The following is a 57671-nucleotide window of genomic DNA, read 5'->3' on the forward strand; positions in this document are numbered from 1 at the left end:
CCCAGACCGAAGACGTTGGCGTAGCGCACGTGCTGCAAGGTGGCTTGATCGACGTCCACATAGCCCGCCTCATTGGCCAGGGGGCTCTGCGCGACGAACGTCGGCGCTTTCTGCGGCGGGGTGACATGAAACATGTCGAAGGACGTCGTCACTTCGCCGTTCTTTTCCCTGAACGTAGCGGTACGATTGGGTCCGTCGACCGCGACCAAGGTCGAGTCGAACCGCAGATCGATCCCGTATCGATCGACATATTTCATCAGCGGCGGGACGAACTCCTTGACCCCGAACAATACGGCGCCGGCGTTGTGAAACTGAACGGCGATGTCGTTCAGCACATCATGGCGCCGCCAATGGTCGCACGACAGATACATCGCCTTCTGGGGCGCTCCGGCGCATTTGATCGGCATCGGCGGCTGCGTGAACAGCGCGGTGCCGCCCTTCAGAGCCTGGACCAGTTCCCACGTATACGGTGCGGTGGCGTAGCTGTAGTTCGAGGTGACGCCGTTGCGTCCCAGCGTATCCGTCAGGCCGTCGATCGCGGCCCAGTCCAGCGCGATCCCCGGCGCGACGACGAGCGCGCGGTATCCGACGGTTGACCCATCCTCCAGCGTCACCGCATTGTCGTGCGGCGCGAAGCTGGCGACGGTGCTTTTGATCCAGCGCACGCCGGCGGGCATCGCGCTTGCTTCGGGCCGCCGCGTCTCCTTGGCATCGAACACGCCCGCGCCGACCATCGTCCAACCGGGCTGATAGTCATGCTCGGTGCGGGGTTCGATGACGATGACATCGAGCGTGCGATCGCGCTTGAGGAGCGATGCGGCCGTCGCCAGCCCCGCCGACCCGCCGCCGACGATGACGATCGCTGCGCGCGCCGGCGGGACGTGTTCTGGTATGGCCGCAGCCAATTCCAGCCGGGGGCGAAGCGCCGCCAGATCGTAGCCGGCATTGGCCGCGGTCTTGAGGATCGTCTCGACCGGCATGGACCCGGCCTGGGCTAACGCCCAGAGCGATGTCGAGCGCGCGCCGGTGCGACAATAAGCCAGGATCGGCGCGTTCAGGCGCGACAGCAGATCGGCCATGCGTGCGACATCCGCATCGCCGATCTTGCCCGGGACGACCGGCACATGGGCGAACGCCATGCCGTGGCGCGCCGCCAGCCGCTCCATCTCGGCCGCCGAAAGCTGTCCCGGCTCCTCCCCATCCGGCCTGTTGTCGATGATCGTGCGAAACCCGGCGCGCGCAGCGTCGGCCATATCCGCTTCGGTCAATTGGGGGGAGACCCACAGCGATGCCGTCAGCGCCCTGACGGCCAGGAGATCGCTCGGGCCGATCGCCACTGTGTCAGACATTGGACGTCCTCCGATGAGGCCGCGTCGCCGGGGCGGCGGGCAGCAGGCGATGCAGGACCATGCCGCCGAGCATCGCGACGACGAAGATGGCGGCGGGAAGCGGCGCGATGGCGAGATCGGCGATCGCGGGACCGGGGCAAAGCCCGGCAATGCCCCACCCAATACCGAACAGCACCGCGCCGCCGATCAGCGATGGGGTGATCCCGGTCGTGGCGGGCAAGGCGAAGGCCGTGTCGGCGATGGGGGCATCGAGCCGCTGGCGGATCCGCCAGGCGACCGCCATCGGTAGGATGGCCCCGGCCATGACGAAGGCGAGGGTCGGATCCCATGCCCCGCCGAACAGATCGAGAAACGCGCGGACGCGGGCGGGATCCGACATGCCCGAATGGGCGAGGCCGGCGCCGAACAATGTTCCGGCCAGCAAGGCGATCACCACGCGGCGCATCACCATGTCACGCCCAGCACGCGCATCGCCGCCACCGTGGCGAAACCCGCGGCCATGAAGCTGGCCGTCGCCGCGATCGAGCGCGGTGACAGGCGCGACAGTCCGCACACACCGTGCCCGCTGGTGCAGCCACTGCCCATGCGGGTGCCGAACCCCACGACCAGCCCGCCGAGCACGATCGCCGTGATCGATGGCGGGAACCGGGTCGCCGGCGTTCCGGCAACAAGCGCGATCAGCAAGGCGCCGAGCGGCAAGCCGATGATGAACGCACTGGCGACGGACCATGGCGGCCCGCTGGGCGCGATGCCCATCGCGCGCGCGGCCAGGCCGCTGACCCCGGCGATCCGCCCCAGCCCCAGCAGCATGATCGCGCCCGCAAGCCCGATCAGAACGCCGCCGGTCAGCCCGGCGAGCGGCATGGCACCGGCCCAGTTCATCAGAGCACGTTTAGCGGGATTTGGAGATAGCGCGTGCCGTTGGCGGCCGGCTCGGGAAGGTGGCCGCCGCGCATGTTGACCTGGATCGATGGCAGGATCAGCTTGGGCATCGACAAGGTGGCGTCGCGCGCCGTTCGCATCGCGACGAACGCATCCTCCTCGACCCCGTCATGAACATGCACGTTGCCGGTCCGCTGCGCCCCGACGGTGGTTTCCCAGACATAACGGTCGCGACCGGCCGCCTTATAGTCGTGGCAAAGGAACAGCCGCGTTTCGACCGGCAGGGTCAGCAAGCGCCGGATCGACCGATAGAGCTGCCGTGCGTCACCGCCGGGGAAGTCGGCGCGCGCCGAGCCATAATCCGGCATGAACAGCGTATCACCGGTGAACACCGCGTCCCCGATGACATAGGCCATGTCGGCCGGCGTGTGTCCGGGCACATGGAGCGCGATCGCCGGGATCGAGCCGATCGCAAACTGGTCTCCGTCATCGAACAACCGGTCGAAATCGGCGCCATCGCGGGCGAAATCGGTGCCTTCGTTGAAGATTTTGCCGAACACTTCCTGAACACGCAAGATTTCCCGACCGATGGCCAGCGTGCCGCCGAGTGCCGCCTGGAGATAGGGCGCCGCCGAGAGATGGTCGGCATGGGCATGCGTTTCGAGCAGCCAGTCGACCGTCAGCCCCGCCGCTCGGACATGGGCGATGATGGCGTCGGCCGAGGTCGTGTCGGTGCGCCCGGCCGCGGCATCGAAGTCGAGCACGCTGTCGATGATCGCTGCCCGGAGCGTCGCGGGATCGTGCACGACGTAGCTCGCCGTGTTCGTCGGCTCATCGAAAAAGCTCTGCACGACAAGCTGCGGACGACCCTGCGCCTGGGTCACTTGGGATGCGGCGGCGGTGAGAATCATGTCGGTCATGGCGATCATATATGTCATGACTTTCACACTTACAATATACGGGTAATTCCGTATGCCGGTTGCGCGCGCAGAAGTGGCAAGGCAAGCAAATGTCGATGATGGACCATGAAGAAGGCGTGCGCTCGGGCGCCGCGGGATCGCGCCCCTTGCGCATCGGGGATGTCGCCCCAAATTTTCGCGCGCGCACCACGCAGGGCGAGATCAGCCTCGATCAGTATCGCGGTCGTTGGGTGGTGTTCTTTTCCCACCCCGCCGATTTCACGCCGGTCTGTACGAGCGAATTTGTCGGGCTGGCCAAGGCCCTGCCGCGTTTCGAGGCGATGGATTGCGCGCTGCTCGGCCTCTCGGTCGACAGCCTGTATGCGCACCTGGCGTGGCTGCGCGCGATCCGCGAGCTTTTCGGCGTCGAGGTCCGCTTTCCGGTCATTGAAGACCCGTCGATGGCGATCGGGCGGGCTTATGGAATGATCGACGAGCAGGCGGTCGATTCGTCCAGCGTTCGCGCGACCTATTTCATCGATCCAATGGGCGTCATCCAGGGCGTTACCTGGTATCCGATGACCGTCGGGCGCTCGATCGAGGAAATGGTGCGCATGCTCTCAGCGTTGCAGCGCACGGCGGACGGCAGCGTGCTGACCCCGGCCGAATGGCAGCCGGGCGATGATGTGCTCGTCCCGCCCGGCGAGGCGGCCAGGGCCGCGCTCGATCCCGATGCGCCGGCCAACTGGTTCCATCAGACCCGAGCCGATCGATGACCGCGATCTTTCAGTCGCGCGACCTGGCCAATGCTGCCGCCGACCGGCTCAAGACCTATGCCCAGCCACAGCGTCTGATGATCCTGTCCCGCTTGCGCGACGGAGAACTCACCGTCGCAGACATCGAACGCGCGACGGGCGTCGTCCAGCCGGCACTCAGCCAGCAACTCGCCGAACTGCGCCGGGCAAACCTCGTCGTCATGCGGCGCGCGGCCAAGCAGGTGTTCTACCGGCTTGCTGATGATGACGTAATGCTTTGCATCCGCGCGATCGAGGCCATGTTCGGCAGCGGCGCCGATATGCCGACAGCGTTGGAACACGCAGTCCGGTCCGCGCCCCATTCCCCTGCCGCGCCGAGCCGGCCGATCGCCGCCGCGGCATTCGCGCGTATTGATTAGCCGTTCGCGATCCGGTCAGGCCGCAAGCGCCCGCCGGACGCTGCCGGAACGACAGATCAGCGACCGCGCCGGACGGACGTGAGACTCGTAACGCACGCCCGCGCCCTCGGCGCAGTTCGCGGGCGCCGCCTGGCGCCAGGTGATCCGCTGCCCCCGGGCAGCATAACGACGGCCCGGATTGACACATTTTCCCCCGAGGATTACTGACAATATTGTCAGCAACGGAGTGTTTTTCCGATGGCCACGCTTCCCCCTTTCCCCGGCACCACCGGCCGCCGGGACTGGCGCACCGCCTATGATGCGATCCGCAAGCTGCTCGCCAATGGCGACGATACGACCCAGGTGTTCCGCATCATGCGGGCGCTCAATGTCGGCAATTCGCCGGTCAATTATGCGCGGCTGATCGCCACCCCCGAAGGCGGACGGCTGGCCTATGAGGCAACCGAGCTGGCGCAGCTTTTCGCCCAGCCCGGCTATGCGCGGCAATTTGCCCCCGGCACGGTCGGCGCCGCCTATTGTCAGTTTCTCGACAGCACCGGTTACTCCGCCGATGGCCTGGCCGAAGTCAGCCGCATCAATCGGGAGGAGGACATGCCCCATCCTTACGCCTGGTTCGGCCGCCGCGTGCGCGACACGCACGATATCTGGCACGTGCTGACCGGCTATAAGGCGGACGAGAGCCTGGGCGAGGCGGCGCTGGTGGCGTTTTCCTATGCCCAGGTCGGCGGGCTGGGCTGGGCATTGATCGGCGCTGCCGCAGCATTCAAAAGCCTGCGCGTCACCGGCAACACGCTGTTCGCCAGAGCCGTATGGGAAGGTTACCGTCATGGCCGCCAGGCGAAGTGGATCTCGGGTGAGGATTACGTAAAGCTGCTCGGCGAACCGCTTGACGCGGCGCGCGCACGGCTCGGGATCGCCACGCCTGTCCTGTATCTGAAAGCGCAGCGCGAGCTGGGGGCCGAGCTGGCCTCCTATCTCAGCAGCCGCCGCGCCGCCGACGCCGGGCTGGCGGCTTAGCGAGGCGCTTCGGAAGGCCACGACGCCGCTTCTCTCCCCGGGCTCGCAAACGAACGGTTCAAGCCCGGCGCATCCTGCTCTAGGAAGCGCAGCACATGCTCGCGCGCCTCGTCCTGACCGATTTTCGCAACCACGCCGACACGGTGATCGCGCCGGGCGCGGGCTTCGTCGTGCTCACCGGCGAGAATGGCGCGGGCAAGACCAATGTGCTCGAAGCGGTATCGCTGTTCGCGCCGGGGCGCGGGCTGCGCCGCGCCGCGCTCGGCGACATGGCCCGCCAGAATGGCCCCGGCGGTTTCGGCGTCGCCGCGGCGCTGGTGCCGCTCGCGCCGGCAGCAGCGGACCAGGAGCGCGTCGATCTCGCTACCGGCACCCTCCCCGCCGCCCCGGAACGCCGCGTCGTGCGCATCCAGGGCGCCCCTGTCGCGGCCACGGCGCTCGCCGAATGGCTCACCATCCTGTGGCTCACCCCCGCCATGGACCGGTTGTTCGCCGAACCGGCGAGCGAACGCCGCCGCTTCCTCGATCGCCTGACGCTCGCGCTCAGCCCCGGCCACGCCGTGCACAGCAATCGCTACGAAGCAGCGATGCGCGCGCGCAACCGGCTGCTCGCCGAGGACATCCCGCCCGATCCCCACTGGCTCACCGCGCTCGAATTGCAGATGGCCGAGCATGGCGCGGCGATCGACGCCGCGCGCCGTGATACCGTCGCGGCGCTGGGCGCGGCGCTGGCCGATCAGCCCGAAGGCGCGTTCGCCCGCGCCGGGCTGGCGCTTGACGGCTGGACCGGTGGTGGCGACACGCTGGCCGCCGATCTCGCGGCCGGGCGCCGCCGCGATGCGGCCGCCGGGCGCACGCTGATCGGCCCGCACCGCAGCGATCTCGCCGTCACGCATCTGGGCAAGCAGCAGCCCGCCGCGTTGTGCAGCACCGGCGAACAAAAGGCGCTCTTGCTCGGTATCGTGCTCGGCCATGCCGATCTCGTCGCCGAGCGCACCGGCCGCGCGCCGATCCTGTTGCTCGACGAGGTCGCCGCGCATCTCGATCCGTCGCGCCGCGCCGCCTTGTTTGCGCGGCTCGCGGGCAAGGGCCAGGTGTGGATGACCGGCACCGAAGACGCCTTGTTCGACGCGCTCGGCCAAGACGCGGTCCGCCTGACGCTCGGCAAGCCCGCCGCCTGAACCTCGCCTGTCGCGCCGGCTCACCGGTCGTTCAAGCGCCGCGCCGCATTGCCGCGCCATCGGGCGGGGGCTCGAGGAGACATAGAATGAAACGCACTGCCATGCTCACCGCCGCGCTGATCACCGGCACGCTCGCTGCCGGCACCGCGTCCGCGCAGGATCGCTGGGATTTCGACGGTGGCCGCCAGGGCGACCGCGACTACCGGCTGGTCGGTGCCGGCGTGCCCACGCTGTACCGCGAACTGCGCATCACCAACCGCGGCCGCGCCTTCGTAATCCGTAATTTCGACAATAATCGCGATGGTCGCATTTCGCCACGCGAAGCGCAGGCCGCCAATCGCGCCTTTGCCGGCGTCGCCGGCCCGCGCCGCGATCGTTTTGATTGGGATCGCCGCGGCAGCGCTGTCGTGGTGGTCGAACAGGGCGGCCAGTGGGATCGTGGCGCGATGCGCCAATACGGTTTCCGCCAGACGTCGCGCGGTGCCACGCTCAATCTGCAGGAAGACGTGCTGTTCAAGACCGACAGCGCGGTGCTGCGCCCCGGCGCGATCGACAAGCTGCGCCCGCTGGCCAAGTATCTCCGCGCCGAGCGCGGGGTGCGCGTGGCGATCGACGGCTATACCGATTCTCGCGGCAGCGATGCGCATAACCAGGATCTGTCCGAACGCCGCGCCACTGCCGTGCGCACGGCGTTCGACACAATGGGGGTCACGCGCGCCCGTTTCGCGGTGGTCGGTCATGGCGAGAGCAACCCGGTGGCGACGAATGCCACGCCGGAGGGCATGCGCCAGAACCGTCGCGTCGAAGTGACGCTGCTCGGCCAGCGCGCCGACCGCTTCTAAGGAACCGTGACTGCTCGCCCTCGCCCTCGCCACCGGCGGCCCCGCCGACGTAAGGGCGAGGGCGGTGCTGCCGGCGAGGCACCGGCGCTAAATTTGCGCTGTCCTACACGCCCGTTTTTTGCCATCCCAATGGTCGAGCCCGAGCTCCCCAGACGTCACAGCAATTTAATATCACCACACTATTCTGAAATTTCACATTCACCGTGAAATGCGTGAAGCTAGGCCAATCGACTCGCCAGCCATTTCGCTTCCGTTTTCGTGTGTCCGACCCTATATGCTGGGCATGGCTGAAGACCCCAATACCAACGATTATGGCGCAGATTCGATCAAGGTCCTCAAGGGACTGGACGCCGTGCGCAAACGCCCCGGCATGTATATCGGCGATACCGATGACGGTTCAGGCCTCCACCACATGGTGTTCGAGGTCTCCGATAACGCGATCGACGAGGCGCTTGCCGGGCATTGCGACCGCATCGATATCACGCTCAACGCCGACGGCTCCGTCTCGGTCACCGATAACGGTCGCGGTATCCCGACCGGCATCCATACCGAGGAAGGCGTGTCCGCCGCCGAGGTCATCATGACCCAGCTGCATGCCGGCGGTAAGTTCGAGAATACCTCGAACGACAATGCCTATAAGGTTTCGGGCGGTCTGCACGGCGTCGGCGTCTCGGTCGTCAACGCGCTGTCGGAATGGCTCGATCTGACCATCTGGCGCGACGGCGAAGAACATTACATGCGCTTCGCCTTCGGCGATGCGGTCGCTCCCTTGAAGATCGTCGGCCCCGCCGCGATCGGCCAGAAGGGCACCCGCGTCACCTTCTTCCCGTCGCCCGCCACGTTCAAGATCACCGAATTCGATTTCGACAAGCTCGAGCATCGCTATCGCGAGCTCGCCTTCCTCAATTCCGGCGTGCGGCTGTTCCTCAACGACGCGCGTCACGAGGAATTGAAGACCACCGAACTCTATTACGAGGGCGGCATCGCCGCGTTCGTCAAATATCTCGATCGCAACAAAATCCCGCTAATGCCCGAGCCGGTGGCGATCAGCGGCACGCGCGACGACGTGACCATCGATGTCGCGCTCGAATGGAACGACTCCTATTACGAGAACGTCCTCGCCTTCACCAACAACATACCCCAGCGCGATGGCGGCACGCATCTCGCCGCCTTCCGCGCCGCGCTGACCCGCACGCTCAACAATTATGCCGAGAAATCGGGCATGTTGAAGAAGGAAAAGGTTACTCTCACCGGCGACGACATGCGCGAGGGCCTCACCGCGATCGTCTCGGTGAAACTGCCCGACCCCAAGTTCAGCAGCCAGACCAAGGACAAGCTCGTCTCGTCCGAGGTGCGCCAGCCGCTCGAAAGCCTGATGGCCGACAAGCTCGCCGAATGGCTCGAGGAAAATCCTGCGCACGGCAAGTCGATCGTCGCCAAGATCATCGATGCCGCCGCCGCGCGCGAAGCTGCCAAGAAGGCGCGCGAGCTGACCCGGCGCAAGGGCGTGATGGATATCGCCTCGCTGCCCGGCAAGCTCGCCGATTGCCAGGAGCGCGATCCCGCCAAATCCGAACTTTTCCTGGTCGAGGGTGACTCCGCCGGTGGCTCGGCCAAGCAGGGCCGTGATCGCCATTATCAGGCGATCCTGCCCTTGCGCGGCAAGATCCTCAACGTCGAGCGCGCGCGCTTCGATCGCATGTTGTCCAGCCGCGAAATCGGCACGCTGATCCAGGCAATGGGCACCGGCATCGGCCGCGACGACTTCAAGATCGAGAAATTGCGCTACCACAAGATCGTCATCATGACCGACGCAGACGTAGATGGCGCGCATATCCGGACGCTGCTGCTGACCTTTTTCTATCGCCAGATGCCCGAGATCATCACCGGCGGCTATCTCTACATCGCCCAGCCGCCGCTCTACAAAGCCAATCGCGGCCGCAGCGAAGTGTATCTCAAGGACGATAACGCGCTCGACGATTATCTGATCGAGAATGGTGTCGCCGCGACGGTGCTGGAAGGCCCGGGCGGCGCGCGCTCCGGCGCCGATCTGCGTAGTCTGGTCGATCATGCCCGCCGTATGCGCACGCTGATGCGGTATATCCCGCGGCGGTATGATCCGACGATGGTCGAGGCACTGGCGATGGGCGGCGCGCTCGATCCCAATGCCAAGCGCGAGGATCGCCTGGCGCATGTCTCGGTTGTCGCCAAGGGCCTGATGGCCGCCGATCCCGAGGCCAAATGGACCGTCAGCCTGACCGAGGATGGCAGCGTCCATTTCGAGCGCGCGTGGCGCGGCGTGACCGATCATCACATCATCGAGGCAGCGTTTCTGGGTTCCGCGGAAGCGCGCAAGCTGCATGCGCTGGCGGTGGAACAGGCCGAAAGCTTCACGCAAACCGCCCGGCTCGTTTCGACCAAGGCTGCAACGGCGCAGGCCGAAGCCGAGGAAGCCGCCGCGGATGCCGAGGAGGACGCCCCGCAGGCTGCGGTTAGTGCGACCAAGGGCACCACGATGGTCGCCCGCCCGAGCCAGTTGCTCGATGCGGTGCTCGCCGCCGGTCGCAAGGGCCTGGCCATTTCGCGCTACAAGGGCCTGGGCGAGATGAATGCGGAGCAGCTCTGGGAAACCACGCTCGATCCGCAGAATCGCTCGCTGCTCCGCGTCGAAGTCGATCAGGCCGATGTGGCGGACGAGATCTTCACGCGCCTGATGGGCGACGTGGTCGAGCCGCGCCGCGAATTCATCCAGGAAAATGCGCTCAGCGTCGCCAATCTCGACGTTTGAGCGGGTCTGGAAATGGCGGATTTTTGCCCAGTTCGGGAAACGGTTCGCTGAGAATGGCAATTTATCGCTGAAATCGGATACCGACCCGCTTAGAACGCGCTCGTTTCTACTCGCGGAATTGTCTCGAGCACTGATGGGTTTGAGAAGCTATCGGGCTAGATTGAGAAAGTTTCAGCTGGGTTGAAAGACGAAAGGCCGCATTGGCGTCCATCTTCTACGAGTTAGCAGATCTTCACCGCGACAGACCGCATCGTCGGACGCGTTACCGCCTCGCAAATCGCCTCGGCGTAGGCGGCGTCGGTCGTGCCGCGCTTCACATATGGCTTCACATAGGCGGATGGCACCAGCCGGACCTCATGCCCCAACGCCAATAGCTCCCGGGCCCAATGACGCGCCGATGCACATGCTTCCATGCCGACGAGGCAAGCTGGAAGATCGTTGAAGAAGCCGATTAACTTTGCGCGCCGTAGCTTACGCCGCACCAAAACGGCCCCGTCGTGGCCGATCGCGTGCACTTGAAAAACGCTCTTCGCCAGATCCAAACCGACGGTAACAACCTCCTGGTTCATGTGCCGACTCCTAGACGTCGACCTACAACGGCCGCACCATCGCACAGTTACGCTCGTGCAGGGGCCGTCCACGCCATCACGTCAGTCGGCAGCAGCCACGCTCGCTGGCCGCTGAACGCGACTGGCTGCTGCGGCAGCTGGCGGCGGTTCCCGACCTGACGTTGCACGCGTTGGTGGTGGAGCTGGGCGCGCGCGGCGTGGTGACGAGCTATGGCTCGGTCTGGCGGATCGTGCGCGAGAGCGGCATCACCGCGCGCGGGCACCAGCTCGTCGACAAGGTGCCGCAGGCCATTGGCGCACGCTGACCTTCGTGGCCGCACTGCGCCACGACCGGATCGACGCCCCGCTGGTGCTCGACGGTCCGATCAACGGTGCGAGCTTCACCGCCTATGTCGAACAGTTCCTGGTGCCGACGCTCAGCCCCGGCGACATCGTCATCATGAATAATCTGGGCAGCCACAAAGGCCCGGCGGGGCGCGCGGCGATCCGACGCGCCGGTGCCCATCTGCTGTTCCTGCCGCCCTACAGCCCCGACCTGAACCCGATCGAACAGGTCTTCGCCAAGCTCAAAACTTTGCTCCGAAAGGCCGCCGAGCGCTCGGTCGATACAACCTGGAAGCGCATCGGCACCTTGCTCGACGCCTTCCCGCCCCAGGAATGCGCCAACTACCTCAGAAACTCGCGCTACGCTTCAACGTAGATGGAATAATCCAGGGCACTTAGGCGTTCCAGCATCCGGAAGCAGGCATGCCGCTTCCGGATGCCCGTGTCAGAACGCCAGCCGGATCCCCGCGCGGCCCGACGCGCGATGGTCCGCGTCGCCGCTCTCGCCGGAAAGCGCTCCGAACACCGCCAGATGCTCCGACACCGCGACGTCGGCGCCGAGCATCGCGGTTGCGAGCACGGGTGCGCGGGCCGCACCCGTCGCCAGCAACCCGAGATCGCCGCCGCCGAGCGCGGCCAGTGCATAGGGGGTGCGCCCCTCCACCTGATAGCGCGCGCCAATCGTCAGATACGGCCGGAAAGCCGTGATGCCGCCCGGCGAAACGGCGCTTGCAAAGGTCATGCTGCCATCGACAAAAGCGGCGGTACTGCGCTGCTTGGCCGCGATGAGCGCGAAGGCGCCGCCGCCGGTCTCCGCCACGCCGTCGCGCGTAGTCCGGATCGCCGTGCCGCCGATGCTTGGCCGCACCGTCCAGGCGCCCGTGAGCGGCACGATGGCGTCGATGCTCGCATCCGCGGTCCAGCTGTGCAGGTCGTAGCGGCCGAACGCCGACCCGCCGGGCAGCGCGCGGCGAGTGTCGGCCTGTGCGCCGTCATAGGCGACCATCGCCTTGAGGCCGACCGCGCCTTGCTGCAAGCGGCCCTGCACGCCCGCGACGCCGCCATCGGCCTGCGTCCGCGCGCCGAGGCCTGACAGGTTCTGGTGACCGTTGAGCCACCCGCCGAACGCCCCCAGCGACCAGCCCTCCCCGGCGACGCCGATCCCGGCCAGGAAGCCATAGCCATTTACAGTCGTCCGTGCGGTTTCGCGCGCGACGTCAGCTCTTAGCGTGCGCGTGCCGCTGAGCGCGCTGGCAAAGGTGTACACCCCCGGCGCGTCGCGGGTCGGCGCGAAGGCCCCTCCGCGGGCCGCATCGGCCAGCGTCAGCCCGTTCTCCACGCCGATCTGGCGCGCGGTCGCATAGGGTTCGGGAGTAAGCCGCGCGAACGCCGCGGCGTTGGCGCCCCCCGAGGCGCCGACCAGCAGCGGCGCGGCTGCGATCAGCGCGGCGCTCGCCTGTCCGCTGGTCAGGACGCCGTTGACGTAGTCGATGCTGTTGCGGACCTGGCCGGTATAGCCGACGTCGTTCAGGAACTGGCCGAGCAGCCGGATAGTGTTGGCATCCTGCACTACGAAGCCGAACAGCGAGGCGGGCTTGATGACGGTGGTGAAGCTGCCGGTGATGCCGCCGCTGGTCGTGATCAGATCCAGGCTCTGCCCCGGCGTCAGCGTGCCCGTCGAAACCAATTGAAGCGTCGCCCCGCCGGCGATCGTCAGCGCGCCGTTCACCACCAATTGGTCGGAGACGGTGGGCGTGATCTCGAACAGCGATGTCGAGGTGGCGGCCAGCGCGACAGTGCCGTTGACCGTCATCGTTCCCGGCGAGGCGCCGGGGCTGAGCGTTCCCACGACCGAGACGTTGCCGGTAACCGTGCCTGCAGAGCCGAAGGTCGCGCCCTGCCCCACGATGTACGCCGCGGCGATCATGCTCGATCCTGCCAGCCCGACAAGCCTCCCGCTGGTCAGCATGACGTTACCCAGCGATGCGGTGCCCGCGATGGTCGCCAACCCGCCACTCATCCGATACGCCTCGACATTGGCGATGATCGAGAATGCCACCGGCGCCGTTGCGCTGCCCCCCGACACATCGATGCTGTCGGTACCCGCGCCGCCATCGACCGCGCCGGCAAAGCCGCCGGCGATGGTGAAGCGGTTGTCGGCCGATCCGAACGCGACACCTGCCGCCAGGCTAGCGTCGGCGGCGACCGTCAGATTGCCCGCCGCGGCCAACGTGTCATAGGCGAAGCCGCCGCCGAGCGTCAGCGTGCCTGCGCCCTCGGTCGTCAGCCGCGCGAAGTTGGTGAGCGTGCCCGCGCGCAGGGCGAAATCGCCTGCCGACAGATCCAGCGTCGCCGCGTTGCTGCCCGCGCCGCCCGACACCGTGCCGGCGAGCGTGCCGCCCGCCGCCAGCTGGAAGCCGTCATTGCCCGCGCCGAGATCGATCGTCCCAGCGAGGACGCCGTCGCGCGCCACCGTCACCGTCTTATCGCCACCGGTGATCGCGATCCGCTGCCCGGTGCTCCCGAGCATGCCGGCGATGGTCAGCGCGTTGCCCGTCAGCGCCAGCGTGTCGAACCCAGTGGCGGTACCGGCTAACGTCACGGCACCCGTGCTCGTCAGTCGCAGCGCGTCGGTGCCGGCGCCGCCATCATAGCGGCCAGCCAGCGTCACCGCGCCGATCGCCAGCGTATCGTTGCCCGCCCCGAGCCCGACCGCGCCGACATCGCCGTCGAGCGTCGCCTGCGTCGCCGGACCGGTCGCGGTGATCTGGCCTACGGTGTAGCCGCCCAATCCCAGCGACAAACTGGTGCCAGTGAGCGCGATCGACTGGAAGCTCTGATCGAGCGTCAGCGCCAGCGTGCCGGTGCCGTCCACCGCCAGCGTCTGGAAATTGGCGCGTGCGCCGATTCCGGCGCGGTCGCCGCCTAGCACCACGCGGTAGAGATTGGCACCCGCAACGCCATCGACGCCGCCAGCAACGCTGCTGCCGACCCCTTCGACGAAAATGTCGTCGCCCGCGCCGAGCAGCACCGCGCCGCCAATCGCACCGGTGTTAGTGACGATATCATTGCCGTCCGCCAGCGTGACCCCGCCCGCGATTGTTCCGGCATTGACCAAGGCCAGGGGGCCGCTGCCGGCCGATCCGGTGAGGGTCGTCGCACCCTGCGTCGCCAACGTCTGCCCCGCCGCGACCGACAGGGTGCCGCCGGCGAGGCCGATCGTGTCAACGCCGAAGCTGCCCGAGAACACGCCGATACCCGCGCCGGTCTGCGTAACACGCTCGAAATTGGTGATCTGCGCCGCGGCGAGCGATACCGTGCTGCCGGTCGTAATCAGGTCGTAGCCGTCGGTGCCGTCGCCGCCGTCAACAAGTCCGGTGACGGTACCGCCCACCTGCTGGACGAAGCGATCGTCGCCGGCACCGAGCGACACCGCGCCGGTGATCGTACCGGCATTGTCGATGCTGTCGACGCCGGCCGCGAGCCGGATGTTGCCGGTGATCGTGCCGGTGTTGCGGATGCTGTTGTCGAAAGCGTCGAACGTGGTGACGGCATTGCTCGCCGCCGTGCCGATCGCTCTGATCGTGCCCGCGTTGATGAGGCTCAACGGGCTGTCCGCAGCGAGGATGGCATAGGCGCGGTCGCCGGTCGCGCTGAGCGTGCCGCCGGCCGCGTTGGTAATCGTTCCCGACAGGTTGGCGCCCTGCACGATCAGTCCGTAAGCGTAGGACGGATAGCTTCCGCCCGTCACCGGCGCGGCCGCCGCCGAAATGGTGCCGGTGTTGGTTAGCACATAGGCGAAGGACCGCGACGACGAGAAGATATTGAAGTCCAGCGCGTATGCGGATCCTTGGCTCTCGGCGGAGATCGTGCCGCTGTTGGCGATACTGGCCGTACCGCCATTCTCGCGGACGCCGATCGCGACGTCGGCTGCGATGTAGCCGTTGCTGCTTGTGATCGTGCCGCTGTTGGCGACGCCGAACGAAGCCGGCCCCTCCGCCCCGTCAGAAAGCAGCGTGGTCGACAGCCCGCCATCGATCCGGCCGCTATTGTCGATCGTCATGCCCTGCGTCGCGTACAGGCTGGCTGCCTGCGTATAGTATGTCGCCGTGCTGGGAACGCCGATCGTGCCGCTATTGACAAAGGCCAGCGTCGGCGCGCCGCTCAGGCTGACCGCGGGGCCGTAGAAGCTGGACGTCGTGACGGTCCCGCTGTTGGTGAACGATGGCACCGTTGCATACACGCCGCCCGCCACCGCGCCGGCGTTGGTCAGTGAGGCAAGGACCGGATCCGAGGGGAAGATCGGATCGGCGAGATAGGGGGAAGACAGCGGATAGGGCAGCGACGTCGTCAGCATGCCCGCGATATTTGCCTGGTTGACGATGCTACCGGTGCCGGCGACGTAGAGATTGCCTTGGAACGTGCCGGTCGCGGTTGCTGTCACCGCGGTATTGGTGCCAACCGCCTGGATCAGCGATCCCTCGAAATTGCGGATGCCGGCAAAATCGATCACGACCGTTCCGCTGCTGGCGATCGACCGGCCATAAATGTCAGTGCCCGCGCCGCCATCAACGATGCCCGAAACGCCGAGTGCATCGCCGATCTGCAGCAACAAGTCGTCGCCTGTTCCGAACAGCAGGTCACCGGCGATCGTGCCGCCGGCCGCGACGTAGCTGGAGGAGCCGTAGCTGCGCGAATTGGGCCCCGCATACCCCAGATCGACCGCACCGGTGATCGTGCCGGCATTGTTGAGAGTCGCGGACTGGAGCTGAATCGCGCTGGCCAGGCCGGTGATCGTGCCGCCGGCCTGGTTGGTGACCTGCAGCAGATAGCCGGCACTGTTCGTGGTGATCGCGGCGCCGCCGGTGGAGACGAGCGTACCGCTGTTGACGAGCGTCCGAGGCCCCGAGAAATCCGAAGAATAGAAATAGCCGAACTGCGCGGCGCTGCCGGCGACGCTGATCGTGCCACTGTTGGTGAGCGAACCGAAGCTGGTCACGCCGCTCGACACCCTGCTGCCACTGGCCTGGGTGATGAGTCCCGTGTTGCTGACCACGGCGGCACTCGAAATCCCGGTCGCACCGTTCAGCGTGATGGTCCCGGCGTTGGCGACCTTCGCGCCGCCATAGATCGCGGCCGTGGCATAGGTCGTCTGGTCGTTTACGACGATGCTGCCAGCGTTGGTGAAGCTGTCGCCCGCAAGCAGCGTGACGGCGCCGCCATAATACGCGCCGTTCGTATTGGTACGCGTGACGGCGATCGCCCCGCGACTGGTGATCGACAGCGCGCCGGTGGTCGTCGTCGCGCGGGGATAGGTGATGGCATAGGTCGACTGGACCGCAGGGGCATTCGACGTCGCGATCACGGCGTCGAGGTCGACGCTGCCGTTGCCGGCGAGTTGCAGAGGCTGCGCGCGTGCCTGTCCGGCGGGCGCCGTCAGCGTCAGCGCGGCGCCGTTTGCGAGCTGATAGCCAACGTTGGCGAACGGACCAACATTGCCGGTCGGAAGCGTGGCGCTTGCGTCGGCAGTGAACGCGTACCGCAGCGCGGAGCTGCTGCCGGCGGTGACGGTGCCGGTGATCCCGGCAAACTGGCCCGGTCCGGTGTTGACCAAGTCGGTGACCAGCGTCGCGCCGTTGCCAAGCGACAGATTGCCGTTCAGCACACCGCCGGTCTGCGCGATATAGGACAAGCTGTTGTCGCCGCTGAACGCGCCGCCGAAGCTCACATTGCCGTTAATCGTGCCAGCGTTAGCTACGCCCGCGTTGAACGGACCGACTGAGATGGCGCCACCGCTGCCGCCATTGACCACGCCGCCGGCCGCATTGATCAAATAGCCATAGCCCTGCACATTGACCCCGGTACCGGCTGAGCTGATCGTTCCAGTATTAGTCAGATAGATACTGGTAATCGCGCCGATCGTCGCGCCGCTGATCGTGCCGCTGTTCGATCCGGTATAACCGACGTTCCCGTACAGATTGACGCCAACACCGCCGGTGGAGTTGATCGTCCCGCTGTTGGTCAGCACGCCGTCGAACAGATTGAGGCCCGTTCCAGACGCGGTGATGATCCCGCTGTTGATCACCGGGTTGTACGATACAGATACGCCCGTGCCGCCGGTCACGGTCACGCTACCGCTGTTGGCGAAGCTGTGGCTGCTCAACACTACCCCGGCCAATCCGGTGTTGCCCGAGAGAAGGGCAGTAATCGAACCCTCGTTGCGGAACTGCGCGCTAGTGTCGAACGCGTAATCTAGGTCGCTGACCGCTCGCGTAGGGAGCGCGATCGTCGCCTGGTTGATCACCGTACCCAGCCCTGTGATGACCAGCGGGGTCGCGGTCGAGAAGCCGGCCGTCAGCGTCGCCGTGACCTTAGCATCGGGCGCAAGCAGAAGTCGCCCGAAACCTGCGTTCAGGTCGATGGGCGTCGTCACAAGGGTGTCGGTGGCGAACACCACCCGCTCGGTATTGGTGCCGCCGCCGGCGTCGATCGCGCCGGTGATCCCCGTTGCCAGCGCGCGCGTCCCCACGTAACGCGCGATCAGCGTGTCGTTGCCGTTGCCCAGCGTCACTGATCCGTTGATCGTGCCGCCGGTCGAATCGATCGTGCTGCCGCCATCGCCCGCGGTGACGTTGCCCGTCACGGTTCCGCGGTTGGTAAGCGTGAGCGACGTCGACGCCGCGATCGTGGTCGCGCCAGCGCTGGTGATCTGCCCACCCGCCTGGTTAGTGACGGTCAGCAAGCCACCCGACAACGCTGCGCCGCTGCCGGCATTGGCGATCGTCCCCGCGTTGGTGACGGTCATATAATAGTTCCGCCCGGCCAAGATCGTCGCCGCGGCTGATGTCGATCGGATCGCCGCGCCCGTCGCATTAGTGACCGTGGGCGCATAACCGATCGTGGAGTCGAGCGCGCTGCCCCCGCCGCCGTCGATGCTGCCCGCATTCGCGAGCGTGGACAGCTGTCCGATGATCCCGCCGACGATGCTCGCGCCGGCGCGGTTGGTGATTGTCGAGAAGCTGGTGAGCAGGCTCGGATAGCCCTGCGCGGTTGACACCGTGTTGGCGAGCAGCGCGGTCCCGTCGGTGCCGGTCACCGTGCCCGCATTGTCAACGCTGACGGAGACCGTCCCGTTCGGGTTACCCGACGACGTGAACAGCGCCAGCGCCGTCGCGCCCGTTACGCTGCCGCCCGCGCCGACGGCCAGCGCCGTCTGCTGCGTGCTGTAATAGGAGCTCGGGTTCAGCGTGCCCGAATTCACCGCGATCGCTGTCTGCCCCGGCGCGGAAACGGTGCCCAGCACCATGAGCGTGTTCGTGGAATAGGGAGCAGAGCTCGCCCGCGGCACATCCACCGCGATCGCCGGTGACCCGCTATTAGATACCGCGGCGCCGCTTGCCACCACCAGCGTCGTATATCGCGTCGTCACGCGGACGCCGTTTGCATCCGTCCCGGTGCAGGTCGTCGTGCCGTTCGCGGTCGTCGGATCGGGGGCGCATTGCGCCTGCGCGGCGGACGGCAACACTAATCCCCATGCCAGTGCGCTCGTGCCGAGGGCAAACGACAGACGGCGACGACGCGCGGCCGCAGTTGAACGGATCATGATGACATTCCCCTCATCGGCTTCTTTGCTGCCGAATTTCAATTCTTTGAGCGACTTTAGACGATGTTGTCCAGTGGTGCGGGGACAGCGCCGCACAGACGCGCGCGCTGCCGGTCGCCAAAATAATAGACCTCGTACAATTGGCAGCCGACCGGCACTCCGGGCGCAACGCGACGCTATCGCGTCTCCATTGTCCTGCAGACCCCAGGTTCCGCCGGTCGAGCAGATCGGGAGAGGCAGGGGGCAGCTTGGGCACCCTTGCATTTGAAACCCGCCGGTCCCCCTCCCCGCCCAATCCGAGCTAAAAGCGCGAAGCCGCCGCGCGGGAGTGGTGTTGGTGGTGAGGTAGCGCGCGTGCGCTGATGTTTGGTCCCGCGGGGGCAGTGGGACGATGGAGTTCCTTCAACGAGAGGAACTCCATCATGGCGACTCAACCGATCGAACGACCTTCTACCCCGCTCGCGACATGGCGATGCGTACGATGGGCGTGCGGATCCAGCACGACTATGTCCGCAACGTCCGCGCTTTCGCGGCCTTCCGCGACGCCCGGAAACTTTCAGCTTCAGTCAGCCGTCGGGTCTAAGCCGGTAGCCGACACCGAGTTCATTGGCGATCACGCTGCCGACCGGTTCAGGCGCTTCGAGCTTTTGCCGCAGGTTGCGAATGACGATGCGTAGATATTCGATGCGCGGATCCTCTTCGCCGCCCCATGCTGCGGCGATGATGCGGTCGTGAGTGATGACGCGGCCGATCTGGCGCGCGAGTATCGCGAGCACGTCGTGCTCCTTGCGCGTCAAATGCAGCTCCCGATCGCCGCGATGGACGACACGGCGATCGAGATCGATCGTCAGGTCGCCGCGGCGCACGATCTTGGGCTCGCTCGCCGACAGTAGGCGGTGGCGCAGCGCCACGCGCAGCCTAGCCAGCAGCTCCTCGGTATCGAAGGGCTTGGTGACGAAGTCATCGGCACCTAGGTCAAGCGCCGCCACCTTCTCATCGGTCGCATCGCGTGCAGACACGACCAATATCGTGGTCTCGCCGCCCGACCGCAGCATCGGGATGAGCCCCAGCCCGTCGCGGTCGGGTAGACCCAGGTCGAGCAGGATCGCGTTCGGGTGTTCGGCGGCCGCGGTGGCGATCGCCTCGCGCGCATTGCCCGCCTCGACGACGGCATAGCCCGCGCGTTCGAGCGTGTTGCGCAGCAGGCGGCGGATCGCGATCTCGTCGTCGATTACCAGGATTTTGGCGGGCATCAGGCGATACTTTCGGGGGCGACAGAGCGCACGATAAGCGCGGTGGGAAACACCAACGTGAAGGCGGCGCCGGGGCCGTCGTCGCGATTGCCCGCCTCGACGGTCATGCCCATCGCTTCGGCGAACGCCTTGACGATGGCAAGGCCGAGGCCGGTGCCGCCGATCGCGCGGTCCGATCCTTCGAGCCGGCGGAAGTTCTCGAACACCTCGCTTTCGCGGCCCGGCGGCAGCCCGGGGCCGGTGTCGATCACAGCGAGGCGGATCTCGCCATAGCGGTGGCGCCCTTCGATCACGATCGCGCTGCCCGGATCGCCATAGCGCCCGGCATTGTCGAGCAGGTTGAGCAGGCAATGGTGCAGCAGCTGAGGATCGGCGCGGACGAGCGGCAGGTCGGGCGGCACGTCGAGGGTGATGGCATGCCCCTCGAGCGCGCGGCGCGCGTCGTGCGTCGCGCTGGTGACCGCGTCGCTCAAGTCGACCGGTTCGATATGCAACCGCAGGGCGCCGGCCTCGACGCGCGCCATGTCGAGCAGGTTGGCGACGAAGCGGTTGAGCCGTGCCGCCTCGCTCTTGATCGTCATGATCAAATCGGGGGTCGCGCCGTGATCGAGCTGGTCGGCTGCGGCGATCACCGCGGTGAGCGGGGTACGAAGGTCGTGGCTGACCGACGAGAGGAGCGCAGCGCGCAACCGGTCGCGCGTCCGGACGGCGTCGAGATCGCGCATCTCGGCCGCGAGCCGCAGCCGTTCGAGCACCAGCGCAGACTGGTCGATCAGGCTGGTCAGCAGCGGCAATTGATCGGCCCGCACCGGATCGCCCCCGGCATCGCGCGCGATCCCCAGCACTCCCAGCACATGATCGCCCGCGCGCAGCGGCTGGAACAGCCATTCGGAGGCGGTAAGCGTCCCCGATCCCTTCCCCGCCGCGGTGCCGTTGTCGAACGCCCAGCCCGCCGCCGCCTGGTCCATCGTGTCGAGCCGATAGCCCGGATCGCTCGCCGCCAGGATTTCGAGCCCCGCCGAGGGTGAAGGCGCGAGCACGATCACTTGCGCATCGAACAGCCGCTTCACGTCGTCACAGATCATCTGCGCCGCCTCGCCGCTATCCTCGACGCCGATGATCTGGCGCAGGAATCCCGCGAGGGTCGCATTGGCGCGCGCGCTGGCGGCGGCCAGGTCGGCCTGCGCGCGCACCCGCGAGGTGAGCTGGCTGGTCGCGATCGCGACGCCCAGCAGCATGATCACCGAAACGACGTTCTCAGGATTGTTGATGCTCAGCGTGCCCACCGGCGGCAGGAAGAAGAAATTATACGCCAGGCTCGCCGCGATCCCGCCGAAGATGCCGGTGCGCAGCCCGTACAGGCTCGCCGCCGCCATCACCGGGAGCAGATAGAGCAATGCGACATTGCCGAGGTCGAGGATGCTGAGCAGCGCGCTGCCGATCGCGGTGACCGCCGCCACCATCAGCGTGGTGATCGCATAGCCCGCGGGCGCACCCCAGCTTGCATGTCGCCGCTGCCGGGGCTCGGGCGCGGCGGGCGCATCGTCGAGCGGCAGCACGTGCACCGTCACCCCGGGGGTTTCGCGGATCAGCCGGTCGACCACCGATCCATGCCGGAGTTCGAACCAGCGCGACCGCCGCGATTTGCCGAGCACCAGCTGGGTAGCGCGCGCATCGGTTAGGAAACCCTGGATTCCGGTCACGACATTGGCGGCGGGCACCGTCGCGACCGCCGCTCCCAGCTGCGTCGCCAGCGTCATCGCGGCGGCGACGCGGCCATGCTGGCGATCGGTGAATTGCGCGCTGCGCGGGGTTTCGATGAACAAGGCGGTCCAGGGCGCGCGCAAGCCGTCGGCAACGCGCTTGGCGGCGCGCACCAGCGCGTCGGCGCCGGGCAGTTCGTTGATCGCGACGACGATCCGGTCGCTGCCCGCCCAGGTACCGCCGACCCCCACCGCGCGGACATGATCGAGCATCTGCGCGTCGACCGCCTGCGCCGCGCGGCGCAGCGCCAGCTCGCGCAACGCAGACAGGTTCGATTTAGAGAAGAAATGCCCGAGCGCGCGTGTCGCTTCGTGCGGCAGATACACCTTTCCCGCCTTCAGCCGCTCGATCAGTTCGTCGGGGGGAATATCGACGACTTCGATCTCGGCGCGTTCGAGGATCCGATCGGGAACGGTCTCGCGCACCCGCACGCGGGTGAAGCTGGCGACGATGTCGTTCAGGCTCTCGACGTGCTGGATATTGACCGTCGAATAGACGTCGATCCCCGCCGCGAGCAGCTCCTCGACATCCTGATAGCGTTTGGGATGGCGGCTGCCCGGCGCGTTGGTGTGCGCGAGTTCGTCGACCAGCACCAGCCGAGGGTTGCGCGCCAGGATCGCGTCGAGATCCATCTCGAGCAGCGTGCGGCCTTCATAGGCAACGGGGCGGCTCGCGATGATCTCGTGCCCCCGCGTCAGAGCTTCGGTTTCGGCCCGGCCATGCGTCTCGACCACGCCGATCACCACGTCGACGCCGTTGCGGCGGCGCGCCATGCCCTCGGACAGCATTTCATAGGTCTTGCCTACCCCGGGGGCGCCGCCGAGGAAGATCTTCAGCCGCCCTTTGCCCTCCTGCGCCGCCTGGCGCAGCAGGGCGTCGGGATCGGGTCGGCTGTCCCCCGAACCCGGCATCAGCGCCCGGCGGCGTCCAGCGCGCGGTTGAGCGCCAGGACGTTGACGTGCGGCTCGCCGAGGATAGACGACTGCGCATGGTCGGAAACGAGCGCACGGACACGCGCTTCGGACAGGCCGCGAACGCGCGCGATGCGCGGTGCCTGCGCGCGCGCTGCTGCGGGCGACAGATCGGGGTCGAGCCCCGATCCGCTCGCGGTCACCAGATCGACGGGTACTGGCCCGGCCACGCCCTCGGCACGCCGCCTGGCGATATCGGGGGTCACGCGATTGACCAGCGCCTGCGACGTAGGGCCAAGATTCGATCCTGATGACGCCAGGCCGTCATAGCCCGCGCCCGCGGCCGAAGGCCGGGTCTGGAAATAGCGGTCGCTGGTGAACGCCTGGCCGATCACGGTCGAGCCAATCACCTCGCCGTCGGCGACGACGAGGCTGCCATTTGCTTGGCGCGGGAAAATCGCCTGTCCGATGCCGGTCATCGCCAGGGGATAGACGATCCCGAGCAGGATCGCGAACAGGATCGTCAGGACGAATGCAGGGCGAAGCGCGGAGGTAAGGTCGGAAGTCATTGGATTTGTTCCCAGATCGTCACCCCAGCGCAGGCTGGGGTCTTTCTCGATGAAGAGTCGTGCTTGCGGCACGAGACCCCAGCCTTCGCTGGGGCGACGGATTGGCGGTGCGGCATCAGGCGAGGCCGAGGCCCCCGACGACGAGGTCGATCAGCTTGATGCCGACGAACGGCGCGATCAGGCCGCCCAGCCCGTACACCGCCAGGTTGCGCGCGAGCAGCGGCCCGGCCCCCATCGGCTTGTAGGCGACGCCCTTCAGCGCCAGCGGCACCAGCATCGGGATGATGATCGCGTTGAAGATGATCGCCGACAGGATCGCCGATTCGGGGCTGCTGAGCCCCATCACGTTGAGCACGCCGAGCCCCGGATACAGCGCGACGAACATCGCCGGGATGATCGCGAAATATTTGGCCACGTCGTTCGCCACCGAGAAGGTGGTGAGCGCGCCGCGCGTCATCAACAACTGCTTCCCCAGCCCTACCACCTCGATCAGCTTGGTCGGATCGCTGTCGAGGTCGACCATGTTGCCCGCCTCGCGCGCCGCCTGGGTGCCGGTGTTCATCGCGACGCCGACATCGGCCTGCGCCAGCGCGGGCGCATCGTTGGTGCCGTCGCCGCACATCGCCACCAGCCGACCGCCGGTCTGCTCCTTGCGGATCAGTTCGAGCTTGTCCTCGGGAGTCGCCTGGGCAAGGAAATCGTCGACGCCGGCTTCGGCGGCGATCGCCGCCGCGGTCAGCGGATTGTCGCCGGTGATCATCACCGTGCGGATCCCCATTGCGCGCAATTCGCCGAAGCGCTCGCGGATGCCCGCCTTGACGACGTCCTTCAGGAAGATCGCGCCCAGCAAACAACCGTCCTGCGCCACCGCCAGCGGCGTCCCGCCGGCGCGCGCGATCTCGTCGGTGATCCGGCGAAGCTCGGTCGCCGCGGCAGTCTGCCCGGCGCCCGGATTGGCCTTCAGGATCGAATCGACCGCGCCCTTCTGGATCAGCGATCCTCCGGTGCGCACCCCTGAAATCCGCGTCTGCGCGGTGAAGGGAATGACCTCGGCGCCCTCGGGCAGTTTGGCCGTCGTGACGCCGAACTGGCTGCGCGCCAGCGTCACCACCGAGCGTCCCTCGGGGGTCTCGTCGGCAAGGCTCGCGACCAAAGCGGCTTCGGCAAGCGCCTCGACCTTCACGCCGCTCACCGCGCGGAACTCGCTGGCGGCGCGGTCGCCGACGGTGATGGTGCCGGTCTTGTCGAGCAGCAGCACGTCGATATCGCCCGCCGCCTCGACAGCCCGGCCCGATTTGGCGAGCACGTTGAAGCGCACCAGCCGGTCCATCCCCGCAATGCCGATCGCCGACAGCAAGGCGGCGATCGTCGTCGGGATCAGCGTGATCAGCAACGCCGCCAGGATCGCGACCGGGATCGACCCACCGGCATAAGCGGCAAAGCCGGGGATCGTGCCGACCGCGATCAGGAAGATGATCGTCAGCCCGACCAGCAGCAAGGTCAGCGCGATCTCGTTCGGCGTCTTCTGCCGTTCGGCACCTTCGACCAAGGCGATCATCCGGTCGAGAAAGCCCTTGCCGGGCTCGACCGTCACCTTGACGCGGATCTCGTCGGAGATGACGCGCGTACCCGCGGTCACCGCCGACCGGTCGCCGCCCGCCTCGCGGATCACCGGTGCGCTTTCGCCGGTGATCGCGGCTTCGTTGACCGATGCGACGCCGGTGACGACCTCGCCATCCGAGGGGATCAGGTCGCCGGTCTCGACCAGCACCATGTCACCCACTTTCAGCTGGCTGGCGGCGACGTCGTCATAGTCGCGACCGTCGCCCTTCAGCCGCTTGGCGGTCAGGTCGGCCTTGGTGGCGCGGAGCGATGCGGCCTGCGCCTTGCCGCGCCCTTCGGCCAGGGCTTCGGCGAAGGTGCCGAACAGCACCGTCAGCCAGAGCCACACCACCAGCTGCAGCTTGAAGCCGGTGGCAAGATCGTCCTGCCCGATCACCAGCAGCACGGTCATCAGCGCCGCGACCACGGCGGTCACGAACATCACCGGGTTGCGGATCAGTTCGGCGGGATTGAGCTTGAGGAAGGATGCCTTGATCGCTGGCACGACCAGGTCTGCGGTGAACAGGCTGTTGCTTTTGATGTTTGCCATGGGTGCCCCCGTCAGAACATTTGGCCGTGGATCATCGCGAGATGATCGGCGATGGGACCAAGCGCGAGGCTTGGCAGGAAGGTGAGGCCACCGACGATCAGCACGGTGCCGACCAGCAGCCCGACCCATAGGCCCCCGGTAGTGGGGAAGGACCCGGCGCTCTCGGGGGTGTATTTCTTCGCCGCGAGCCCGCCGGCGATCGCCAGCATCGGCACGATCACGAAGAAGCGGCCGAACCACATCGCCACGCCCAGCAACCCGTTATACCAGGGGGTGTTGGCGGTAAGCCCGGCAAAGGCCGACCCGTTATTGGCGACCGCGCTGGTGAAGGCATAGAGGATCTCGGAAAAGCCGTGCGGCCCCTTGTTCAGCGGCCCGGCAAGCCCCTGTTCCATCACGCTCGACAATGCGGTGAGCCCCAGGATCATCAGCGGCAGCACCGCGATCGCCAGCACCGCCAGCTTCACTTCGCGCGCCTCGATCTTCTTGCCGACATATTCGGGCGTCCGCCCCACCATCAGCCCGGCGACGAACACCGCCAGGATCGCGAACAGCAGGAAGCCGTAGATACCGGCACCGACGCCGCCGACCACGACCTCGCCCAGTTGCATGTTGAACATCGGGATCATGCCGCCCAGCGGGGTGAAGCTGTCGTGCATCGCATTGACCGCGCCGCACGAAGCAGCGGTGGTGACGACCGAGAACAAGGCGCTGGCGGCGATGCCGAAGCGGACTTCCTTGCCCTCCATATTGCCACCCGCCACACCCAATTGGTGCAGCACGGGATTGCCCGCCGCTTCCTGCCAATAGGTGATCGTCACCCCGGCCAGGAACAGCACCAGCATCGCCGACAGGATCGCCCAGCCCTGGCGCGTATTGCCCACCGCCTTGCCGAAGCACCAGGTCAGCCCGAAGCCGATCACGAAGATCGACAGCATTTGGACCAGGTTGGTGAGCGTGGTCGGGTTCTCGAACGGATGCGCCGAATTGGCGTTGAAGAAGCCGCCGCCATTGGTGCCGAGCATCTTGATCGCTTCCTGGCTGGCCACCGGCCCGAGCAGCAGCAACTGGCGCCCGCCCTCGAGCGTGGTTACGTCGACGACGCCCGCCAAGGTCTGCGGCACGCCGCTGGCGATCAGGAAGATCGTATAGACGATGCACGCCGGCAGCAGCAGGTAGAGCGTGATCCTGGTCACATCGGCCCAGAAATTGCCGATCGTCCCCCGCTCGCCGTGCACCGCCGCGCGCCGCGCGAAGCCGCGGAACAGCGCGAAGGCAAGCGCGATGCCCGTCGCCGCCGACAGGAAATTGTGGATCGTCAGCCCCAGCATCTGGCTTAGGTTCGACATCGTGCTTTCACCGCCATAGCTTTGCCAGTTGGTGTTGGTGGCGAAGCTGATCGCGGTGTTGAACGCCAGATGCGGCGACAGCCCGGCAAGCCCCTGCGGGTTGCCCGGCAATATGCCCTGCAGCCGCAGTACCGCATAGGTGAACGCCATCAGCGCGATGTTGAACGACAGCATGTGGAGCGCATAGCGCCGCCACCCCTGCTGCTGATCGGGGTCGATGCCGGCGAGCGCGTAGAAGCCGCTTTCGACCGGGCCGAGCACGATGTGGAGCGGCGTCCGCCGCCCCTCGTACAAGGCGAACAGCCATGCGCCGACCGGTTTGGTCAGCGCGAGCAAGACGGCGACGAAGCCGAAGATGAGCAACCAGCCCTGGAAAGTCATGGGTCCGCCTCCTTCAGAAGCGTTCGGGGCGGATGAGCACCGCCACCAGGTAGACGAGAAGGCAAAGCGCGGTCGCAGCCGCGAGCCAAAGGTCGAGCGTCATGCCGCGTGCCTCATGCGTTGTCGCACAGTCGGGCATAGGCGAACGTCGCCAGCACCAGCCCGATCATGACGAGGATCCAGAGCAGATCTTCCATCGATCATCCCCTCAAAATGCAGCGGTGAGCGAGGCGACGACGGTCCCGCCGGCGATGTTGCCGCTGCCGTCCTGCCCCTTGCTGAAGCTCGGCCGCAGATAGCCCGCCTCGCGATCCGAAATGTCGGTGTCGACGTAGGAGACGTTGAGCGTCAGGTTCCGCCAAGTCGCATCGGCGCCCAGCGACCAGTCCCAATATTCGCCCGTCGGCGCGACCGCGGTGGCGTTGGGGCCGAGCCCGTCCTGGCCCCAGCTGTGCCCGACATGCGCCTTGGCGGTGATCGGCATCCCCGCGATACCGATCGCGCCGTCGCCCCACAGGTACAAATTGTCGTCCTTGGCGCCGGGGCGGTTGTAGACGCCCGTTGCCGCATCGGCCCCGGTCGCATACCATTTGCCCAAGGCCTGCTGCTTGGGCGCATAGGCGACGCCCGCGGTCAGCGTCGCGGGGCCGGCGGTGCCGGTCAGCTTGGCATAGGGTTCGGCGAAATCGGTGAGGTCGGCGCCGCCCGGGTACATATACCAGGTCAGCCCGACATCGAGCGTCGCGCCGTCACCCAGCGCGGCCTTGTAGCCACCGATCAGGTCGAGCTCCATATTGGCACCGCCGAACGTTCCCCAGCCGGCAAGGTTCGATCCCCAAGCGCCGAAATAGAAGCCGCTTGCGTGCGCGATCGTCAGCCCGCCCTGCACCGCCAGCTCCTGATCGGACTGCGATACCCCGCGAAAGCGATAGTCCGACGCGATAGACGCCGACCCGCTGACGGTGATTTGTGCAGGCGGTGCGGCATCGGCCGCCGCGGGGCCTTCAGACATCGATTGCGCCCGCGAAAACGTTGGCGCGGCAAGCAACGCCAGCGCTGTAATCGACCAGTAGAACTTCATTATCGCCCCTTCAGTTGGCTTTGACCCGCAAACGGAGAAGCCTTCAGGAACAGGCGATTAGGCGTCTGAAGCGTAGCAATTCGAGAGCGATTCCGGCATTTCGCGTATAGCGCGCGTATAGTGGGAGCGTATTTGCCTTCAGCCGAACAAGGGCTCCAGAGCCGGCGACGGTTGAACCAGTCGACCCATTGAAGGGTCGCGTATTTCACCGCTTCGAAGGAGCGCCATGGCCCGCGGCGTCGCGGACTTCCGGCGCAAACTTGTTCGTTGTCTTGCTCAAACAGCCTCCACCTTCAGGAGCTGGAGCCTCCGATGAACCCGGGCGGTTCATGCCAAGCGCTATCGGTTTGGGATCTCGTTCGGAAGCGCTCCTCGAAAAGACTGGGGCGACGCTGTTAGGCGCCGCCCCTGGCGGGGAATCAGAGGTTAGCGCGCAGGCCAACCACGAAGTTTCGGCCCGCGTAACTGCCGTTGTACGGCCTCGCCTCCTGCTTCTCGAAGCGCGAAAGCTGCACCTGCCTAAGCAGATTCTGCGCCTGGATGGTGAAAGCCGCCTTCGGATAGAAAGGCAGCGGGAAGGATATCTGCGCGTCGAGATAGTCCGTCGCGATGGAATATTGGTCGCCAGGCACGTTATCGCATGGGCATACACGATCAAGGTTCTCGTCGCGGTGCACGAATGACGCGCGAATCTGGAACGCCTTCGATTCGTAGTAACCCGTTATATTGTAAGTCCAGGGCGCCAAGCCTGCGAGCAGAGCATTGGGGTTGAAGTTGGGCGGACGCTCACCCGACAAAGTTTGGGTGATATGCGTGACATTGGCGTTAAAGCCCAAGCCCTTCAGCAAGAAGTCCAGAGGTTGAATATATTGGAATTCATAGCCCGTAAGGTTGATCACCAGATCGGAATTATCGCGCTGCTGAACGTTAATCAGCGCATTCTGCCCACCAATCGCATTGATACCGTTACGCGTCCGTTCGGGAAGCTGCGCGATGTCAACATTGAGCGTGTTGAATGGCCTTTGTGTGCGCAGAACGAACGGATAATTGGCAATCTTCTTCCACCAGGCGTTAAACGTGAAGACCGCCCGAGAACGGGTATACCATTCAATGCCGACGTCGAAGTTGTCAGCCGTAAAGGGCTGCAGCTCCGGGTTGCCTAAGTCGTACGTGTCACCATCGAGATTGAACGAAAAACCAGGCAGCAGGTCAGCTGGATTGACGCCGGTTACGGTTTTTGCAGCAGCCCCGCGCAGAACCAAAGTGTCCGTAATAAGATAAGCCAAGTTAGCGCTGGGGAGGAAATTGTCGTATTTATTGTCAAACTCTCGAATGGTGACGCCGGTCCCGCCGAATAGGATGATATCATTGACGCGACCGTTTGCCCTCTGGAACGTGCTCGCATAACGGACGCCACCGTTGAAGCGCAGCTCGCGCCCAAATATTTCCTGCCGGCCGTCGACCATGAGGTAGCCCGACGTCGTGTCTTCCAGCAAGTCGCGACGGGCGTACGAATTGCCGTAGTTTGCTGCCGTGTTGCCCGGATTGATGCCCTCGCGGAAATAATCGAGGTCCACTACAGAGGCAATCTTATCAAAGTCGGGGACCAACCAACCGTTGTTGAACCCTGCGTTGAAGGGCGCTCCTTTGAAGAGCTCCATAGAAGGCAACTCTTTAAGGTAATTGCCCAACTGCGCATCGGGAATCGCTTCTACCAGCGAAGCGCGCTCCGAGGTGAAAGTGCTTCCGCAATAACCGCGCGTGAAGCAGATCGCTATCTGTCCGCCGCCATAGGATACGATCCGACGATCGAACACGTTCTTCATGAAGCCCGCCGACAGCTGAAAGGTGGTCGCATCGCCCGCGACGAAATCAAAACGGATCGCCTTTTGTTCAAGATCCTGATTCGTCTGACCGTCGCGGCCCTCCTGCCAAAAATATCGGTTGTACGTCGCCAGATCGAGGTTGGTTTGGATCGAAGGGGTAAGGTCACCCGGATTATAGTTGTAGATACCGATCTGGCCGGTATTCGTCGGATTCAAGTTCACCGCGGGTGCGGCAGCAGGCGCTGGCGTGCCGTACGGATGGAAGGTCAGCGGCGTGGTCGGTGGCGCCGATTGAATAGTGTATTGAATCGCCGTGTTTCGCTGCCGACTGGAGTTCATCATGCCTGAAACGGAGAAGCGCAGGTCATCCGAAATGTCCCATTCCACCGCACCCGAGCGATACAATAGCCGAGATGGTGTGTCGCCATAATCGGACTGATTGAGAAAATACGTGTTGCCAAACGTACCGGAGGTCAGCACGCGATCCTGGTTCAACGTAAAATCAATCGGAATCTGATTGTTGTAGCTCCGTACAACCTGCATCAGCTGATGCTGACTGAATTCGTTCTGCTGATCACTGTAAAGGACATCGGCGCGAAAGCGGAGGTTGTCCATCGGGCGGTATTCCAAGTTGAGCAACCCGCCGATCCGGCTGCGGGTACCGATTGTTTGCTCGGCCCGCATCAATCGTGGAACCAGCGCAAAGCTCAGATCCTGACAGCTCAGGCCTGACGTGCCCCCCGGCGCGTTATTGAGGCACTGAACCAGTGGCGACCCCTGGGCCCCCAAGCCGAGCGAAGCGGGCAGGTTGCCTGGCACCGTGGACAACGTCGCGCCCGCCCCGCGTCCATAACCGTTCGTTGGAATGGAGCCTGAGTTGCAGCCGTTCGCGATCCCCGCTGCGTTGTTCGGGCAGGAGTTTATGCCAGCGTGGTCCAACCGATGGTGTCGAAAGTTTCGGCGCGGTAATCGCGCTTCGCCCAGGCCACTGCACCGAGGATGCCGAACTCGCCGATCCCGGTATTGAAGGTGTTGCTGACAATCAGCGCGGCGCGCGGTGTCGTGGTGCCGCTCGCATCTTGATACTGCGCCTGCCCCTGCAGACTAACGTGGAAGCCCTTTTTGTCGAACGCTCGCAGCGGCTGCAGATCGACCACGCCTGCCGTGCCACCCTCGACCATATTCGCGGTTGGCGACTTCGAGAGCGTGAGCCGGCGGAACAGTTCATTGGGAATCACGTCGAGGCCGGAACCGCGGCCTTCATTGCCTGAGTAAGCGGAGGTGGTGGTCGCAAAGCCGTTGATCGTGGTAACGGTGAACCCGGCACTCAGACCGCGCACATTGATCGTGGTACCCTCGCCTGCGCGGTCGCGATTGATTTGCACCCCCGGCAAGCGTTGCAACGACTCGGCGAGGTTCAGATCGGGGAATTTTCCGACATCCTCCGCATAGATCGAGTCGATAAAGTTGGTCGCGTTCTTCTTCGCGTTGGCTGAATCCTCCAACGAACGGCGATAGCCGGTCACGATGATGTCCGGACCGGTCGCCGTGCCGGCCTCCGTGCCATCTGCCTGCCGGGCACCGATGCCGCCGTCGTCATTGGCGGCGGCGCCGGCGCCCGAAGACTGGCCAGCGGTCGCTTGGGTCACCGCGTCCGTGGTCGGGGCCGTCGAGCTGCCACTATCTGTCACGCCCGTTGCGTTTTGGTCAGCAGGAACCGGCACGGCTTGCATGCCAGTCGTCGGCGATGGCGTGGTTGGTGCCGGTCGTCCCGGCTGAGCCTGCGATGGATTGGCTGGCGCGGTCTGTGCGTAGGCAGCTTGTGTCGCAACGACCAGGATCATACCTGTAGAGACAAGAAAGCGCGCCGCGCGCGCGCAAGAGCAGTCGTAAACCCCCGGCATCATACTCTCCCTGTTTGCGCACTTGCCGTGCGTCACGGGGATTTGATACCGGTAACATATCTTGTATTCAAGCACTTATAGGAATGTGTCTGACGGACTCTTTGAAATTATCTATAGCCGTCAGACGGACACGCTGATCCTGCCGAGGGGAAGACCAAGCGAGCGGGTAAATCGGGCAGAGCGCCCGACATGCTCAGCGAGCGCATCTTCTGTCGCGAACAGGCCGTATCGCAGATACCGTTGTCCGATCCGCGCATCCGGCCCTCCAGCCCGGGCGATGAATCACGATCGCACCGCCCGCACCAGAGACTTTTCAACAGCCTGTTAGACTGCCTCAGAACCCGACAGCTTCAATGAAGACGTTCGGATCGCACCGACGGCGTGATTCACATTCGCTTTATTTTCTACGGCTCGCGGCCGATGCTGCGTCTTACGCTTCGTAGGGGGAAGTTTGCGGATGGAAGCAGTTGCCCAGCACCATCGACTTGATGAGGTGGCGGCGCAGCTTCGCGCGCCCCTGACGCGCTTCTTTCAGCGCCGTGCCGGACCGGGCGAGGACACAGAGGATTTGGTGCAGGATGTGTTCAGTCGGCTCGCCGGACAGGATCTCGCAAACATCGAGAATATCCAGGGTTATATCTTTCAAGTCGCGAGCAACATCCTGCGCGATCGCGCGCGCCGAGCCAGCGTTCGTAGCGTCATCTGCTCGCCTCCCGACGACTTCGACGTCGCGGACGAGGCAGGCTTCTCGCCGGAGCGCATCCTGCAGAGCAGGGAAGCCCTGCAGATGATGGTAAGCGCGCTCAACGAACTTCCGGAGAATGTCCGTACCGTGTTTTGTCGATATCATCTGGAGGGCGTCGCGCAGGTCGACATCGCGCGACAACTGGGGCTGTCACTGAGCAGCGTTGAGAAGCGCATGTCTCGCGCGAACAGCCATCTGCTGCATCGATTGCGGGCATTCCTATGACCGACCCCATCGATGCAGCGGAAACGGGCGCGGCGCAATGGGACGCGAAGCTACGCGGCGCGCGGACGAGCCCCCATGATCGTCAGGCGTTCGCCGCCTGGCTGGATACGCATCCGGAAAATCGCGCCGCGCACGGCCGGTTACAGTCGGCGCTCGCCACTCTGCGCGCGCACGCGGACCAGGATCTGTTGAGTGCGCTGCGCGAGGAAGCCCGGGGCAACGTCCAGCGAGCGGCACGCCGACGCTTCGCCTTGCTCGTCGCGAGCGCCGCGGCAGTGCTGCTGCTGTGCATTGGGATCACGATGCGGTTCGACCGCGGCGTGGCAACAGCAGAAGGACCGGTGACGGAGACAATGCTTGCCACCGCCGCGACGCAGCGCACCAAGGTGACACTGGCCGACCGATCCGTGATCACGCTCGACGCCGGAACCCAACTCACCGTACGGCTCGGCGCGACGCGGCGTGAGGTGAAGTTGTTGTCCGGCCGCGCCCTGTTCGAGGTGGCGAAGGATCCGCAGCGCCCGTTCATCGTCATGGCCAAGGGGCGCACGATCACCGCGCTCGGCACCCGCTTCGACGTTAGCCTGTCGTCGCGCGAATTGCGCGTCACGCTGGCCGAAGGTGCGGTCGCCGTGCGTCCGGCCCGACAGCGTGCCGGGATCGAGCAACAGATATTGAAGCCGCGTCAGCAGTTTATCGAACGAATCGGCGCAGCGGGGCCGACGCTCAGGTTCATCGATGCCGACAGGGCGCTCAGCTGGACCGCGGGCAAAGTCTATTTCGAAGACGAGCCGCTCGCCATCGCGGTCGAGGAAATGAACCGAAACGCAAGCGTCGAGATCGTCGTCGATCCGACCGCAGCGAACCTGCGGATCAATGGGATGTTCCGAACGAGCAACCAGACGGGCTTCCTCGAGGCGCTCGAACTGACGTTGCCGGTCGAGGTGCGGCGCGACTATCGGGGCCGAATCCGCGTCGTCGCCCTGCACTTGGCCAGACACCAATGATCATCACCGAAAGGCTTGCCCCAATGCAGACATCGTACGTAGCTCTTGCCGCCCTGCTCCTGCTGCCGGCGACCGCCGCCGCGCAACAGGCGCCCAGTCCGACCCGGCTGAAGGCCGATGTCGACAAATTGGTGAGCTTCGGCACGCGTCATACGCTGTCGTCGCCCGACCATCCGACGCGCGGGATCGGGGCAGCGCGGCGCTGGTTCGGCGACGAACTCAAGCGGATCGCGTCGCGCTGTGGCGGCTGCATCGCGGTATCGCCGATCGAGCGCCGGTTCACGAACGCACGCCTGCCCGACGGCGCAAACGTCGTAAACGTGCTCGGCATCCAGCGCGGCCGTGATCCCAATCGGGTCGTGATCGTCCAGGGACATATCGACAGCCGCGTTTCGGACGTGATGAACTTCACCGCCGACTCGCCGGGCGCGAACGACGACGCATCGGGTGTCGCCCTCGTGCTCGAAGCGGCGCGGCTGCTGTCGGGCACCACGTTCGACGCGACGATCATTTACGCCGCGCTGTCGGGCGAGGAGCAGGGGCTGCTAGGCGCAACACTGCTGGCCGAGACGGTCAAGGAAAAGGGCTGGATCGTGACGGCGGTGCTGAACAACGACATCGTCGGCAACACGGTCGGCCAGAACGGTACCCGCGTGGCGGATCGTGTCCGCGTCTTTTCCGAAGGAATCCGTGCGTCCGAGGATGCAGCGGCGCAACTGACCCGCCGCGGCAACGGCGGCGAGGACGACGGGCCGAGCCGTGCGCTCGCCCGCGCGATCGATTCGGTGGGCGAAGGCATTCCGGGAGGACTCGACGTCTTCGTCGACCGGCGACCCGATCGCTTCGGGCGGGGTGGAGATCACGAACCGTTCCTGCGGCTCGGCTATCCCGCGGTGCGCTTCTCGGTCGGTATCGAAAACTACAACCAGCAGCATCAGGATCTGCGCACGGCCGGGGGCGTCGAATATGGCGACACCAGCGACAAGATGGACTTCCCGTATCTGGCCAAAGTCACCGCGCTCAACGTCGCCACGATCCGGCGCCTGGCCGACGCCCCCGCAGCACCCGCTATGGTCACGCTGCGTGGCGCGGTCGGGTCCGATACGAACGTCTCCTGGGCGGCGGTGCCTGGCGCCGCAGGCTATCGAGTACACTGGCGCCGCAACGACAAACAGCAGTGGACCGACCACCGCGACATGCCCGGGACAGCAACCGAAGCGGTGTTGAAGGACATCATCGTCGACGATCATTTCGTCGGCGTCTCTTCGCTGTCCGGCAAGGGCCTCGAAAGCATCGTCACCTTTGGCGGACGCCCGGCGGGCACGACCCGCTAGGGATTTCAGCCACTTCGACGGCCAAAGAGAATCCGGCATCGAACTAGGTCGGCGCCGGATTTCTCGCCCGTCGCAGTGGAGCGGCGACTTCGCACACCAAAACGGTACCCCGGTTTGGGCCGGGATACCGATAATCGAGATCCGGCGACGTCCGCGCGGGACTAGATCCGGAAGCGGAAGCCCATGCGGAAGCTTCGCCCGAGCAGGTCGTAGGGCGCGTTGGTGCCAAAGGAGGTCCCGCTGCTCGGCACCGGCTCGGGTTGGCGATCGAAGAGATTTTCGACCGCACCGAACAGCGTTACCGTGCGCTTGCCGATCGTCACGTCGTAATTTTGCGCGAGCTCGAAATACCACACCGGATCTACGCGGTTGAATTCCGCCGGGATGCCAGTGCGGCTGGCTTCGGGCTGGTTGGTGATCTTGCCGGACCCGAGGTAACGGGTCGTGAGCGTCGTCGTGCTCGGACCAACGTTATAGCTGGTCGTCAGCAGGCCGCGCCATTTCAGGCTGCCGACCGTGCCCAACGTCGGCGGGACCGAATCCCCGGGCAGGTTCGTCTCGTCCTTCAGACGCTGCGTCATCAGCAGCCGCAAGTTGATCGCCCCGGGCAGCGATTCGCTGATCCGCGACAGGGGCGCGCGGTAGCTTGCTTCGTAATCGATACCCTCGACCGCGACGTTGTTGGCGTTCACACCGCTGGTGAGGAGCGTCGCATTGGCGAGGCCGACGGCGCCTGCCACCGGGATGATCGACGCGCACGTCGCCGGGTTGGCCGGCCGGTTGAAGCCATAGCAGAGGTCGATCAGCAGCTGCCCGCCGACCGCAGTGATCGCATCCTTGATGTCGATCTTGTACCAGTCGATCGACACATTGAACCCAGGCAGCCACGACGGGCGATAAATGCCGCCCACTGTCCAGGTATCGGCGATTTCGGGCGTCAGATTGGGGTTGCCGCCGTTCAACGTGATGTTGGGCACCTGCGGGCTGCCAGGTTGGGTCCGATCGAGAAAGGCGTTCACGAACTGGCTGCTCGGGGCGAACAGATCGTTGAGGCTCGGCGCGCGAATGTCGCGCGATCGCGTGCCACGCAAGCGGAACGAGTCGGTGATGTCGTAGGTCAGCCCCGCCTTCCAGGTCGTGACGACGCCGCTGGTCGAATAGTCGGTGCGGCGGACCGCTCCGTTCAGCTCCAGGTTCTTGCCCAGCGACGAATCGTGCAGCAACGGCACCAGGACTTCGCCGAACAGCTCCTTGACATTATAGCCGTTGGCACCGGGCTTGAAATTGCCGACGTTCCACTGCGACGCGATCGAGACGGCGTCTGCGGTCGCCGAGAAGGATTCGTCCCGATATTCGAAACCAGCCGCGATCGAGACGTCGCCAGCCCACAGCGAGAACGGGCTGATCTGCGCGTCGATCAGCCAGACGTCCTGCTTGATCTCCAAATCCTGCCGCGTCCGCAACCCGTCGGTCAGGCCGGTGACATAGGCGATCGAGGAAGCTCCGAGCGCCCCTTCGCCGAACAGGTTCATCGGCACGCAGCCGTTGGCCGGGTTGGTCAATGTCGAGCGACAGATCGGTGTGCCTGCCGCCACGCCGGGCACACCGCCGGTGGCCGGATTGGCGATCGCATCGATCGCGAGCGTCAGCCTGGCAGGGATGACATTGTTGTCGCGCGTGTACCAAACGTCGCTACGGCCGCGCTGGTAATAGGCGCGCCAGCGGCCGTTATCGAGGAACTTGCCCTCGAGCGCGACCAGATAACGCTCCTGACGGCGATTATAGCCGGCCTCGCCGATGTGCGTGCCGGGCGTGTTGATCATGTCGTAGAACAGGCGGTTCATCTGGAACGAGGTGACCCCCGCCTGGTCCATGGCCTGTTGCGTGACGATCGGGATGAACGGGTTTGTGCGGTTGATAGTGATCGCGGTCGACCCCTGACGGTTGAGGACCGCCGACCAATTGACCGTGTCATTGCCGGCGTAGCTCGCCTCAACGATCGCATTCACATTATCGAACAGCTCGTAGCTGAAGCGTCCGTAAACGCTCCAATGCTCGTCGTCGGGCAGCAGCGCTCCGCGGATCGGCATCGATTCGACCGTGCCGCCGGCCTGCACCTGCCCCTGCTGGATCGGACCGAACACGAACTGGCCGACCTGGCCGCCGGGCAGGAAGTTCGTGCCCGCGAGCGGCCCCGACGCGATCACGCCACCGGGCGTGCTGTTAAAGCCGGCGTCAAACCGAACGATCTGCCCCGCCTGGCCATTGGTCGCGGTCCAGGTCGGATTGTTCAGCAGGCGCAGACCGGGCTGGAACCAATCCCGCGGATCGTCATAAAAGTCGATCCTGTCGCCCTTGTAGTAGTTGGCGCTCAGCAACAGATGCCCGCGCTCGCCCACCTTCGTCCCGAACGCGAGGTCGCCGGAAATGATGCGCCCGTCGCTCTCATCGGTCTGGTTGAAGTTGAGGCCGCCCTTGAGGCCGGTATAGTCGGTGTCGAGAATGAAATTGACGACGCCGGCGACCGCGTCCGACCCATAGGCCGCCGAAGCACCGCCGGTTACCACATCGACCCGCTCGACCAGATTTTGCGGCAGGAGGTTGACGTCGACCGAAGGCGACAGGCCCGAGCCGACCACGCGACGCCCGTCGAGCAGGACCAGGGTACGCGCGACGCCGAGGTCACGGGCGTTCAACTGGTTCGCGCCGCCGGTCGCGTTGGCGAACAAGGTCGTCGTGCGCGGCGTATTACCGGTGCCGAGCGATGGTAGCTGATTCACATAGTCAGCGATGTTCGGCAGGTTGCGGGTCTGGATATCCTCTGCGGACAGGACCGTCGTCGGCGTCGGCGCGTTGTTACCGTCTCGAACGATGCGCGACCCGGTAACGACGACCTCGTTGCCCTCCGAAGCGACGCTATCCTGCGCCGCCACGTCGCTTGCCGCCGGCGGCGGCGTCGCGGTGCGATCCTGGTTATCGTCCAGGCGCGCGATCGCCGCTGGCTGGCTTTCGAAATTGACGAGCTCGTTGCGCGGGGTTCGCTGCGACCCGCCGACCTCGCTCAAGGTCAGAACGCTGTCGCCCTTCGCTGCGAGGCCGGTTCCATGCAGCAGCATCGTCAGCGCCGTGCGGGGCGGCAGTTTGCCGCGCACGCCCTTGGTACGCTTACCCGCCACCAGCGAGCTGGGGAACAGGATCTGTTGATCCGCCTGTCGCGCAAAGGCGTTGAGCGCGCGAGCAAGGTCGCCGGCGGATATCTCGAACGTGCGCACTTCCTGCGCCGCTGCCACGGGCGATGCCGCCAAGCACGCGGCAACGACCGCAATTGCAGTGCCATTACGAAAAGTCGATAAACGCCCGTTATCGTGCATTGCATAATCTCCCCGCCGCACCCCCGCGGCCCGCTTTATCAGACGCAGCTGGATAACAATCCCGCAAAGAAATATTGCAGACATGTGACCGATGCGCCGAGGGCGCAGCCTTGGACCGACCGAACCTCCGGAGAGCGGTTGGCATTGGTCCGCAGCACCGCCACGGACCTGTTTTCAGGACTCCCCTCGTCCACCAGGGGCGACGTCAAGGCTTCTCGCAACACTTCGGCGGGATTGACGTGGCAACCGCATAATGGAACGAGCGCCCGCCAGACGCCCGGCACGCGGCGCCGATCCGTGATGGCCTCTGCCCTCCGTCGGCAACTGGCGTAAGGTGTTCGCTTTGGACCGCCGGCGCGGGCGCCGACAACCGGCGGCTCTGAGCGACCAATGTGACGACCGTCCAGTATCCAAGTCGCTCACGCCTCGCGCACGAACGCCACGAGAGCTCCCTGTCAAAACTGAGACTGCGACATTACAGCCCCCGTTTGCCTGGCAACGCAGAATGCTATACTACCATCTAGTAATTGAGCAATATTTCATGCCCCTATATGTCATTGATGCAGGTCGGATTTACTTATAACATAGTACGACTCGGGGGTTAGAAACCAAAACCTGCAGCCATTTAGCGAAGTACTGCAAGGTTAAAATGTTTCTTTCTTTTCAGTCCTGTGGCGTTGGCCGGTATAAATGCCGGTCTTTCATCAATCGTGTGGACTCCAACCCGGGCGGCAACGTGTTGATCGGGAAGGTGATCTGCGCTCATAGAAAATGTGTAGGAGAAGTGACTGTGGACATCTTGGCTCAACGTGAACTGGGATTGAAATTAGCGCAGCAGCGAGGCGCCGACACGCTGCAGAGTGTGATCAGCGACAGGAACTCCGATTACAGCGCGATATTCGCAGCTGCGGCGCGCGACCTGAAGCCGGGGGCGCTGATTGAGGCGGTGCTTGCGGGGCCACCGGAATGGGCTTTCTATGCGCTGACAAACCTGCCGAACCTCGACGCAGACGAGCGTGCAGCGCTTGTAGCGAAGGCAGCAACCGATCCGTTCACCGCCGCTAATACGCTGCGCGGCGTGCGTGGGATCGAGGCGCACAGCGATGCGCTGACCCAGGCGGCCGGAAATTTCGCTGCAACGCAGGGGACAATTTCCGGATTCTACTTGAACAACAAGGGAAGCTATAATTGCGAATTCACGATGTATTGGGTCGATAATGGCAAAGCGCAGCCCCAGACGGGATCCAAGTCAGACAAATGGGTCTGGAGCAGCAAGCTCATGGTCGGGCAAGACGAGAAGAAAGCCTGCACCGACTTTGCGCTAACTGATTCTCCGCTGAAGGAAGGCGATACCGTGTGGATCTACTTATGGGTCCAGGCCGGTCAGGACATAGAGTCGCCGCTCCGCTTCACCTACAGCTCAGCGGTCGCCGAATATGCTTGCTTCACCTCGTCGGGCTGCACGCAAAGCGACAGCTTGGCGCTCGACAAGGTCGCTAGCCCGCCGTCCTGAAACGGTCACGCGCCGCGGCGGGCAAGCAACCCGCCGCGGCAAGGAGCGGGAGGTCGTTCTCGACCCTATAGGGCGCTCGAATTACGCGCCCGGCGTAGCTGAACACACATTTATTGTGAGTGGTTGGCGGCGTGCCACATGAAGCGCCGCCAACCGAGTTTTAATCGGCGCGCTTCTCTGTGCCCGCCGTCGTGATGCCCACCTGGCCCCGCCCCAGCAGCACCGCATTAAACAGGAACTTGAACGTCGCATAGGATTGCCCGCGCTGCGTGACCTCAGGTGCCAGCAGATAAGCACGGCCCCGGCCCAGCGTCGCATCGACCACAGTGGCGGTGTCGTTGAGGGCCTTCTGGCCCCATGCCCAGCCCGAGCGCAACGGATCGTCGCTGGCGAACCAGGAGACGCGCCGCACCCCGGCGGCACCCGGGTTTAGCGTGTAGGTCGGGTTGTTGTTGTAAAACAGATCGACCGTCCCCGGTACGCCGTAAGCCAGCGGATCGCTGATATCGACCTTCGCCTGCAGTACCGATCCCGGCACGTAGAACTTGGTGCTGGGCAGCGGCACGCGCTTGCCCGCCGCATCAACCGTGCTGAGCGCATTGCTTACTGGCACGCCGATCCCCGCTGCAAGCGCAGTGGCATTGCCGACCATCACCACCGTGCCGCCGGCGCGGGCGAACGATGCCAGCTGCGGATAGGTCGTCTCCTTGGTGATGCGGCCCAGCGCCTTGCGCCATTCGGCTGGAATGTCCGCGGCGATCGGCTGCTTCTGTGGCCGGCCGCCCTCCCGGCCGAGCACGTCGGTCTGCAACACCAGCACGTCATATTTCTTGTCCAGCCCGCCCTTGTCGAGCTCTTGCGGATAGACGAGCGTGTAGGGGAATTCATATTGCTCGAAGATCCAGCGATTGTGGCCCGAGGCCATCGATCCGCCATAGATATCGACCAGGCCGATCCGTGGTGCCGTGAGGCGAATCGCGGCCTCCGCCGGCTTGATGGCCACTGCATGTGCGTCCAGCCCGAGTTGGGTCACGGCTGTCTCGACGATCGCGCGGGCCTTGCCACCAGCCGGGATCCATAAAGCGCCGGGCGCCATTGCCTCCCCGTCCACAGTGATCGCGGTCTTCAGCCAATTCACCGGTACGCCGGCCTTGAGCAGGCGGTTGGTCAGCGTGAAGCTGTTGTTGGTCGCATGGCTGACGATATAGCCGGCGGTCCCGGTGCCGATCAGCTTGCCGGCCGGCGGCGTCTCGATCACGTCGGGGACGAGCGGGAAGTGGCCCGGCGCGCCATCCAGCAGCCGATCGAACTTTACGTTCATCTGGAAGGCCAACGTGTAGCCGGTGATGTCATAGGGCCGCGTCGGCGGGCCACCCGGATAGGCGAAGTCCTGCGGGTGATCCTGCGGCTCGAACATGTCGAGCACATGTGGCCGGAAGGCCTGGTCGGCGCGCACCACGAAAGATCCCGCGGCATAACGTTTGCCATCGTGGCTGAACGCCGCTGGCGCGCGTTCCACCTCGATTCCGGCCTTGATCAGCGCGTTGAGGAACTTGATCGTCGTCGGCATGTCGGGCTGCGCATCGGCCGGCAGGATAAACGCGCGGGGCGCGCGGTAGGCGGGATCCTGCAACACTGTCTTATAAAGCGAGCTCGGCACGATGGCCCGCGTGTCATAACCGGTCAGCTCATCCAGCGGGCTTCCGCCGCCTTCCTTTTTCATCGTCGCGGCCGCCGCCTTGACGGCGTCGATGCGCTTGGGCGTGATCACCCAGCTGTCGCTGCTGCCCTTCTGGATCTGATTGCGACCCATGATGTAGCGATTGTACAGCACCGTCTCGCGATTGCGCGAGGCATAGTCCATCACCGCGCGGTCCATCTCCTTGATGTAATCGAGCGATTGCTGGAAATGCCATTTCTGCGGGGCGATCGGCATCACCTCGTCCTGCCGCGCGAGCTGATTGCCCGGCACCAGCGGAATTTCCATTGGCGTCGGATTGCCGATGATCTCGGTCAGGATGCCGATCTGATTGTGGAAATAGCCGATCGTGCGGATGCCGCCGTTGAACCATGTCGAATATGGCGCGCCGGAGCGCGACACCGAACCACCCTTGCCCTGTGCGACGAGCCGCGCATGCATTGCCGTGCCCACCGCATCGGTCTGGTTGATGACCAGCGGCTCGTTGTTGAAATTATACGGATCCCGGAATGGCGGAATAAACACCACCGTGCCGACTGGCCCGGTCTGGTGCTCGTTATACAGGATCTGCGGGAACCACTCGCGATAGGCGAGCCGGTTCATGTTGGTCGTCTCCGGCTGGTTGGAGATGAAGCTGTCGCGGTTGTTATCGTGGCCGATATACTTCTGATAAAGCCGCGGGATGCTGCTGCTGTCGCGCTTCAGCTTGTCGGCCGGGCGCATATACCAGTCGGCGACTAGCTCCAGCCCGTCCGGATTGGCGAACACGAACAGCGTGATGTCATCGTTCAGCAGCCGCAGCGTCTCGGCATCGTTGCGCGTCAGCATTTCGGTGATGATCTGGATATGTGTCTGCGCGTTGGTCACTTCGGTGGCGTGCAGCCCCGCGTCGATCAAAACGACCGCCCTGCCCTCGGCCGCGAGCGCCTTGGCCTGCTCATCCGTCAGGCCCTTGGCCAGCGCGAGCTTTTCGGAAATCTGGCGATATTTCTCCAGATTGCGAATGTTCTCGGGCGACGAGACGATCGCCATATATTGTTCGCGCCCCTCGGCCGTCTTGCCGATGCTGACCAGCTTGATGCGATCGCTCTCGGTGGCGATCTTCTGCAGCCAGGCGCTCAGCTGGGTATAGTTGGCGAGGAAATAATCTGCCCCCGGCTTGCCCTTCATCATTGTTTCAGGTGCGGTGATCGGGGCGGCGGGGGTCTGCGCCCCGGCCGGCGCGGCAACGCCGAAAACCAGTGTCAGTGCGGTGGTGGCAAGCATCGCTTTACGCATTGTTCTTTCCCCTGTTGAATTTGCGGCCGCCCCCTGGACGGCCGAAGCTGGCCGGCGAACCTAGCTATTTGGCGCCGGCGATGAGCAGCACGGTCGCCAGGCCCAGCGCCATGTTGTCGACGTCCTTGGGCTTGTCCGAGATGAGATATTCATCCAGCGAGTGCGCGCCGTTGGTCTCGAACCCGGAACCCAAAGTGATCGCCGAGCGCCCCATGCTCCACGGAATGTTGCTGTCGCTGGATCCGGTGCCGAAATTCGGCGTCGCCCCCGCCGCCTTGCGCAGCGACACTGCCATGCGCAAGATCTCGGCATCTTTTGCCACGTTGCCGACCGGTCGATCGCCGATCAGCTTGGCCTCGTAGGCGATCTTGCCGCGTGTGGTGGAGCGGGCGGCGTTTTCGGCAGCAACCGCGCCTGGCAGCAGGGCCAGGAACTGCTTCTCCACCGCATCCAGTTCGGCTTTGCCACCCGATCGCATGTCGACCAGCATGGACATCGCAAAGGGGATCGAATTGACCGATGTGCCGCCCTCGACCACGCCGACGTTGAACACCGTCTTGGGCGTCGTCGGCACCGTCATCTTGCCGAACTGGACGATCGCGTCAGCCATCGCATAGGATGGATTGACGATGCCGAAATTGCCCATGCTGTGCCCGCCGGGGCCTGTGAAGGTCACTTTGTATCGTTTGGAGCCGGCGCCGGCATTGGTGATCTCATCCCCAAGCCCGGGCTCGAACGAGATGAAGTGCTTGATGCGATCCTTGAGCGGACTCTGGCCAAACAGGTAGCGGACCCCGCGCAGATCGCCGGGGCCTTCCTCGCCGACATTGCCCATGAACACGATGTCCATCGCGGGCGTAAAGCCTGCCTTCCTGATGGCGCGGATGAAGGCCAGCAGAACGGGCAGGCTGCTCGTATCATCACCGATGCCGGGCGCGATCAGCTTGTTGCCCTCGCGCTTCACTCTCACATCGGTGCCCGCGGGGAACACCGTGTCGAGATGCGCGGTGACGACGAACACATCCGTGCCGCGGCCCGATCCCTTCAGCGTGCCATAAACATTGCCCTCGGCGTCGGTGGTGACATCGGCCAACCCTTCGGCGGCGAGCATCTCCTTGAACATCGCGCCGCGCGCCGCTTCCTTAAACGGTGGCGCCTCGATCTCGGTCAGTTTGATGATATCGGCGATGATGCGATCGTAATCGGCGTCGAGGCTGGCCTTGGCGCGCTTGAACTTCGCGCTGCCTAGCAATGCCTGCGCTTGCTGCTCATAGCCCTGCGCCACTGCCGGACCCGCCACCATGACGGTCGCGGCGGAAAACGCTACGATCGACCGCCTGAAAATGCCCCCAAACGAACTCATTGAACGCCCTTCCGGATCGATGTGATCCCTTGCGATGACAGCCTGGCCGTTGGTATTGTAACGTCTTGGAACGCTTCCCGTCTTCTGCACTGCAGCGATAGTATCGCAACAATCGGGCGAAGCGAGGCCGCATCGTAGCCTGCCCCCCTTCCATGTGTTTTGCCGCCCATAGCCTGCGGTTATGCCTAGCAGGGCTGCTCCGAGCTTTCCGCCGACCGACCGCTATTCGCCGGGGAAAACTGGGTTGCGCGCAGCAAGATTTATGGAGGCTTCCCGCTCCAGCCCGTCGCTGCGCGGCCGGTCAACGCGGGGCACTCCATGCCACGCACGTCGCCAAGGCTGCTGTCTCGCTATCGATTTGTCGTCCCTCTGCTGATCATCTATCCATGCTCGTGTCACAGAACGCGTACTGCGTTGGTCATTCCCTGCAGATCAGCGCAGCCTGGCGGCGTCTTAAAGGTCGAAGCGCAGGCCGAGCCGGAATGACCGCCCGAGATAATCGTACATCGTCTGATTGATACCGAGATCGACGTTCGAGGTGTCCGACGGTCCCTTGCCCACCGGCGCCGGATCCTTGTTGAGCAGATTGGCGACGCGGAAGAACAATTGGCTTTTCACGCCCCCGACCGGCAGGTCGTACGCGAAATAGGTGTCGAGGTAGAATGCGCCATCGATGTGATTGTCGGCGATCGTGCGGTTGATCGTGTTGGATGCCGGGCAGCCGCTGGTGCACTCTACCCAATTGTTATTATACACCCCGGCGCTGACCCCGCGGCCGATGACCTGCAATGAGAAATTGTCGACCGCGTAACCGAGCGTCAGGCGATATGTCCAATTGGCCGGGCCGCCTCCGGCATTCTCCCCGACCACGTCGGTCGGCGCCTGCACGCCGTTCGCTTCCGATGCTTCCAGATAGTGCGTGGCGATGCCGCGGAAGTTCATCTTGCCCGGCAAGGCGGCCGCGATAGTGGACAGATCGAACTGATAGCTGGCCTCCAGATCGATGCCCCGTGCCCGGTTGGAGAGGAAGTTATACGGGCTGTTGGCGATCAAATATTCGCTGACGGTCGGGCCGGGGCCGGTACTACCAAATCCCGGGCTGCCATAAGCGATCGTGCCGGTCGGCGTGATTGCCCGGAGCCGCTGGCACAGATCGACATTGCCGGTGAAGCAGCGATCGACGATGTCCTGCGCCCCCAGCGTGCCGATCGCATCCTTGATCTTGATGTCATAATAATCGACCGACAGTCCAAGCCCCGGGATGAAGGACGGGCGATAGATCACGCCGAGGCCCCAGCTATCAGCCTTTTCCGGCTGCAGATCGAGATTGCCAGTCACCGTCTGCGTATAGCGCACGGCCTGGTTGTTCTGCCACGGATCACCGATCGAATTGGTGTTGCGGCTGCCGCCCTGGAACAGTTCCGACAGGTTGGGCGCGCGGATATCGCGCGACCGTGTGACGCGGAAACGGATGTCCTTGATCGGCTGCCAGCTCAGTCCAGCCTTCCACGTCACGACATTGCCGGATTCGCTGTAGTGCGTGTAGCGCGCGGCGCCGTTGAACTCGAACTTGAACGGGAGCGGCACCACCGTTTCGCCATAGCCCTCGGTCACGGTATAGGAGCCCCGGGTGGCGGTGAAATTGCCTGAATACCAGCCCGCGGCATATTCCGGCGGCACATAGCCCGAAATCTGCTCCTTGCGATGCTCGACGCCGAACGCGACGCCAATCGCATCGAGCCATGGATTCTGGATGTTGGTGCTGAAATTCACCGCCGCAACGTCTTGTTGCAGGCGGCGATCATCATAAGGCGTGCCCATGATATAGGCGACCGCCTCTGGGGAGTTTACTCCGATGCCCATGCGATTGAACGGCACACAGCCTTGGAACAGCGGATCGGCCAGCGCCGCCGCGGTGGGCCGGCAAACAATGTTGCCGCTGCCGTCGCGAATAGCGTCCTGTGCATAACCAAGCTTGACGCGGTTGGCGGCGACCAGCCCTTCCTTGGCGTTCATGATGCCGCGCTGGTAATAGGCATCCCATTTCCAGCCCGTATTGATCAAGTCGAACGAGCCTTCAAAGCCCAGCAGATACCGCTGCACATTGCGATCATAATGGCTTTCGCGCGTCGGGATATCCTGGTTCCAGGTGCCGAGCGTGAAGGTATACGCGCTGCTATTGGGGATCAGCGCGCGCAGCGCGGCAGGAATGAAGGCATTGTCGCCGCGGATCGTAACGTTGGCCTTGTCGGTATGATAGCCGCCCCAACTGATCTGATTGCTGCGGTTATAGGATAGCTCGGTATAGACTTGGAGGGTCTCCAGAATATCGAAGCTGAAGCGTCCAAAGACGCTGGATAGTTGCTCCTCCGGCTGGATCGACGTGCCATAATATTGCTGGCTGAGCTGATAATCGCCGCCCACCGTCCAAGGCAGGTTGTTGAGGCGATTGGCGCCGTAATCATAGCGGTTGACCGTGCCGCCCTGGCCGAAATACGTGCCCCGTAAACTAGCCCCGTTGGTGCCGATCGAGTTGCTCGTGATGATCCCGCCGCCCGTCGTCGTGTTCAGCCCGGATTGGCCGGCCGCGACATATTCGGGCTGGCCATTGCCAGCGACATGTCGCGGGTTCTGGATCAAATGCACCGCGCGGTCGGTCCATGGGCGGGAGCCCGCCCCGTAAACGCCGCCACGCCGGACGAGATTGCCGCTCAGCAAAGCGTGCCCGCGCCCCTCGGCGAAGGACAGGCCACCGGTCAGCGATACGCGCCAGGTCTGATCGTCGCCATAGGTGGTTTCGCCGTAGCTCGCTTCGCCCTTTAGCCCGGTATAAGTGCGATCGAGAATGAAGTTGACGACCCCGGCCACCGCATCCGACCCGTAGACCGAAGATGCGCCGCCGGTCACCACCTCGACGCTTTTCACCAGCCCCTGCGGGATCGTGTTGACGTCGACGGTGCCGCTGGCGAGTGATCCTACCGAACGATGCCCGTCCAACAGCACGAGCGTGCGCGCAGTGCCAAGGCTGCGCAGGTTTATGGTATTGATGCCGCCAGCGCCGCCGCTGAGATTGCGCTGCGTGTTGGACGGCGTCACGCTGCCCGAGACGGACGGAATCTGATTGACGAAATCCGCGATATTGGCCGGCGCGGCGGCCTGAATTTCCTGCAGGCCGATCACCGTCACGGGGGTCGGCTGATCATAACCGTTACGGGCAATACGCGAGCCGGTAACGGTAATTTCGGAGGAAGGGTCGTCGGGGGCTAGTTCCGGTGCCACGTCGGGAACGGGGGCAACCGCCGACGTTGGGGGTTCCGGGACGGTCTGCATCGGCTGCGTGTCCTGCGCATAAGCGCTGCTGCCGGTGAGCAGGGCGGCGCCGACCAGCGTCTTGAGCGTCAGCCCGGCAAGTGGTGCCCGTTTCTGCGCTACGGGGGCGCTTGCCGCAACCAGCGCTGGGTTGGACGTTTCGCGCATCAATCGCAAAACCATGTCACGTCGAGCGACGGATGGGCGTGCTTGAAGCATACTCGATTGTGTAAAGACGCGCATTCTAACTCCCCCGTTGCCGTAATCGCGTCATTCCATTTAGACGAGGCAATTACGCCTTCTGAACAAACGGATTTCCACGCAATATCAGCATGTTGAGCAGCGTCTCAGACTTCTCCCCTAGGCCTCTAGGGCTATCAGTTGGGCAGGTGCCGTCAAGACGGCTTTAGCGCCACTGCCATGCTTATGCTTGCGACGCCTATAACGTGACGGCATGGACCGCGCGCGGCCACGCTAATCATTAGCCGCGCGGCGCGGCCGGCGCGGCGTGAGCCGATAAATCGGCAGCAGATGCTTATGACAGATGGCGCGGGTGGTCACCGTCATTGGTGAGAGCAGATCTAAGGGCGAAACGAAACAGCGATCATGCTCACGGCTATCGTGCCGCGCGCTGCCGCCGGTCATGCGGCGTCAACCCGAGATCACAGGCTGATGCTGTGCCGTCGGCATCACCTACCTCCGGATAGCCTATCGATGCTCAATATGTACCCGCTGCCAGCGCCACAGTAGGCGCTGGATAGGGAGCGCTAACCCAGTCCGTTTGCGTCGCAATCATCTGCCGATTTAGGTCGATGAAGCTTTTAGCCAATCGGGTGAGCGGATTTGAGCCGAGATGCAGCACATTTAGTTCGAAGGTGACGGAAGGCGCCAGCGGGAGAAATATAAGACTGTCATCGACATATCCACGCGCGGTAAACTCGTCCACGATAGCGATGCCGGCACCTTGCCGCGCCATTGCAGCGGCAAGATATACCGAATGCACCAAGACCGCCGGCGTGATCATGGTGGCGATGACCGATGCCGCTAATCCGGCGATCGCGACGTCGGAACTGAGCCCGATTACTTGGTTTGCCGCCAGCATCTCGGCGCCGACCACGGTGTCGGCCTCCGGCAACAGACGACGATGGAAGAGCGCCCCGACGCGCCCATGCCCGATCACCGCCCCAGAAATCTCCGGATCCAGCAACAAGTGATGACCGATAACGAAATCGCATTCGCGCGAGGCCAGCGCCTCGCGAAAATCATTATGGTGAATTGCCGACACGTCGAACGTCACTCGCGGCATCCGCTGACGGAAACGGACGACGGCCTCCGGCACCAGGGAAAGGGCCAACGACGGCAACACGGCCATGCGAATATGCCCTTCCGAAGTTGTTCGCAGGTTGCGAGCCGCGCGCTGGAAGGTGTCGATCCTAGCATGTAGATCTGCCGCCTCGCGGAACAGGATATGAGCTTCTTCAGTCGGGGCAAGTCGTCCGCGTACTAGTCGAAATAGGGCGAAACCGAGCTTCGTCTCCGCATGCTTGACGATCTTGCTGACCGATGGTTGCGAGACGTTGAGCAGGCGCGACGCGCCGCTGATGGAGCCTACCGAATAGACTGCATGAAATACCTGAATTTGCCGGAGATTCATCGCGCCCCCTTATTCGTCGCCCACCTCATCCTCTCGCGATTCGTTTTTATTATGACAGAACGATAACACCAGTAGTGGCCCTGCCAACGGTCAATTCCGATTGGGGGAATGAATCCTTTCAGCGATGCTATTTGGTGACACCACGAGCAGCGATGCGAAAGCCAGGCCACGTTAGGCCGCCAAGAGGCGGATAGCGTTGTAGAATGTCCAGTCGGGGTCCCGCGGGGGTAAACTCGCCGAGGAACAGGACACCCTAATTTGCCCGCACGACCCTGGGTTGTTGTCATGGGCGGGAAACTCCGGCGCGCAACGTTGAGCGTCCGCTACTGCGGGCGTAATCAATGGCGGTTGGTAAGTGGACCGCCGTCACGGCGTCGCAAGGCTTCCGGCGCGAATGAAGCTCCGGTCGGAGATGCGCTCGCCAGCGTGGACGACAAGCATAGCAGAGGTGCCGACGGTTCGGGCTTGATAGAGACCCAGAACACGGAGCGTGTAGCGGCTCGAAACTGTTATCAACTGCAATGAAGGAGTAAATATGCCCGAGCCGAAGACGCCAGCGGAGACTGCTTATCTGGAAAAAATCATCGAGCGCGCCATGTGGGCCGTCGTTCGCGCCGGCGCGATCGACGACGACGCCCCGGGCGGCATTATCGATTTGCCCTATTGACGGGTTGTGCAGCGTTATCAGCACGCTGGCGGTACAGAGCGGCACTTACGCAACCCCGCGTGACATGCCGAGAAACCGACTTCAAGTACGCTGAGCTTTTGTCGGAACCGAAAGCTCATTCAGTCGCGACGAATAGCGTCGATGCCCTTACTTGGCCTTGCGCCATATCCGCCAACATTGCCTGTTGCGGATCGACCGTAGTACTGTAGATTTCGCGACTTAGATTAAAACTAGCGCAGTTCGGGTCCACTGTACCGTTGCGGCGCCTTGGGGCTGATCGTCTGGTGAAGTAAATTTTCTACCGCGAGAATGTCGAATCCGGACTGCCTCGTTCGTTGCTGTAGTGGCCGGACGACAGTGGCGGCTCACAAGGAGAGTAATGATGCGTGTGATGGTGTTTGTGAAGGCGACCGAGGATAGCGAGGAAGGTATGAAGCCCTCGCCCGAGCTCAGCCAGATGTTCGTGGACATGGGCAAGTTCAACGAGGAGCTCGTGAATGCCGGCGTCATGGTCGCTGGTGATGGGCTCCGGCCCTCGTCGCAGGGGAAGCGCGTTGCATTCGACGGTCCGCGCCGCACGGTAATCGACGGGCCTTTCGCCGAAACGCGTGAGCTCGTGTCAGGCTATTGGCTTTGGGAGGTCAGGGACATGGAGGAGGCGGTCGAGTGGGTGAAGCGCTGTCCAAACCCGATGTTCGGTCCGAGCGAGATCGAAATCCGCCCGCTTTATGAGGCCGAGGACTTCGTCGATATCATCCCCGCCGTAGCCGCCGCGATCCACGACGGCGTGGGTGACAAGCTGGCGAACCGCTGATGCGCTTGCCCCCCGCCATCAAGATCGCATAACTCTTGTATATGGCGGCCGACGCAATTCAGCGTGCGATCGAAACGGTTTTCAGGATCGAACGGCCGCGCTTGATCGCAAGCCTCGCCCGAATGACCGGCAACGTCGATCAAGCCGAGGAGCTGGCGCAAGAAGCGTTGGTAATCGCCCTTGCGGAGTGGCCTGTGCGCGGCGTTCCACGCGCTCCCGGCGCTTGGCTCACCACCGTGGCTAAGCGCCGCGGCATCGACGCGATACGACACCAGCGGATGCGGGACCGAAAGCATGCTGACATGGCGCGCGGCCTTGGCAACACGCGATTCTCCCTCGGCGAGCAGATCGAGGCGGCGGTAGATGACGATATCGAAGACGAGTTGCTCGCACTGATCTTTACGGCCTGCCACCCGATTATTCCGCCCGATGCACGCGTCGCGCTCACCTTGCGGCTTATCGGTGGACTGACCACGCAAGAGATCGCGCGCGCCTTTCTCTCGACGGAGTCGACGATCGCGCAGCGGATCGTGCGCGCCAAGAAGGCATTAGGCAAAGCGGCTCTCGCGTTCGAGGTACCGCACGGCACCGAACGCACGCGTCGGCTGACGTCGGTACTTGAGGTGGTCTATTTGATCTTTAACGAAGGCTATGCTGCCACGGCGGGCGATGAATTGGTGCGGCCGGTGCTTTGCGCCGAAGCGCAGCGGCTGGGACGAATTTTAGCCGGCCTGCTGCCCGACGAACCCAAGGTGCTCGGGCTCCTTGCTCTAATGGAGTTGCAGGCCTCGCGCCTCGCGGCGCGAACGGGGCCGACGGGAACATTCGTGCCGGTCACCGAGCAGAACCGCGCACGTTGGGACCGGCTGCTCATCCGGCGCGGCATGAAGGCGCTCGCCCGGGCTGAATCGCTGGGCGGTGCCGATGGTCGCTACGCCCTTCAGGCAGCCCTTGCTGCATGCCACGCACGAGTGCTGAGGGCCGAAAATATCGACTGGCGGCGTATCGCTGCCCTTTATGATCGGTTGAGGGAGGCGACCCCCTCGCCGATCGTTGATCTCAACCGCGCGGTTGCTCACGGGATGGCCTTCGGTCCGGAAGCAGGCCTGCAGCTTATCGAGAAAATTGCCGACGTGGCGGTCTTGCGCAACTATCCGCCCCTGCCCGCGGTGCGCGGCGATCTACTCTTCCGAGCGGGTCGTCGATCGGAAGCCCGCCCGCACTTCGAGGCTGCGGCGCGATTGACCCGTAATACCCGGGAGGCAGCGCTCCTACTCACCAAGGCGCGCGTGCGAGGGGTAGAGCTGTAGCCTGGATTATGATCCATCTACGTTGAAGCGTAGCGCGAGTTTCTGAGGTAGTTGGCGCATTCCTGGGGCGGGAAGGCGTCGAGCAAGGTGCCGATGCGCTTCCAGGTTGTATCGACAGAGCGCTCGGCGGCCTTTCGGAGCAAAGTTTTGAGCTTGGCGAAGACCTGTTCGATCGGGTTCAGGTCGGGGCTGTAGGGCGGCAGGAACAGCAGATGGGCACCGGCGCGTCGGATCGCCGCGCGCCCCGCCGGGCCTTTGTGGCTGCCCAGATTATTCATGATGACGATGTCGCCGGGGCTGAACGTCGGCACCAGGAACTGTGCGACATAGGCGGTGAAGCTCGCACCGTTGATCGGACCGTCGAGCACCAGCGGGGCGTCGATCCGGTCGTGGCGCAGTGCGGCCACGAAGGTCAGCGTGCGCCAATGGCCTGCGGCACCTTGTCGACGAGCTGGTGCCCGCGCGCGGTGATGCCGCTCTCGCGCACGATCCGCCAGACCGAGCTATAGCTCGTCACCACGCCGCGCGCGCCCAGCTCCACCACCAACGCGTGCAACGTCAGGTCGGGAACCGCCGCCAGCTGCCGCAGCCAGTCGCGTTCAGCGGCCAGCGAGCGTGGCTGCTGCCGACCCATTGGTCGCGCCGCAGCCGTCCCCGTCGCACGCAAACGCTGCGACCATTTTACCGCGCTCGCAACGCTTACCCCGAACAATGCCGCCGTCTCCCGGCAGCTGCGCCCCGACACCTCCGATGCCGCTACACGCTCGAAGATCATTCGGATAGGCCTGCACCATATTCCTCCCTGCTTACCCCGCACAGTGGATCACAAATGCTCGGCGGTGAGAATCCTCTCGATGCAAGCCGGACGATTCAGACTCTAGTTAGCTGGTGCGAGATCCGGAACGACTTCCGGATGTTCAGGCTCGACCGGACGATCGCGCTTTCTCTTACGGGAAAGCGGTTCAGGCCGGTTCCGGAACGCTCGCTTGCGGAATGTTTACGCCAATATGAGACGCAGTTCGGCCCGCAGATCTGAACGAGACTAGCGCCACATCAGATGTCCAGAGCCGCTACTTGCTTCCCTAATTTCGGACATTTATTCGCCTGAAGGTACGTGCGCGAGGCGAAACTTTTGACGGGCAGGTGGCAAAATGTTGAAAGCCCATGGTGTCAGGCAATTCGTCATCCGGTCACGGTACTTGGCGTCCGATCCGGAGGAAGCCCCTGGAAGCGCCCTCGCAATCGAGACCGGTGCCGCCTAGGATCGGACTATGCGGATCGCCATCATCGACACCAGCACGACGCGCGCGGCAATTATTTCCGAAGGGCTCCGCGAGGCCGGACTCGATGATATCGTCGTGATCGACAGCACAGCGGGGATGGTGGCCGCACTCGAGAAGGCAGCGCCCGAAGTGGTGCTGATCAACCTCGAAAATCCGAGCCGCGACGTGCTCGAAGAGTTTTTCGCGGTGTCGCGCGCGCTGGCGCGGCCGATCGCGATGTTCGTTGACCAAAGCGACACGGAATCCACCGCCGCCGCGGTCGATGCGGGCGTCTCGGCCTATATCGTCGACGGGCTCGCCAAGCAGCGGATCAAGCCGGTCATCGACCTCGCGATCCGCCGGTTTCAGGCCTTCGCGCGGTTGCAGGCCGAACTGCACGAGGCCCGCAGCGCGCTCGCCGATCGCACGACGGTCGACCGCGCCAAGGCGATCCTGATGAAACGCCGGGGCATCGACGAGCCGACCGCCTACGGCCTGCTCCGCGCACAGGCGATGCGATCCAACCGCCGTATCGCCGAAATCGCCGATGCGATCATCACCAGCGACGCGCTCATGGGAGATATCTGATGGCGCTCGACCGGATCCGCATCGGCTTCCTGCCGCTGGTCGATGCCGCGTTGCCGATCCTCGCGCGCGAACGCGGGTTCGCCGAGGCCGAGGGGCTGGAGATCGAACTGGTTCGCGACATGACCTGGGCGACGGTGCGCGATCGGCTGCTTTACGGTCATACCGATGCGGCGCACATGGTCGCGCCGCTCGCGATCGCGACTGCGCTGGGGCGCGGGCGGCCGGCGGTGCCGATGGCGGTACCGTTCGTGCTGGGGCTGAACGGCAACGCGATCACGCTGTCGCTGCCGCTCGCCGCACAGGTGCTGGACGGCGATGCGCTCGGCGACCCGGTGGTGCTCGGCGCGCGGCTGAAGACGGTTGCGCTGGCGCGGGCCTCGGCGGGGCGGCGGCTGCGGTTCGGTGTGGTGCATCGCTATTCGAGCCACAATTACATGCTGCGCTACTGGCTGGCCGCGGTCGGCATCCGCCCCGATACCGATGTCGAGATCGTGACGACCAGCCCGACCTTCGCCGCCGATGCGCTGGCGGCGGGCGAAGTCGACGGCATCTGTGTCGGCGAACCGTGGAACGGCGTCGCGGTCGATCGCGGGGTCGGGCGGATCGCTTTGGTCACGGCGCAGATTTGGCAACGCGGCGTCGAGAAGGTGCTGGCAATGCGCGCCGCGACGCTGGTCGATCGCGGCGACGTCGTCCACCGGCTGATCCGCGCGCTTCACGCCGCCGCTGCGCAGTTCGTCGACCCCACGACTCTCGATGCGAATGCAGCGATTTTGTCACGGTCGGACTATCTCGATGCGCCGGTCGATGCGGTGGGGCGCGCGATCGGCGACCGGGTGCGGCTCGTACAGGATGCCACGCCGATCCACGTCCCCGACTTCATGTTCCAGTACCGCGAGGCGGCGAACTTCCCGTGGCGCAGCCAAGCGGCGTGGCTCTATTCGCAGATGCTGCGCTGGGACGGCATGCCGTTCTCGGTCGAGGAGGCGGACGTCGCGCAAGGGGTGTTCCGCCCGGACGTGTATCGCGCCGCGCTGGCAGGCTCGGACGCGCCGTTGCCGAATGCGAGTTCGAAGCTGGAGGGCGCGATCGGTGCGGACGGTATCGGCGCGGGATCGACGCAGGGGCGATTGATTCTTGGGCGGGATGCGTTCTTCGACCGGCGGGCGTTCGATCCGGAAGATATCGAGGGGTATCTGGCCGGGTTGCCGTAAAGTCCGCCCCGGTTTTCCTGCGAACGCAGGAACCCAGGGTCAAGCAGGATCACGGCGGATGGCGCTCGATACCCTTGGGCTCCTGCGTTCGCAGGAGAACAGGTTAGTGAACCCCGACCCAAATCTGCTGCACCTGCGAAATGGCGCTTGCGCGATGGGGCCAGTTCGGTCATCTTCGCAACGTCCGGCAAGGGAGTCGGGCACGAAATCATCGCGAGACCGGTTCCAACGATGGGGCCTGACCGCGTAGGGCGATCCACCGATCGTCCATAGGCAACGAAGCCGCTCCGATGCGTCCGCAAGGTCGCTGTCGGGGCGGCTTTTTCTTTGTCCGTCGCAGATGGGGAAAATCATGCTGTTCGCATCACCGGGTATCGACGCCACCGCGCCAAAGGCCACACGGATCGACCTGTTCAGCGTCGCCACGCCGCAGATGCGTGCGTTTCACGTCACCTGGCTGGCTTTCTTCGTCTGCTTCTTCGCGTGGTTCGCCGCCGCGCCGTTGATGCCGCTGATCAAGGCCGAGTTCGGCCTCGACAAGGATCAGATCGCCAACATCAACATCGCCGCGGTCGCGGTGACGATTCTGGTGCGGCTGATCGTCGGCCCGCTCTGCGACCGGTTCGGGCCGCGGCGTACCTATAGCTGGCTGCTGCTGCTCGGCGCGGTTCCGGTGTTCGGGCTGGCGTTTGCGCAGACATACGAGACGTTCCTGTTCTTCCGCCTCGCGATCGGCGCGATCGGCGCGTCGTTCGTCATCACGCAATATCACACGAGCGTGATGTTCGCGCCCAACGTCGTCGGTACCGCCAACGCGACCGTCGGCGGTTGGGGCAATGCCGGCGGTGGTGCGGCGCAGAGCCTGATGCCGCTGGTCGTCGCGGCGATGATTGGCCTTGGGGTCGAACACGCGTTCGGATGGCGGGCGGCGATGTTCGTGCCGGGCGTCGCGATGGTGGTTATGGCGTTGGTCTACGCGCGCTATACGCAGGACACGCCGCAGGGCGACATCGTCGACCTCCGCGCCGCGGGCATCGCCGTCGACGGCGGCAAGGCGACCGGCGTGGCGATCCTGCGCCGCGCCGCCGCCAACTACCGGACCTGGATGCTCGCCGCGACCTATGGCGCTTGCTTCGGCGTGGAGATCTTCATCCACAACATCGCGGCCAGCTATTATGTCGACCGGTTCGGCCTTTCGCTGACCGACGCCGGGCTGGCCGCAGGGATCTTCGGCGGCCTCGCGCTGTTCGCCCGTGCGCTCGGCGGGATCGCGAGCGACCGGATCGCGCTCGTGAAGGGCCTCGATGGCCGCGCGCTGCTGTTGTTCGCGCTGATGCTCGGCGAGGGCATCGGGCTGGTGCTGTTCGGGCATGCCGGCAGCATCACGCTCGCGATCCTGGCGATGACGATCTTCGGGCTGTTCACGCACATGGCGTGCGGCGCGACCTATGCGCTGGTGCCGTTCATCGACCGCAAGGCGTTGGGCGGCGTCGCCGGGATCATCGGCGCCGGCGGCAATATCGGCGCGGTCGCGGCTGGGTTCCTCAACAAGGCCTCGGCCAGCCCGCAGCAATGCCTCGTGATGCTCGGCTACATCGTCGCGGGCACCGCCGTCTGCGCGCTGGCGGTCCGCTTTTCCGCCACGCACAAATCGGACGAGCGCGCGCTGCTCGACGCCGCGCTCGACGCACGCCGCACCAGCGATCGCGCGGTGAACGGCGCGATCCCCGCCTGATGCCCCCCCTTCCCCGGCTCCAACGCGACTGGACGACATGATGGAACACCAAACCCCCTCCCCCGACACTCCCTTTTCCAAAAGGCGCGAACACCTCGTCGTGATCGGCAACGGCATGGCCGGCTGTCGCGCGGTCGAGGAACTGATCGCGCGCGACCCGACCCGCTACCGCGTGACGATCTTCGGCGCCGAGCCGCATGTGAACTACAACCGGATCATGCTGTCGCCGGTGCTGGCGGGCGAGAAGACGTTCGAGCAGATCGTCATCAACGACCATGCCTGGTATGCGACCAACACGATCACGCTGGTGACGAGCGACCCGGTGCAGGCGATAGACCGCACCGCGAAGACCGTCACGGCGCGGTCGGGCCTGACGGTGTCTTACGACAGGCTGCTGATCGCGACCGGCTCCGATCCGTTCATCATCCCCGTTCCCGGCAAGGACCTGCCCGGCGTCATCTCGTTCCGCGACATGGCGGACGTCGATCACATGCTGGAGGCGGCCGAAGCCGGTAAGTCCAAGGGGGGCGGCGCGGCGGTCGTCATCGGCGGCGGCCTGCTCGGGCTGGAGGCCGCGCACGGCCTCACGCTCCGCGGCATGAAGGTGACGGTGATCCACCTGATGCCGACGCTGATGGAACGCCAGCTCGACGAGGCGGCAGGCTGGTTGCTCAAGTCGGCGCTGGAGGCGCGCGGCCAGACCATCCTCACTGAGGCGAACACGGCGGAGATCGTCGGCGACACCCATGTCGAGGGCGTGCTGCT

At 64.6% G+C, this 57671-nt stretch carries 37 protein-coding genes and 4 pseudogenes (2 of these 41 cut by a window edge); 19 read left to right on the top strand and 22 right to left on the bottom strand.

From position 1 onward, the window contains the following. The 4 genes in view from ABC969_RS10765 to ABC969_RS10780 are tightly spaced (each overlapping or abutting the next) and all read right to left on the bottom strand, a layout consistent with a single transcriptional unit that may run on beyond the window. Positions 1 to 1349, bottom strand: partial view of a TIGR01244 family sulfur transferase gene (locus ABC969_RS10765; protein ID WP_345864876.1) — the 5' portion only. Its footprint begins 346 nt before the window's first position; the window shows 1349 of its 1695 coding nt (coding positions 1–1349); the start codon lies at positions 1347 to 1349; its stop codon lies beyond the left edge, outside the window. Then, the gene (locus tag ABC969_RS10770) at positions 1342 to 1794 is read right to left on the bottom strand and encodes a DUF6691 family protein (RefSeq protein WP_345865152.1); all 453 of its coding nucleotides are present in this window, start codon (positions 1792 to 1794) and stop codon (positions 1342 to 1344) included. The genes ABC969_RS10765 and ABC969_RS10770 overlap by 8 nt, the downstream gene beginning before the upstream one ends. Beyond that, positions 1794 to 2231, bottom strand: a complete 438-nt coding sequence (locus ABC969_RS10775; RefSeq protein ID WP_345864878.1) for a YeeE/YedE family protein — start codon at positions 2229 to 2231, stop codon at positions 1794 to 1796. The genes ABC969_RS10770 and ABC969_RS10775 overlap by 1 nt, the downstream gene beginning before the upstream one ends. Continuing rightward, positions 2231 to 3151, bottom strand: coding sequence for an MBL fold metallo-hydrolase (locus ABC969_RS10780; protein ID WP_380808360.1), 921 nt, complete (start codon positions 3149 to 3151; stop codon positions 2231 to 2233). Before ABC969_RS10780 ends, ABC969_RS10775 begins: the two co-directional genes overlap by 1 nt. An 89-nt stretch (positions 3152 to 3240) precedes the next feature. Here ABC969_RS10780 and ABC969_RS10785 point away from each other — a divergent pair, with 89 nt between their 5' ends. The 6 genes from ABC969_RS10785 to gyrB all read left to right on the top strand — a co-directional run bounded on the left by ABC969_RS10785 (position 3241) and on the right by gyrB (position 10132). Then, positions 3241 to 3906, top strand: coding sequence for a peroxiredoxin (locus ABC969_RS10785; RefSeq protein ID WP_345864880.1), 666 nt, complete (start codon positions 3241 to 3243; stop codon positions 3904 to 3906). After that, the gene (locus tag ABC969_RS10790; RefSeq protein WP_345864882.1) at positions 3903 to 4304 is read left to right on the top strand and encodes an ArsR/SmtB family transcription factor; all 402 of its coding nucleotides are present in this window, start codon (positions 3903 to 3905) and stop codon (positions 4302 to 4304) included. The genes ABC969_RS10785 and ABC969_RS10790 overlap by 4 nt, the downstream gene beginning before the upstream one ends. A gap of 237 nt (positions 4305 to 4541) precedes the next feature. Next, on the top strand, positions 4542 to 5321 hold the full coding sequence (locus ABC969_RS10795; RefSeq protein WP_345864883.1) for a Coq4 family protein: 780 nt from the start codon (positions 4542 to 4544) through the stop codon (positions 5319 to 5321). A 95-nt stretch (positions 5322 to 5416) separates the two neighbouring features. Continuing rightward, positions 5417 to 6502: a DNA replication/repair protein RecF gene (gene recF, locus ABC969_RS10800; protein ID WP_345864884.1), complete on the top strand. Its 1086-nt coding sequence runs from the start codon at positions 5417 to 5419 to the stop codon at positions 6500 to 6502. 86 nt (positions 6503 to 6588) lie between these two features. After that, positions 6589 to 7344, top strand: a complete 756-nt coding sequence (locus ABC969_RS10805; RefSeq protein WP_345864886.1) for an OmpA family protein — start codon at positions 6589 to 6591, stop codon at positions 7342 to 7344. Positions 7345 to 7627: 283 nt separating this feature from the next. Beyond that, complete coding sequence (gene gyrB / locus ABC969_RS10810; RefSeq protein WP_345864887.1) at positions 7628 to 10132, top strand: DNA topoisomerase (ATP-hydrolyzing) subunit B; 2505 nt, start codon at positions 7628 to 7630, stop codon at positions 10130 to 10132. A 230-nt stretch (positions 10133 to 10362) separates the two neighbouring features. On the opposite strand, the pseudogene ABC969_RS10815 reads toward gyrB, so the two are convergent. Next, positions 10363 to 10701 (bottom strand): annotated as a pseudogene (locus tag ABC969_RS10815) (IS110 family transposase); the annotation flags it as partial. Positions 10702 to 10921: 220 nt separating this feature from the next. On the opposite strand from ABC969_RS10815, the gene ABC969_RS10820 reads away from it, so the two are divergent. Next, positions 10922 to 11401, top strand: a complete 480-nt coding sequence (locus ABC969_RS10820; RefSeq protein WP_345865156.1) for an IS630 family transposase — start codon at positions 10922 to 10924, stop codon at positions 11399 to 11401. Between the two features lie 69 nt (positions 11402 to 11470). Here the strand turns inward: ABC969_RS10820 and ABC969_RS10825 are convergent, their stop codons facing one another. The 11 genes and pseudogenes from ABC969_RS10825 to ABC969_RS10870 all read right to left on the bottom strand — a co-directional run bounded on the left by ABC969_RS10825 (position 11471) and on the right by ABC969_RS10870 (position 31647). After that, complete coding sequence (locus tag ABC969_RS10825) at positions 11471 to 18628, bottom strand: autotransporter outer membrane beta-barrel domain-containing protein (protein WP_345864889.1); 7158 nt, start codon at positions 18626 to 18628, stop codon at positions 11471 to 11473. 566 nt (positions 18629 to 19194) lie between these two features. Next, on the bottom strand, positions 19195 to 19881 hold the full coding sequence (locus ABC969_RS10830) for a response regulator (RefSeq protein ID WP_345864890.1): 687 nt from the start codon (positions 19879 to 19881) through the stop codon (positions 19195 to 19197). Then, entirely contained in the window at positions 19881 to 22556 is a 2676-nt protein-coding gene (locus ABC969_RS10835; protein WP_345864891.1) for a DUF4118 domain-containing protein, read from the bottom strand. The genes ABC969_RS10830 and ABC969_RS10835 overlap by 1 nt, the downstream gene beginning before the upstream one ends. Then, on the bottom strand, positions 22556 to 23125 hold the full coding sequence (gene kdpC, locus ABC969_RS10840; RefSeq protein WP_345864892.1) for a potassium-transporting ATPase subunit KdpC: 570 nt from the start codon (positions 23123 to 23125) through the stop codon (positions 22556 to 22558). Before kdpC ends, ABC969_RS10835 begins: the two co-directional genes overlap by 1 nt. A gap of 115 nt (positions 23126 to 23240) precedes the next feature. Beyond that, positions 23241 to 25277: a potassium-transporting ATPase subunit KdpB gene (gene kdpB / locus ABC969_RS10845; RefSeq protein WP_345864894.1), complete on the bottom strand. Its 2037-nt coding sequence runs from the start codon at positions 25275 to 25277 to the stop codon at positions 23241 to 23243. A gap of 11 nt (positions 25278 to 25288) precedes the next feature. Continuing rightward, a complete protein-coding gene (kdpA, locus tag ABC969_RS10850; RefSeq protein ID WP_345864896.1) occupies positions 25289 to 27007 on the bottom strand; it encodes a potassium-transporting ATPase subunit KdpA in 1719 nt (572 codons plus the stop codon). A 13-nt stretch (positions 27008 to 27020) separates the two neighbouring features. Further along, a complete protein-coding gene (gene kdpF, locus ABC969_RS10855; RefSeq protein ID WP_345864897.1) occupies positions 27021 to 27110 on the bottom strand; it encodes a K(+)-transporting ATPase subunit F in 90 nt (29 codons plus the stop codon). A gap of 105 nt (positions 27111 to 27215) precedes the next feature. After that, entirely contained in the window at positions 27216 to 28088 is an 873-nt protein-coding gene (locus ABC969_RS10860; RefSeq protein WP_345864899.1) for a TorF family putative porin, read from the bottom strand. After that, positions 28088 to 28327 (bottom strand): annotated as a pseudogene (locus ABC969_RS16495) (hypothetical protein); the annotation flags it as partial. The gene ABC969_RS10860 and the pseudogene ABC969_RS16495, both read right to left, overlap by 1 nt. A 180-nt stretch (positions 28328 to 28507) precedes the next feature. Then, the gene (locus ABC969_RS10865; protein ID WP_345865157.1) at positions 28508 to 30733 is read right to left on the bottom strand and encodes a TonB-dependent receptor domain-containing protein; all 2226 of its coding nucleotides are present in this window, start codon (positions 30731 to 30733) and stop codon (positions 28508 to 28510) included. 101 nt (positions 30734 to 30834) lie between these two features. Further along, on the bottom strand, positions 30835 to 31647 hold the full coding sequence (locus tag ABC969_RS10870; RefSeq protein ID WP_345864900.1) for a TonB-dependent receptor plug domain-containing protein: 813 nt from the start codon (positions 31645 to 31647) through the stop codon (positions 30835 to 30837). Positions 31648 to 32275: 628 nt separating this feature from the next. On the opposite strand from ABC969_RS10870, the gene ABC969_RS10875 reads away from it, so the two are divergent. From ABC969_RS10875 to ABC969_RS10885, 3 genes are read left to right on the top strand one after another with little or no spacing between them, the layout of a single operon-like run. Further along, positions 32276 to 32788, top strand: a complete 513-nt coding sequence (locus ABC969_RS10875) for an RNA polymerase sigma factor (RefSeq protein WP_345864902.1) — start codon at positions 32276 to 32278, stop codon at positions 32786 to 32788. After that, entirely contained in the window at positions 32785 to 33795 is a 1011-nt protein-coding gene (locus ABC969_RS10880) for a FecR family protein (RefSeq protein WP_345864904.1), read from the top strand. Before ABC969_RS10875 ends, ABC969_RS10880 begins: the two co-directional genes overlap by 4 nt. A gap of 23 nt (positions 33796 to 33818) precedes the next feature. Beyond that, a complete protein-coding gene (locus tag ABC969_RS10885; protein ID WP_345864905.1) occupies positions 33819 to 35129 on the top strand; it encodes a M28 family metallopeptidase in 1311 nt (436 codons plus the stop codon). A gap of 161 nt (positions 35130 to 35290) precedes the next feature. On the opposite strand, the gene ABC969_RS10890 is transcribed toward ABC969_RS10885, so the two are convergent. Continuing rightward, on the bottom strand, positions 35291 to 38434 hold the full coding sequence (locus tag ABC969_RS10890) for a TonB-dependent receptor domain-containing protein (RefSeq protein WP_345864907.1): 3144 nt from the start codon (positions 38432 to 38434) through the stop codon (positions 35291 to 35293). Positions 38435 to 39290: 856 nt separating this feature from the next. On the opposite strand from ABC969_RS10890, the gene ABC969_RS10895 reads away from it, so the two are divergent. Further along, entirely contained in the window at positions 39291 to 40013 is a 723-nt protein-coding gene (locus ABC969_RS10895; protein WP_345864908.1) for a hypothetical protein, read from the top strand. 160 nt (positions 40014 to 40173) lie between these two features. On the opposite strand, the gene ABC969_RS10900 is transcribed toward ABC969_RS10895, so the two are convergent. From ABC969_RS10900 to ABC969_RS10915, 4 genes are all read right to left on the bottom strand, one after another. After that, complete coding sequence (locus ABC969_RS10900; RefSeq protein ID WP_345864910.1) at positions 40174 to 42990, bottom strand: M14 family metallopeptidase; 2817 nt, start codon at positions 42988 to 42990, stop codon at positions 40174 to 40176. Positions 42991 to 43054: 64 nt separating this feature from the next. Beyond that, positions 43055 to 44353, bottom strand: a complete 1299-nt coding sequence (locus ABC969_RS10905; protein WP_345864911.1) for a M20/M25/M40 family metallo-hydrolase — start codon at positions 44351 to 44353, stop codon at positions 43055 to 43057. Between the two features lie 453 nt (positions 44354 to 44806). Next, positions 44807 to 47830, bottom strand: coding sequence for a TonB-dependent receptor domain-containing protein (locus tag ABC969_RS10910; RefSeq protein WP_345864912.1), 3024 nt, complete (start codon positions 47828 to 47830; stop codon positions 44807 to 44809). A gap of 550 nt (positions 47831 to 48380) precedes the next feature. Continuing rightward, positions 48381 to 49316 (bottom strand): LysR family transcriptional regulator, encoded by a 936-nt coding sequence (locus ABC969_RS10915; protein ID WP_345864913.1) that lies wholly within the window; start codon positions 49314 to 49316, stop codon positions 48381 to 48383. Positions 49317 to 49710: 394 nt separating this feature from the next. Between ABC969_RS10915 and ABC969_RS16500 the strand changes: the two genes are divergently transcribed. The 4 genes and pseudogenes from ABC969_RS16500 (at position 49711) to ABC969_RS10930 (ending at position 52107) form a co-directional block, all read left to right on the top strand. Beyond that, entirely contained in the window at positions 49711 to 49785 is a 75-nt protein-coding gene (locus ABC969_RS16500) for a DUF4113 domain-containing protein (protein ID WP_465270215.1), read from the top strand. Positions 49786 to 49851: 66 nt separating this feature from the next. Further along, positions 49852 to 49983 carry a hypothetical protein gene (locus ABC969_RS10920; protein WP_345864914.1) on the top strand — a complete coding sequence of 44 codons (132 nt, stop codon included), beginning with the start codon at positions 49852 to 49854 and terminating at the stop codon, positions 49981 to 49983. Positions 49984 to 50365: 382 nt separating this feature from the next. Next, positions 50366 to 50716 (top strand): annotated as a pseudogene (locus ABC969_RS10925) (YciI family protein); the annotation flags it as partial. 122 nt (positions 50717 to 50838) lie between these two features. Continuing rightward, entirely contained in the window at positions 50839 to 52107 is a 1269-nt protein-coding gene (locus ABC969_RS10930) for an RNA polymerase sigma factor (protein WP_345865158.1), read from the top strand. Between the two features lie 17 nt (positions 52108 to 52124). On the opposite strand, the pseudogene ABC969_RS10935 reads toward ABC969_RS10930, so the two are convergent. After that, a pseudogene (locus ABC969_RS10935) lies at positions 52125 to 52901 on the bottom strand (transposase). 477 nt (positions 52902 to 53378) lie between these two features. Between ABC969_RS10935 and ABC969_RS10940 the strand changes: the two are divergent. The 4 genes from ABC969_RS10940 to nirB all read left to right on the top strand — a co-directional run. Next, the gene (locus ABC969_RS10940; RefSeq protein WP_345864915.1) at positions 53379 to 53957 is read left to right on the top strand and encodes an ANTAR domain-containing response regulator; all 579 of its coding nucleotides are present in this window, start codon (positions 53379 to 53381) and stop codon (positions 53955 to 53957) included. Next, positions 53957 to 55171, top strand: a complete 1215-nt coding sequence (locus tag ABC969_RS10945) for a CmpA/NrtA family ABC transporter substrate-binding protein (RefSeq protein WP_345864917.1) — start codon at positions 53957 to 53959, stop codon at positions 55169 to 55171. Before ABC969_RS10940 ends, ABC969_RS10945 begins: the two co-directional genes overlap by 1 nt. A 352-nt stretch (positions 55172 to 55523) precedes the next feature. Next, entirely contained in the window at positions 55524 to 56906 is a 1383-nt protein-coding gene (locus ABC969_RS10950) for an MFS transporter (RefSeq protein ID WP_345864918.1), read from the top strand. A 40-nt stretch (positions 56907 to 56946) separates the two neighbouring features. Further along, on the top strand, positions 56947 to 57671 hold the beginning of the coding sequence (gene nirB / locus ABC969_RS10955; protein WP_345864920.1) for a nitrite reductase large subunit NirB. It continues 1792 nt past the right edge of the window; only the first 725 of its 2517 coding nucleotides appear in the window; it begins with the start codon at positions 56947 to 56949; the stop codon falls past the right edge of the window.

This window comes from Sphingomonas qilianensis (genome assembly GCF_039614825.1).
In the GTDB taxonomy this organism is placed as follows: Bacteria; Pseudomonadota; Alphaproteobacteria; order Sphingomonadales; family Sphingomonadaceae; genus Sphingomonas; species Sphingomonas qilianensis.

Bases quoted from the DNA above. Each gene is read 5' to 3' on its own strand.
- ABC969_RS10950 (WP_345864918.1), top strand. From the start codon at position 55,524: ATGCTGTTCGCATCACCGGGTATCGACGCCACCGCGCCAAAGGCCACA.
- ABC969_RS10770 (WP_345865152.1), bottom strand. From the start codon at position 1,794: ATGCGCCGCGTGGTGATCGCCTTGCTGGCCGGAACATTGTTCGGCGCC.
- ABC969_RS10945 (WP_345864917.1), top strand. From the start codon at position 53,957: ATGGCGCTCGACCGGATCCGCATCGGCTTCCTGCCGCTGGTCGATGCC.
- ABC969_RS10930 (WP_345865158.1), top strand. From the start codon at position 50,839: ATGGCGGCCGACGCAATTCAGCGTGCGATCGAAACGGTTTTCAGGATC.
- recF (WP_345864884.1), top strand. From the start codon at position 5,417: ATGCTCGCGCGCCTCGTCCTGACCGATTTTCGCAACCACGCCGACACG.
- kdpA (WP_345864896.1), bottom strand. From the start codon at position 27,007: ATGACTTTCCAGGGCTGGTTGCTCATCTTCGGCTTCGTCGCCGTCTTG.
- kdpC (WP_345864892.1), bottom strand. From the start codon at position 23,125: ATGACTTCCGACCTTACCTCCGCGCTTCGCCCTGCATTCGTCCTGACG.
- ABC969_RS10805 (WP_345864886.1), top strand. From the start codon at position 6,589: ATGAAACGCACTGCCATGCTCACCGCCGCGCTGATCACCGGCACGCTC.
- ABC969_RS10775 (WP_345864878.1), bottom strand. From the start codon at position 2,231: ATGAACTGGGCCGGTGCCATGCCGCTCGCCGGGCTGACCGGCGGCGTT.
- ABC969_RS10860 (WP_345864899.1), bottom strand. From the start codon at position 28,088: ATGAAGTTCTACTGGTCGATTACAGCGCTGGCGTTGCTTGCCGCGCCA.
- ABC969_RS10880 (WP_345864904.1), top strand. From the start codon at position 32,785: ATGACCGACCCCATCGATGCAGCGGAAACGGGCGCGGCGCAATGGGAC.
- ABC969_RS10915 (WP_345864913.1), bottom strand. From the start codon at position 49,316: ATGAATCTCCGGCAAATTCAGGTATTTCATGCAGTCTATTCGGTAGGC.
- ABC969_RS10875 (WP_345864902.1), top strand. From the start codon at position 32,276: ATGGAAGCAGTTGCCCAGCACCATCGACTTGATGAGGTGGCGGCGCAG.
- kdpB (WP_345864894.1), bottom strand. From the start codon at position 25,277: ATGGCAAACATCAAAAGCAACAGCCTGTTCACCGCAGACCTGGTCGTG.
- ABC969_RS10795 (WP_345864883.1), top strand. From the start codon at position 4,542: ATGGCCACGCTTCCCCCTTTCCCCGGCACCACCGGCCGCCGGGACTGG.
- ABC969_RS10905 (WP_345864911.1), bottom strand. From the start codon at position 44,353: ATGAGTTCGTTTGGGGGCATTTTCAGGCGGTCGATCGTAGCGTTTTCC.
- ABC969_RS10940 (WP_345864915.1), top strand. From the start codon at position 53,379: ATGCGGATCGCCATCATCGACACCAGCACGACGCGCGCGGCAATTATT.
- ABC969_RS10830 (WP_345864890.1), bottom strand. From the start codon at position 19,881: ATGCCCGCCAAAATCCTGGTAATCGACGACGAGATCGCGATCCGCCGC.
- gyrB (WP_345864887.1), top strand. From the start codon at position 7,628: ATGGCTGAAGACCCCAATACCAACGATTATGGCGCAGATTCGATCAAG.
- ABC969_RS10920 (WP_345864914.1), top strand. From the start codon at position 49,852: ATGCCCGAGCCGAAGACGCCAGCGGAGACTGCTTATCTGGAAAAAATC.
- ABC969_RS10870 (WP_345864900.1), bottom strand. From the start codon at position 31,647: ATGCAAGCCGTGCCGGTTCCTGCTGACCAAAACGCAACGGGCGTGACA.
- ABC969_RS10780 (WP_380808360.1), bottom strand. From the start codon at position 3,151: ATGACCGACATGATTCTCACCGCCGCCGCATCCCAAGTGACCCAGGCG.
- ABC969_RS10835 (WP_345864891.1), bottom strand. From the start codon at position 22,556: ATGCCGGGTTCGGGGGACAGCCGACCCGATCCCGACGCCCTGCTGCGC.
- ABC969_RS10900 (WP_345864910.1), bottom strand. From the start codon at position 42,990: ATGCGTAAAGCGATGCTTGCCACCACCGCACTGACACTGGTTTTCGGC.
- ABC969_RS10910 (WP_345864912.1), bottom strand. From the start codon at position 47,830: ATGCGCGAAACGTCCAACCCAGCGCTGGTTGCGGCAAGCGCCCCCGTA.
- ABC969_RS10885 (WP_345864905.1), top strand. From the start codon at position 33,819: ATGCAGACATCGTACGTAGCTCTTGCCGCCCTGCTCCTGCTGCCGGCG.
- kdpF (WP_345864897.1), bottom strand. From the start codon at position 27,110: ATGACGCTCGACCTTTGGCTCGCGGCTGCGACCGCGCTTTGCCTTCTC.
- ABC969_RS10785 (WP_345864880.1), top strand. From the start codon at position 3,241: ATGTCGATGATGGACCATGAAGAAGGCGTGCGCTCGGGCGCCGCGGGA.
- ABC969_RS10825 (WP_345864889.1), bottom strand. From the start codon at position 18,628: ATGATCCGTTCAACTGCGGCCGCGCGTCGTCGCCGTCTGTCGTTTGCC.
- ABC969_RS10790 (WP_345864882.1), top strand. From the start codon at position 3,903: ATGACCGCGATCTTTCAGTCGCGCGACCTGGCCAATGCTGCCGCCGAC.